Genomic DNA, 57,671 nt, shown 5'->3' with positions numbered 1-57,671 from the left:
CCTGAGTTCAACACCGAAAAGCCCGATGGTCCGGTCACTCCCGTCCGGTTTCGAGAAAGAAATGGATGTTGATGAAGCTGTCGAGATGTTTTGTATATCGATCATTTCCCGTCGCATCCGCTCCAGGGCAATCTGGGCCTTCTGGCTTAATTCAGCATTTTCCTGGGTCAGGAGATAGACCTTGACTCCTTGAACGATCCCCAGCCCCGCAATTGCCGCAAGGAGCGCCACGAGAACAATGGTCACGATTATCTCGATGAGGGTGAATCCGGCTTCTTTTTTCACGATGTTCCCCCTGCTTTCATAATTACTGAACAAATAAGGTTATTAATTCCTGATCACCCTTGACGATGGTCATCTTCCAGACTGAACTGTCGCTTCCTGATTCAGTATAATTTGTGTTGTCCATATCGAGTTGAAACGCCGTATTCCCAAGAGTAACACCATCAATGTTTGATCCATACAAAGCATTGATCTTGGCAGCACTGTCCCGGGCGGTGAAAAAGGAACTGTTCAACGTTCCCTGATTAAGGGCATCACGATAGTCGGCGGTTATTCGTTCCATGACCAGAGCAAGATTGTAATCCTTCTTGAGCATAACGGCGGGATCTCCGCTCTGGGTAAGCGCCTTTCCGCCGAACTGGGCAAGCATCATACCCAGGATGGCCGCTACCACGAGGGTGACAATCGTGTCAAGAAGGGTTATACCGCACTGGTTGCTGAACAGAGCGCTCTGTCGAGTGAAAAGATATTCTCCTCTATGCCTTCTCATCATTGTGCCTCCACAAAATACTGCGTCAATACGCCGGCTTCACCACCGGCTAACCCGGCAAGGTCTTCATCATAATGAATCAAAGCATTCTGACGTACTGTAATACTATCGGCAACGATGGACCCGTACATCTCAGCGTTGTTTCCCGTATATACATCGGCTGTCGGTGCATAGATCGCCCCGTAAGTCGATGAATTGTTCGTCAACTGGATGTTGTTACAGGTACTGAGACCGTAAATAATATAATCAGCCGGATTGTTCTGATAATTGTAGACGGTATTGTTGGAAAAATCCATATCGCCGCCGACATACATTGTCAATGATGAATCCGGATTCGCCGCATTTCCGATATTCAATGAACTATTTTGTGACCCATCATAATTTCCGACAACGTAGATGGTCACATCACCTTCGATGGTAAGCGATGAATTATTGGTAAAGTACATATCGGTCGTAATATAGTTACCGGCAGTTAGCGTCTCTACTTGCCCATTTGACGTAAAATGTAGAAACGTTAACAAATCCGTCCACGATTCCCAACCCGCCGGAAGCTCCTTCGGCGTCATATCCTTATCGACCTCGGCTTCGAGGTGTTGTTCTTTTGTCTCACCCGCATCGGGAAGGTAGAAGTCCGCTCCGGCAGCAATTACAAAGCCGCTATCCATGGAATTGTTTGTTCCGACGTAATACTCATTGTTGCGATTAGACGTCGTGTCATAGGGTCCATCGGAAGAGGAATAGCTGTCAATAACGGCATTGTTATCAATGGTAACGATCTCGCTTCCGAAAATGCAGTAATCGAAGAGTGACGAGATACGATATTGAATGGTCACTCTCGATTCCATCCATCCACTTCCTTCATTCACGACACCCGTTGAGGTAAAGCGACTGCCATTTTCTTTGTTGATAATGAAGAAGGTTCTTCCGTCATTGAACTTAAAAACATGCGGTCCCTTTTCGAAGTCTGAATCAGGCATCAGGGGAATGACATATCGGGCACCCCCTTCCGCCATGTACTGGGCCTTCATGGAATGGCTTGCCGACACCTGGCTCGTCGTTGACGAAGAGAGAAGGGTTACCATGGCTGCCCCGATAACGGCGAAAATGACCATCGTAATGAGAAGTCCCACAAGGAGACTTCCCCGCTGCCATCTCTTTGTGAGCAGTTTTCTATTCCAACTGGCACAGGTATTCGGTAATACTAACATCCTATGTTTGTCTTGGTTCATATGCATCACCCGCGTTACGCCTTTTAGTTTCTTATATCAGTAAATATACCCTGTATTTCTCAGAATCGTAATATCGCTCCCATTGGCCACTGAGAGCGTGATACTGGTGCTTCCGGGACTTCCCCACCGATCAAAGGTAACGGTGGTCTGTGTCGCAATATCCAGGGGCCAGACACCTACCGAGTTGTCATCGAAGACCACCACATATTTACCGTCATTGGCAACGGTGAACCGTACCGGCGTGTTCACATCTGTTCCCTTGTAAAGCCAGTAATTGCTGTAGGACCTTCCGTTGTATGTTCGTGAACCAGCAAATCTCATTCCCCAGTCCGATGCCGTGTGTAAGGCCCGTGACTGGGCATACCGGATATGAGATTTTACGATCTCGTCCTGTGACTGCAGAATATAGGGATCTGCCGAAGACCCCCTGCTGATGACGATTGCGCCGATAATTCCCAGCAGTATCAGGATGACTAACACTTCCAGAATGGAAAAACCCCTGCTGGCCTTTAAAGTATTCTTTTCGATGCTATTCATTGTTATGTACCTTCTGATGCCGTTCAAGGCTGACAAGAATGAAAAAGCTCATCATGAACATCGTACCGGTAAAGGCAACAACAAAAAAGTTGGCCGAAGGAAGAAATAAACCCGGAGAGAGGAGAACCGCGTTCATGACGAGGGCGGACATAAAGATAAAAACCGCATATTTTACTGCCACGAGGAATCTTCGTTCACCCTTCACTATGATAAAGGACAAAACCAGAAAAAATGCCGCAGTAAAAAGCATTGCATAGGGTTGGTAGTGAAACCATCCCGAAACAAGTGAATAAAGACCATTCACTTTAAAACCGATGGTAAGAACCAAGCCCATGACCAGAAAAAAGAAGCCGGCTGTGAATAAACAGAATCCACACTCCGACGCGCGAGAAGAATTTCTCGGCATAAAAATGGGCTTTCTGAAAATATTCCCAAGACGATCGAGTAGGGTATCCCTTTTTTGAATTTCCTGCATGATTGAGGATACCAGGTATTCAGGAGGATGCACCGGGTGTATCTTCTGCAATATTTCGATTATTTCCTGATATTCTTTTTCCACCTGTCGGACACCATTACTTTTCTTACGCTTATTTATATATACAAAACCCGATTGAAAAAGTCACAGTATGCATTATTTTTTTGCCGTTTGTATCATCACCCGCAACTGTTCGAGGCCACGGTAGACCCGCATTTTCACGGCACTCAGGGAACTTCCCGAGATTTCAGCGATCTCATCAAAGGAGAAGGCCTGGAAATACCGCAGTACCAATGCTTCCCGTAATTCCCGGGGTAACGTATGCAAATTTTCTGTGATCAGTTCGGCATCTTCTTTTTTGATCAGGAGTTGCTCGGAATTGTCTTCCGATACTACATCGGCAATGTTTTCGATCGATATTCCATTATCTACTATTTCGCTGAGGCGCCGTCCCTTCGCTTGATGGTTTCGTATATGATTCAAGGCAATCGTATAGAGCCAGGTAAAAAAACGCTTGCGCTGGTCGAATTTTTTCAGGTTTCTGAAAGCCCGGATAAATATCTCCTGGCTAAGATCAGCGGCATCGTCATAGCTTCCCGTCATTCTATAGGCAAGATTGAATACAGGCCCCTTGTACCTCTCGATGATCTGTTCATAGGCCTGGCGGTTGCCGGCAAGAATCCGCTTCACTATCGTCAGATCAGCATGATCAATGGAAGTTGTATCCATAGGAAACCCGCGGAAGAAAAAATGTGACACGTATAGTCTGCGGGAAAATGATGCCCCTACTCTCATCCCGTTTTATTTCACAGTATGACGACAATTTTTCACGTATTCCTGAACATGTCAACAGAATGATTTGGAAAATGATCACTCGTCGGAGGGAGAATTAGCATATTGTGCATTGATAATGGCTCTATATTCCCGAAGCTCTTTGATTTTGTTAAAGGCTGAATCATTCTCAATATTTTCTCTGTATTGATAGCCACGCTCAAGGGCTTTCTTCAGCCATGCCAGGCTCTCTTCCTCTTTTCCCTTAAGGGCCAGGAGCCGGGCGATCCGCCGGGCCCTGTCTGCATTTCCGGGATCGATCTCCTCAAGGTACATCAAAAATTCCAGCGCCTTTTCATACCTTCCTGCCACTGTATACAGAATGGAGAGGTTATGCAATGCCTCGATCGAATCAGGGTTCAGGACAAGTGCCCGATGAAAGGAAGCGGCAGCCTGCGCGGCCATGCCTTTTTTTGTGTACAGTATGCCTCTTTTTACATAAAGTTCGGCATTCTCAGGGTCTTTTCCGATGCGATCTTCAATCATGCAAATCACTTCATCAATTCTTTCCGCTTTGATCAGGGCAGTTTCGAGGTTGTTCCGAAATGACGCATTATCAGGAACCAGAGTAACGGCTTGCCTGAAATGCTTCAGTGCTTCATCAATCCTGCCCTGCTCTGCAAGAGCAATTCCGAGATTATCGTGGGTATCAGCCTGTTCCGGCCTTATTTCAAGGGATTTTCGGTAAAGGACAATGGCCTCTGGAATATCACCCTCGCTAACCGCGATTGTTCCAAGACCATTGAGGGCCTCAGCCATGTTTGGATCACGCTCAAGTGCCTCCATGAAATATTTTTTTGCCTCTTCTGTTTTCCCCCTGCTTTGCATGACAATACCCAGGCAAAAATATGGATTGCCGTAGTCGGGATTGAGCCTGATCGCTTCCATGAAATGCTTTTCTGCTTCATCTATACGGCTCTTCGTTGCCAGGGCCACGCCAAGATTATGTTCCGAGAGATAGTCGCCGGGAGCTACTTCAAGTGAATGTTGAAAAAGGGTTACGCTGTTTTGCCAGTATCGCACCTGCCGATTGGTCACGCCTGCTAACAATATAATAATGATAACAGCCACCGTGACACAAAACGTTTTCCCGTACCGGCGGCACAGGAATATTTCAGACACTCCCCATGTGAACATTATCCATAGACCTATCAATGGGATATAGGTGTAACGGTCAGCCATGGCCTGACCTCCGACCTGGACAAGACCGATGACCGGCACCAGCGTGCCGAGATACCAGAACCATCCAACGGGAAGGTAGGGGTTTCTCTTTGCCATGTAGATCACGAAAATTGTAATGACAGCGATAATGCAGGCGCTGCCTGCCACCTGCCATCCCGGTATATAACCCTGGTATGGATAGTGAACGGCAAGGCGAAGCGGCCAGAACATTTTTCCCAAATAGATGACATAGGACACCAGGGTATTCTGTATCCTCAGCGCAAACGGTACCAATTCAGTATCAATGACTGCCCCGGTCCTGTCTTGTACCATGTAGGTAATAACCGATGACAGTGTTGCCAGGAAAAACAATGGAACTTTCTCAAGGACAAGAAACACGAATGATCCGGCAGAAAGCAATGGAACTCTTATTCTCAATCGCTTCAATGGCCAGTAATCAAGCAACAGGAGTGCGAAGGGTACGGTTACCAGCATAGGTTTAGCCATGAGTCCCAAGGCGAAAAAAATCATCACCGGAAGGTACCGTCGAAGGTCCGGGCGCGCAGTGTAAAGATTATAGCTGAGAAGGGTCAGCATCAAAAAAAAGGTGCTCAGAACATCCTTTCGCTCTGATATCCATGCCACCGATTCAACATGGAGCGGATGGAGAGCGAACAGGACCACCACGAAAAAGCTCTGCCACAACGCGCCCGTCATTCTTTTCAGCAGAAGAAAGAGAAGGATGGAATTCATGACATGAAACAGGACGTTGACAAGGTGATGCATCCCCGCCCTCAGACCGAAGAATTCTACATCGATCATGTGCGAGATCCACGTGAGAGGGTGCCAGTTATGAGCGTGTGTTGCCGTCAATGCCCAGGAGATGTTTTCACACGTCAGACCGGATGATACATGTCTGTTTTTCGCCACATAGGTGTCGTCATCGTAATTTACGAATTCAAAATTTATAACCTGCAGGAAAACAAAGATCACGGCAAGGGCAAGCAAACAAACGAGAAGCAATGTGAGAAGCGGTGGTGTATCTTTTTTCATGGCCGGCCTCTATCGCAAGTAGTGCTCACTTTCTTGAAGGAAACAACCGTGAAGTTACCAGGCCCATTCTGGCAAGACGGAAAGTAATGGCAGTGGAGAGACATCCAAATCCATAGGTGAGGCTTCTCCCAAAATTAATCGATGATGCTTCAGGAAAATATTTCGTGGGGCAGCTGATCTCCGCTATTGTGTATCCGTACCAGATGATCTGGACCAGCATTTGGTTGTCAAAGACAAAATCATCGGAATTTACCTCCAGGGAAATTCGTTCGAGCAACTCTCTCGAAAAGGCACGGTATCCCGTGTGATATTCCGATAGCTTCGCTCCCGTCATGAGGTTCTCAATGGCGGTCAGGAGTCTGTTCGCACCGTATTTCCATGCCGGCATGCCCCCCTTGAGTGCATATCCACCGAGGATTCGTGATCCGAGCACGCAGTGGTAGAGACCGCTTGCGATCAGAGACGCCATGGCCGGAATGAGCAGTGGCGTATACTGGTAATCGGGATGAACCATTATGATGATATCGCCACCCGCATCAAGGGCAAGCCGGTAGCAGGTCTTTTGATTGGCACCGTACCCCCGGTTTCTGGAATGGCGACAGACTTGGACATTGGGCAGACCTTCGGCCACCGCCACCGTTAAATCCTGACTTGCATCATCGACAACGATGATATGATCAACAACACCCTGCGCGACAACCTCATCGTAGGTCTGTCGAAGGGTCTGCTCGGCATTATATGCCGGCATGACCACTACCACTCGCTTGCTATTGAACATTGCGATCCCCTTCCTGCTTTTCCGGTGTCAATGGGCGGACATTTCACCTGGTTTTCACCATACCGGGAATCGTGCCCGCGTATTTCTCTCGCCGCATCTCCCCTTCTATATGGACGGCGGCAACACTCTGTGTTACATAGTGGTCACCATGCCGGAAGGATTCATAGGGCATATTCAGACAGCAGGGACGGTTCATGAACGAAACTTCACAGAAAAACGCATCACGGTTGACCACCGGAACTTTTTTTCTGACCGCCCTTTTCCTGCTGGTCCTTCTTCTTGCCGCCTATTCGAACAGTTTTCAAGGCGACTGGCATTTTGACGATTATTACAGCATTGTTGATAATGTCAACGTTCATCTCAAGAAATTGTCCTGGCCGGACATCAAAAAGACCTTTTACCGCGTCGAGGGCCATCTTTCGAAACGGCCCATTCCATTTTTCACCTTCGCGCTGAACTATTATTTCGGGCGATATTCCACTTTCGGGTATCACCTGGTCAATTTTGCCATCCACTATGTTTCGTCACTCTTTCTTTTTCTCTTTCTTATGGATACGCTCCGGCTCCCTCTGTTGAAAGACCGCTACGGGTCAACGGCCTTTCCGCTGGCCCTGCTGGCAACCGTTCTCTGGGCCATCAGTCCCGTCCATGTCCCCGCCGTCAGTATCATCGTTCAGCGGATCACCTGCATGGCGGCACTTTTCTATATTATGGCCATGTATTTCTATCTGAAGGGACGTACCGCTCCGTCAAGAGGAACAGCAATATTATTTTATTCTTTGTGCTTGATATCGGCCATCCTTGCATTTCTCTCGAAACAGAACGCAGCCATGCTTCCTGTCAGCATATTCCTTTTTGATCTCTTTCTCATCCAGGGGGTCTCAGGACCGGTGCTCAAAAAAAATTTCAAGATTCTCATACTGGTCCTAATTCCTGTTGTTATCCTCGGATCCTTATACACAGACTATGCATCACTCCTTAACGGCTATAAAATTAGACCTTTCTCGCTTGACGAGCGGCTCCTGACAGAAGCCCGGATCATTGTTTTCTATATGTCCCTTCTTCTCTACCCGGCAGGATCACGCCTGACCTTTCTTCACGATGTGAAGTTGTCCACATCATTGTTTCACCCCTGGACGACCCTGCCGGCGATACTGTTCATCATTGCCATCTTGACCGCAGCCTTTATTTTTGCACGCAAAAGACCTCTTTTATCTTATTGTGTGATCTTCTTTTTCCTCAATCATATAATAGAAAGCTCCTTCATCCCCCTGGAGCTGATCTACGAGCACCGAAATTACCTGCCGTCAATGCTCTTCTTCGTACCGCTTGCAGCAGGGATCATATATGCATACCGTTATTTTGCTTCACGAAGAAAAGCGCTTGCTATGGCCATCGCCTTCGTGACGGCGATAATCATTATCCTTCAGGGAAATACGGTGTTCCTGCGGAACAGCATATTCGCCACGGAGACGTCCTTCTGGCTGGACAACCTGGAAAAGGCGCCGAAACTCAGCAGGCCCAATGGGGAAATCGGGAGACTGCTGCTTTCAACCGGCAACCCACAGGCGGTAGAGTACCTGAACAGGGCCCTGGAACTTCAAAAATACGCGATAAACACGGAACCCTATATCTATCTTATCAACCTTGCCTATTATTACTTGATGAACGCCGACGACGTTGACAGGGCGCTGCACTATTATGACAGAGCGCTGCAGTATGGTGCCCGCGGTGAGGTCTATGACGGCATCGCCCTCGCTCTTCTGAAAAAGGGTGATCTGGAAGGCGCCTTTGAGAACAGCTGGAAGGCCCGGTATGTGGCGCCGACTGATGCTTCCATCCGCTTCAACTACGCCCTCGTTCTTCTCAAGTCGGGAAGATTGCGCGAGGCAGCTGAAGAATCCATTACAGCCCTGGAATTGAACGAACATGATCCCAAACCGCTGAAGATCATTGGTGAGGTCATGCACCGCATGGGAGAATATGAAAAGGCCATTCGCGCGTGGGAGGATTATGGTGACTTGAAACCCGACGATGTGATAGCCCTCCTGGTCCTTGCCGATCTTTACAGGCAGACGGGTAATCATGGAAAACTGTCTGCCGTCACAGGAGAAATCATGCGGTATATGCGCAATAATTCAGTAACTTTCGAAGAATTATTTCATGAGATAGACCGGTCTGCTGCAACCAATGTTTATGTACCCTGTGAAAAAGAAAGGGAAACGCTCAGAAATCTTCTTGATGATAAGCAATAATACGTTGCTCATATACTGAGTATCGTCAATTTTTCTCTATTTAATACTCAGTACTTAGAAAATCATATTAATGATGGGGAGAAAACTTATCTCCCCATCATTAATAAAAGACTATTTACTACAGGCTGTTTATTATTCAGCAATAGACAGAGTAATCGAAGGCGGGGTCTCTGAATCACCTGGAGATAGCGTGAATGTCGCTGAATTGAAGTTATTTCCATCGTAACTGATTACTGTATTGCTTACATACGACCAGGTTCCAGCAAAATCGTCATAGGCATCGGTAACATCAGTTGTTGATTCAAAACCGAGAACGGAGAAAGCGGAAATATTCTGCGCAACTCCGTCATTCTCCAGCATGGATTTCGAGAATGCCGTCACGGCTCGGCTTTTCATATCATTGAGTGCCACATCCAACGACTTGATTTCCGCTGATTTCTGCATATCGAAATACTTCGGGATGGCTACGGCCGCCAGAATTCCAAGGATGACCAGGACGGCGATGATTTCAATAAGGGTAAAACCTTTCTGATTTCTGATCTTTTTCATCTGTTTCTCTCCTTTTACGTTATTTTTTGTTTTCTATTTGCTATTTATTCTATCTGCCCCAAATTTCCCTTGATTCACCTCCTTTACATTTCTTGTCCCTATTTATGTAGTTCTTGTTTTTTATCAATTGTTTATGAAATATTCATTGTGATCATCGGCTGCTCCGTTTCAGTTCCTGGAATCAAGCGAAACGTCGCTGTTTTCGGTCCATGTTTGAAGGAATAGCTTATTTCCGTCTCGCTTATGTAGCTCCACGTTCCCTGAAATCCATCCAATATTTCAAGTACTTCACTATCTGACCCCATGTTCAGATCATCAAATGAATCCGTATCGGTAATATCAGCACGTCCGTCATGTAAAATCAATGATTGTGAAAATTCACTGCATGCCCGGCTCTGCATTTCAGTCAGCGCGTGTTGCAATGCCTTTTTCTCTGCTCCTTGCATCATGTCAAAATACTTCGGAACAGCAATCGCAGCAGCTATACCGAGCAGGACCAGAACAGCCACTATTTCAATCAGGGTGAACCCTCCCTGCTTCCCCTCAATAATGTTCCCCATAGATAACAGTCCAGCATCTTGTATTCTCTCGCCCCAAGTCTGCTTAGATTTTACTGCAAAGATCATACCCGGGTGTATATCACAGACCGGAATGATATATGAAAGAACGGCATTTACTTGGTATTTCCTATATATGTTGCTGATTCAACTATTTATGATTGAACACCGGAATATATAATCAATTTGCTTCGACTAACTTTCCCCATAGTAATGATGACTGCGATGAATTCCCAACATAATTTGAAGAAAATATTATTTAATATCTACATTATTTGATGTTTTTCCCCCTATCCCGACAGATTCCTTCAAGGGAGAAATATCGATTTCGTATTTTTTTATACGATGCCAGAGGCTTCGCTCTTTTATGCCCAAGAGCCGGGCTGCTTTTGACTGAACTCCGGCGGTAGCAGTCAGTGCATCGATGATCATGTTTCGCTCAATCCGTGAGAGATATTGATCAATTGATTCCCCTGGCTCATCCTCACTTTCCACCGCTGAAAATTTCAGACCACCTTCCTGCAGAACCTGCGATACCATGTTTGGAGGGATATGACCCGGTTCAATGACGCCTGTCTCTGTCATCACCGCCATCCGTTCTATGGTATTTTCCAGTTCCCTTACATTTCCGGGCCAGTGGTATGTGAGGAGATACTGGAGCGCCAGGGATGAAATCGAAACATTCGGCCGATTGGACCTTTGAAGAAAATAGTCTGCGAGTAAAGGAATGTCCTCCTTTCGATCCCTCAAGGGAGGAATATGAAGATGAAACACGTTCAGCCGGTAAAAGAGATCCTCCCTGAATTTTCCTTCAGAAACCATTTTCTGCAGGTCCTTGTTCGACGCGGCGATGAATCTGACATCAACAGTTATGGTGTTGCTGCTGCCGACGCGTTCGAATTTCTTTTCCTGAAGAACTCGTAACAACTTGGCCTGTGTTTCAAGAGGCATATCACCGATTTCATCAAGCATGAGGCAACCTTCGTTCGCCAGCTCGAATTTTCCGCGTTTCATTGCCGTTGCCCCCGTAAAGGCACCCTTTTCGTGTCCGAACAATTCACTTTCAAGCAATCCTTCCGGTATGGCAACACAGTTAAGCTTGATAAAGGGCTTTCCCTTACGGAGACTGTGATCGTAAATACTGTTGGCTATAAGTTCCTTGCCGGTCCCGCTTTCACCGGTGATAAGAACAGTTGAATCGGTCGGCGCAACCCGCAATATCTCATTGAAGAGGGAGCGCATGGCCTTGCTCTGCCCTATTATCTCGGGGAAATATTCCCGCGATTCCACCTTACCCAGGATCTTTGTAACTTCCTTGAAGACAGTGTTGAATCTTTCCAGTTCATCCTTCGTACTTGCAATTCCTTTTTTTGTGGAGAGTTCCGTAGAAAACCCCGGGAGTTCAGCAGCCTTTTCCACAAAGGTTTTCATGGGTCGTATAATCAGCGATATTATCAAGAAACCGCTTATAAAAGTCGCCGCGGCAATGATGATACTCCAGAATACGAACCAGAACAATCCCGTATCCTTTGCAGCGGTTAGATAACGGTTTACATTGACGGCGACGATGAATGAAAGGAGTGAAATGCCGGCAAATATGGCGGGCACGAGCACATAAAGACTGATACTGAGCTGATTTTTTTCCCGGAAAAGTTTATTCTGTTGAGGATGTGTCATATGCTGTATTTATATCCCCATCATTAAACAATAAAATACCTTTCTGTATATCTTTCAATATTCAGTGACAGTATCCGCTTGTTCTGAAGTGCACTACCCCGTGATTGTCAGGTCATTGCATGTAATCAACGACAGGTTCTGTTAATCTTATCGAACCAGCTTGGTCAAATCCCACATGGGAAGAAAGATGGCCAGTGCAAAGAATCCAACGACCGCCGCAAGGGCAACAATTAATATGGGACCGATATTGTCGGAGAGTCTTTTTACGGCGTACTCAACCTCATCGTCATAGTGGTTGGAAACATCGTTCAGCATTTCATCGAGTTGTCCCGTTTCCTCACCTACGGCTATCATGTCTATGACCATGGGAGGAAAATACTTTGCAGACTTCAGTGGTCCCGATATACCTCGTCCTTCCTCTACAAGTTCCTTGATCCGGTCAAATTCAAAGGCGATCGCCTGATTACCAATCGTTCCGGACAGGATCTGGAGGGAACTGAGAATTTTAACACCGCTGGCCTGAAGAATAGAAAATATGCTGGCAAAACGGGACATGGCGGCTTTGATGAAGAGCGGACCGATAATGGGAACCTTCAATTTCAGGGTATCAACCACATACCTTCCGTTGGAGGTTTTTACATAAAGGCGGTATGCCGCAATGGACAGAATTATCGCCGCCAGTAAGAGGTACCAGTATTCCTTGAGAAAGAGGTTCATGGCAATACATATCCTTGTCGGAAGGGGAAGAGCGATACCGGCTCCTCTGAATATGGATTCAAACTTGGGAATAACAAAGGTCAGAAGAATGAAAAAAGCTCCACCGAGGGCGATAACAACCAGCTTCGGATATTGGAGGGCGGATTTTATGTCTGACTTTACCTTGTGCTCATGTTCAAGGATATATGTCAGTCGCTTCAGCACATCAGGCAGGGTACCGCTTGCTTCACCTGCTGTGAGCATGCTGATATAAAGGCTACTGAATATATGTTCGTATTTTTCAAAAGCTCCGGCGATCGATTCACCTCCCTTGATATCGATACCGATTCCCTTGAGAGCTTCCTTGAGCTTCGGATTCTGCGTCTGACGCTCGAGAATCTCAAGTATCTGAACAATCTGTATGCCGGCAACGAGCATCGTACGGAACTGCTTGGTAAAAATGATCAGATCTTCCGGCGTCACCGGTGTAATCATCGCTTTCAACTTCTCAAATTGCAGCAATGCAACCGCCGAACGTTCCGCAATCTTTGAAGGAATGTACCCCTGATTGCTCAGTATGGTTGTTGCCATATCAACGTTTTCCGCCGTAATAACCCCGGAAACGGAATCGCCGTTCTGATTTATGGCCTTGTACGAATAATCCGGCATGTGTCACCTACCTTACAGCATAACTGTTGAAGCCGCTTCTTCCAGCGTGGTAATCCCTTTCAATACCTTCTGTTTCGCATCATCACGAAGTGTTGTCAGGCGGCCTGCCTGGATCATGGCTCGGTTTATCTCCGACCCTGTTTTCCCAGCAAGTATCATTTCCTGGACATCCGGGTCGTTGAAGAGCACTTCAAAGACACCTGTTCGTCCACGGTAACCCGTGTTCATGCAACGATTGCAACCCTTTCCACGCTGAAAATTCGCCTGTTTCAGCTCTTCATCTGTAAATCCCCAAGCTTTCAAAGCAATATCCGGAGGATTATATGCCTCCTTACAGTATGGGCAGATGGTTCTTACAAGACGCTGCGCAAAGGTAACCAGGAGCACTGAAGCTACCAGAAACGGTTCTACGCCCATATCGATAAAACGCGTAACTGCGCCTACGGCGTCATTCGTATGTACCGTACTCAGAACCCGATGGCCGGTCAAGGCCGCCTGGGTCGCGATTCCCGCAGTTTCCGCGTCACGGATTTCTCCCACCATGATCACGTCAGGGTCCTGTCTCAATATGGAACGAAGACCGCTGGCAAAGGTCATCCCCGCCTTTCGATTCAATTGAATCTGCCGGATATTTTCTACACGATATTCCACGGGATCTTCGAGGGTGATGATATTGATATCCGGCTTGTTGATCTCACTCAATATCGCATAGAGGCTTGTGCTTTTTCCGCTTCCAGTAGGTCCTGTGCTGAGTATCATACCGTAAGGTCTTATAATAGCAGAGGATATTTTATCCCTGTCAGCCAGGGACATGCCGAGTCGATCCAGGGTGTAGAGTGCGGCACTCATATCGAGAAGTCTGAGAACGATGTTTTCTCCGTATATGGTGGGAATCGCTGATGCCCTTACGTTGATCTCTCTGTTATCCATTTTCACCGTAAAGCGGCCGTCCTGTGGTATTCTCGACACGGCGATATCCATGTTTGAAAGTATTTTCATCCTGGAAGTGATGGGAAGCATTAACGCCTTGGGCGGCGGGGGAACCTCATGAAGTGTACCGTCAATACGGAAACGCAATTGAACCCGGTTCGATTCCGGGCTGAGATGTATATCGCTGGCCCCTTCTCGAACAGCCTGAGCGATGATCGAATTAACCAGCCTGATCACCGGCGCCTCTTTGGCCATGCCTTCAAGAGAGCTGACCCGGAGGTCCTCGGAACCCTCGGCACGCTCTTCCTCAACGGACATGTCAATACTGTCAAGGTCCATTTCCTCGAGCGTTTCCGTGATAGCTGACCGGATACCATAGGTGGCGGACAGCAACTGATTGAACTGCCCTTCAGAACAAACGACGGGTTCAACTTCCAGGTCCGTCCGCGATTCGACTTCGTCCAGAGCTCGAATATCCATGGGGTCTGCCATGGCAATCGTTATCAGGTAACTTCTTTTCCGCAGGGGAACGAGTTTATATTTTTGAGCAACATCTATCGGGATCACCTGGACGAGATCGGGGCTTGGGGGATATATGTCGGGATCGTATTTATCGATCCGCAATTGCCGGCTCAGAACATCGATGATCTGATCCTCACTGACAATGCCCCGCTGGATAAGAAACTGTCCCAATTTTATACCAGCCCGCTTTTGATCGACAAGAGCCTGTTTTAATCGATCTTCCGAAATAAGGCCCGCCTCGATCAGCATTTCACCCAGTCTCTTTTTTTCTCTCACTGCGTCTCCCTCTTTTCCGGTTCTCCCGATGCCTGGAGCGGCACTATATCCCGGGATATTTCGTCAACATTCACCAATCGAGCAAAGAAAACCGTGCCCTCTTTCCAATGCTTAATAATCCTTGCATTGCCGGCGAACAATTCCGGCAACGCATGCAAGGCCTCACGTGCCGAATTTTCACCGATAAAACGTTTCCGTAAAATGACCGAAAATCTCAGCCCCTCAGTATTATTCCAGTACGGGCAAAGTTGCAGGATATTTCCTGCAATACTCCGTGTTTCCTTCAGCTTTCGGTATGCTCTTTCCAGGCTTTTTTCATTGTCGATTTCAACCCAGTACCCGTCGTTTCCAAAGAAGGATGGCTGAAACTCGGCTGGAATCGATGGAAACATGATTATATCGCCCGCAAAAACGATGTCAAGGTTCTTTATGTGAGGATTGGACTCGGCGATACGATCCAGGTGTCTCCGGTCACAGACACCGTATACATCCTCGATCATTCGCCACACAACACCCTTTTGTTCGACCCTTGCAAGACCGAGAATCGCTGGGTGGCCAACACCTGTATTGATGCCACTTGGTGTGAGTGTCTGCTCTTCATCAATAACCTTCACCGGCTCTGCGGTGGTAATAAGATCTGTTCGTTCCTGTGTCAGTTCCGGAATCGTTTCAGCCGTTGTAGCAAGCTTAACCTTTTCCACATCGGGACCTTTGTCCCGAAAAGGAAGAGAATGTGGTTTTTCCTCAACTGGTATTGCCGGACCTGACGTCGGGTTCAGCACAATTGCCGGGACTGACAAAAAAGCGGTGCTCCCTCCTGGTGTTACTATCCCGACACGCTCCGGAAATACGACCAGGACGAATAGAATGACGACCAGTCCTGCCAGAACGGCGGCCCTGTCAAAGGAGCGCCGCTCATCTAACTCGGGCAGGTTTCTCATCACACAGGAACGGACAAGAAACCAATCGGCCCTGAACTTGTTCTGTATGATCAGAGCCAGAATGATCTGATGGCACAGGCTCACAATGCGCCGGGGGTAACCGCCGGTTGTCCTGAAAATTTTCCGGTAAGCCCAGTAACTGAGCTGTGGTGATAGTTTTCCCTGTTCGGCGGCATTCTGTAAGCGAAATTCTATCATGGACCGTGTATCGCGGAAATTGAGCGGCCCCAGATAGTAAGAAAAACTCACCCGGTCTGCGACACCGGGATTTTTCTCCAGGATCTGATCGAATTCCCTCTGCGCGAATATAACGATTTGCAAGAGCTTTGCTTCGTTTGTTTCATAATTAAGAAATTCCCGAAGCATTTCCAGACAGAATTCAGGAATCTTCTGACCCTCATCGATAATGAGCACTACCAGCTTCTGTTCCTGCACACCGTGTTCAAAGAGGTGATGCTTTATTGCTTCACGTAACTGCCACTCTGTCCGTTCCGGTTCATCCTTCAATTGAGTGGATCCGAGCATTTCCGAAATCGTCCGCAGAAACTCGATAGGCTTGCTGAAATAGGGATCGAGAAGAAGGTGTTTTTCTATTGTTTCGTCGTCGTCAAGTCTTCGTAAGAGCTGACGGCAAAGGGTCGTCTTTCCTGTCCCCACATCACCGATTACTACATTCAGGCCTCGACGGAGACGAATTGCGAGTTCCAGTTTCTGCAGACACTCGACATGCTGCGGAGACTGATAAAACAACTCTGGTTCAGGAGAATTAGAAAAAGGCTCCTTATAAAAATTTAATATTTTATAATATTCCATATTACCCGGCTGGGGTAGTATCTGTCTTATTCACCGGTTCCGAGGTGCTTGAGGGTTCCGTCTTTTCCTCACCGGTATCAACTGTTTCTTTCAGGATATGGGGAGTTATAAAGATCAGGACCTCCTCCATCAGCTTATCCTTGTCGGATCTCTTGAACAGGTAACCGAAAAGAGGCAGTTCTCTCAGCCAGGGAACACCGCTGTCGGAATTCAGGTTCCGTGACTTGCTGAGTCCCGAAATTACTACAGTATTACCATCTTGAATTATCAGGGTCGTTTCCGTTTCCTTTTTGATAATGAAAGGGTTGCCATCCACCGTCCGCGACAGGTCAACCTCGTCCTTCTTGATATTAATATCCATTTTCATGTTTTTCCCATCGATGACATGGGGAGTAATCTCCAGGCGTAAAAGCGCCTCCTCGAATTCAACTTCCCGGTCACCGTCTTCATCAACGGTCGCGTAAGGTACTTTCTCTCCGCTTTCTGTGAAGGCAGTCTGGTTGTCAAGGGTCGTGATCGACGGACGTGACAGTATATTCACCTTTCCATCCTGCTCAAGCGCGGACAGTTGAACGTCGAGAACGTAAGAACCTATTTTCTGAGAAACATATCCAATGGTCAACCCACCGGTGTCTTCCAAACCAAGTGCTGGGAAATTCGCAGCAATCCCCGTCGTGGGATCAAGCCCTGCATTAATCGATTCCCCGATGACGCCTGCCGTGTTGGAGCCAGCTGTCACCCAATAGTTTCGGTCATTTTGTGTCCCGTGATAGAGGCCTCCCCACTGCATGCCGAGACTTCTCGCGACTTCGCTCGTTGTTTCCACGATAGCCGCTTCTATCAATATCTGCGGCATTGGTTTATCAAGTTTCTCGATGATGGGAAGAATCTTTTTTAAATCGTCTTCCGTGGCCTGCACGAGTATCGAGTTGGAATGAGCGCTGATCCGAACCGAACCGTAAGGTTTTCCCTGTTCGTCCCTTGTCAGGAAGGACTCTATATTGTCGCGGAGCTCATTCAGCCCCTTCCCTCCTGAATCTTCCGTACTGACAGTTATGAAATCAATAGGGATAACCATTGTGTGGAGAGGCGCCAGCCTTCCCCGCAATATTTCCTGTTCTCTTCTTTTTTCCTGGATTTCCTCTATCTTGAGCTCATTCTGCAGGTCTTTAATATCGGCAATGCGGATAATCCTCCCGTCCCACACGTAAGTCAGGTTCTTTGAACGCATGATACTCATGAATGCCTCGTTCCAGGGGACATTACGGAAGTCCACGCTGATGTCACCTTTGACATCGGATTTTATGAGCAGGTTCTGATTGGCCGCACGGGCCAGAGCGCGCATTACGACATCAACACTGGCATTTCTCATCTTCAGCGTGACCCGGTTGGTCGGCATCGCCCGCTCGTGGGATACCGACTCATCCTCTGCAAGAGCGGCCAGTTCCGACGTATCCAGAGAACGCTCACGTGGTGCCGGAGAAGTCCCCTGTGATTTCGCGGCTTCCAGGCGCCACTTCTCAAAGAAAGGATCCTTTTTGACCTCCAGATCCTTATTGCAGCCCGCCACAAGCAGGAATACCGCCATAGAGGCGCACAGCAATACCACGACCAGCCATTTTGTATCCGTACATCTTTTCAAGATCGTCCCCTCCATAAAGACGTTAGGGATGCGCCTACAATCCTGTTCCGGCTACTCTTCGGCAAACGGAACGGTAATTGTTTCAAGCTTCCCCATATCTTCGATAAGTACCTCACCGGGGGTAATTTTTCTCACGAAATACCCCCCTGATACCAATTCATCACCAATCTCATATTCAACATTATTTATGATCGCCAGTGCCTTTCCTCTATATTCGATAAAGCCGCTGTAAGTCAGAGTGATGCCCGCCAATGGCGATTTACCCAGATAGAAGGGATCGGTTTCCCATTCTGTTTCTGCCCTGGCAACAATATACGCATCAATCATGGCGTCTTGATCCTCGGCTAAAACCTGGGTCACCTGTGATGTTATTTTTTCGATATTCGGCACCCCCCTGTCAGTCAAAGTAGTACCACCGCTCCCCGGTCGCGTGGCGAAATGACCAGAAAAAAACACATAGAGGCCGTACACTACAACTACCAGGAGTACAACGATGACTACCTTTTCCCTCATCCCCAGTTCTTTTATTTTTTCTATCATTTTCGACCCAATGTATTAGTTTTATATGTTTATTTAATGTGAACCATTCATTATGTATCAGTATTTCTCATGAAACCAGGAGCCAGACCTTCATATTTATTCTTTTCATGGTGTCTGCCCGTTCAATCTGAATTTCCTCGATGCTTTCAACATAAGGAACTGCACCCATGTCAACAAGCAACTCTCTGAAATCAAAAAAATTCCCTACAATACTCATATCCACGCGAAGCCTCCCCGGGGTCTGATCGAGTGCTTCTATAACAGGATTAAAGGATTCGATTTTCATGTCATGTTTTTTTGCAATCTCCGAAAAGGCTGGAAGAATGGACTCTATCCTGAGTTTCGGAAGTGATTCTTTCTTCGGAAGCGGAAGTCTCGCTGATTCATCTGATTTTGCTTTTTCGGCAAGTTTGGCATAGAGGGGACGTATCTTTTCTTGAATATCGACCCGCGCTTTTGCGACGGCAATCTCTTCATCAAGGACCGCCAGAGAGTCCTGAAGCGGTGCTATCCAGAGAAAAAAGAAAAGAACAATAACCAGGAGAGCGGCACAGATCAGAAAAAGTGTCGTTCCCTTGGTATACTCCCTGCCGAATGATCTCTTCATGATGTCCTACCCTGCGTCTTCTGTTAAATAACTTTTACAAACAAGGTGAAATGAAGCGCTTGGCTCCCTTCAAACACGTCTTCTTTTTTGCTGCTTATTCTTGGTTCGTCAAACATCGGCGAATCATCAAGGGTAAATATATAGTTAGCCAGGAGAGAGCCCAGGGTCGCGGGTTCTCCGAGAACAACACCGCTGATTTCCAGACCGGTTGCCCCTTTCTGCCCGGCTTCGTTCTGCTGTTCCGAAATTCCCGATCGCAGTTTCAAAATGCGTATGTTGGAAGGCGTCAAGGAAGATAACTCGCTGATCGTAGCCATACCGACATACCGCGACTTGAAAATCTTTATCGCTTCCCGTTCCCCCCGTATCTGATTCACCATTTCCATGATCGATGTCTCATCGATCCTGACATCTTCCGTTAATTGCTGATTGTATTGTGCGATAACTGCTTTTTTCTGGTCCGCGGCGGAATTGAGCCACATAAAATAACCGAAACTGACAAGCATAACGATGGCGAAGACACCCATGACGGCGAAATTGACATATCTTATGAACGCCTGGTTTTTCTTGTCTTTATACGTAAATATTTGATTCAAGGTCCAATCATCGTCGGAAAGCGCCAACCCCAATGCGGGGACAAAGACACTCCGTTCCGATACGGACATGTCGGCTGTCAGATTCTTTACATGGGAATTTTCCGGACTCATGGGATCAAGAACATCGCTTTCCACGCCGAGTTGCTCTCCAATGTATTCGATAATAGGCATATATACGCCCATTGCACTGGACACAAAGATTACATCGATTCGCTCGGTTCCGATGGTTGACATGTAATGTTCAAACGTTCTCTCAATCTGGCGTACAAGCCGCTCCAGGGCCGGCTTAACCAGGTCGAAGACATCGGTCTCCGTCAAACCCAGGCGGGCAATCAAGTCAGGCAGAAGCGGTGAATCTGAACCCAGGCCTAACAGTATCTCGCGAGCCTCATCTATTGACAGCGTTGCCGCCTGTTCTCTGTCTTCCTGTTCTTTTTCCACATTGAATTGTTCAAAGCTGATTTTCTTTTGCCGGTCGCTGAACTCATCCGCAACGGATTCGATCATGCTGTTGATCCCGGCTTTGATACCCCGGGTCATAACAAAATTGCCACCTGAAAAAATATCGATCCGGGACCAATCCCTGCCGATATAGAGACTCGCAACGGTTTTGCTGAGTGAAGGAATCCAGTTCGTTTTAAAAATATTTTGCGTTGCAAAGGGTGCAATCGTCAGCCCGTTGAGAGAAATACCCGCTCGTTTAAAAACATCCTCAGCCTTTTCGACATCTTCTTTCGGAACGGTATAAGCCAGTGTCGCAATCTTATCGAGCCCGCCTTCTTTTACTTCACCCTGAATCTCATAATCAAATATGGTGTTCCTTTCATCAAAGGGGGTGTTTTTCTTAGCCATGAAATAAACGGCGTTTTCAACCTTCTTCTTTGCCATCCGTGGAACGCGGATATGCTGCACCTCAACCGGTGCCGACGGCATAATTGCCCAAAGATGAACATTCTTTGCGTTATCTTGGAAGTTTTCGATGGACTTTCTGAGAAAAGGGGGAAACCGTGGGCTGTCCCGGTCCATATCCTCAGGATACGGGATTCTCCTGCAATCGAGAAGCCTCAATTCACCCCCCACAGCCGCAACCTTGACCATCCGCAACTCTGTGTACCCAAGATCGATGCCTATGGTAACAGCATCAGCGGCTGACGCTTTCGTCTTCCCGGAAGGACCGGGCGTTGAAACCCCTCGCCCCCCTTCCGGTTGAGCCGGCTCACCTGATCCCTTGCCGTTTTTTATAACGTCAAGCAATCTCTCCGTCGATGATATTTCTCTTTCAGACGTCACTCTTTTTCTATCCCCCTGGCATTCCTCAAAATCGATGATGATTAAGGTTGTTGACTTTAAGGTTATTCCATCCGCGCCGCGATTTCAATCATTAATATCATTGCCTGTATCTCTCTATTTGCCGGGCGGCATCTTTCAAATACTCTTTTGTGAAATGCCTGATCTTTCTGATACCATACGTTATGGTTGGTGGTTCTGGAATAATTCCCTTTTGTATGTAAGCTCGAATTGTCTTTGTCGAAACCCCCAGTTCACGCGCCGCATCGGCGGTTGTTAAATAAACGTCACCCTTGATTACAATCATGCTTTCCTTGGTGTCCTTACACTATATCAACTATTTTTACGTGTGAATGGGTACGAAGGTATCGTACCTTCCGAACCAAGTCAAGTATTTTTATTCATAATTGCTTTACAGAATATTGTAATAATCACTGCCCGCATTTTTGTGGAAGGAGGTGTCCCGTGTCGATATTCTCCCGCCTGGCAGGATGTCCTATCAAACCGCCAAGGCATAAAGCACCTGTCTCCATTCTGGATTACATCTTTTTTAAAACCGGCACATTTTTCTATTGACAAAAAATACCTGAAACCAATATAACCATCTGAATAAATTTTAATTATTGACAACTTCATAAAAAGCCCGCACGGTGCGTTGAGCTTTATCCTTCGTCATTGCGACGTACGTAAAGTATGTCTCATTCCTGAGGATTCGCGCAATCTGTTTTCAGGCGTTCTATGAAGATGTCGATGATTGCACTTCTCTAAAGAGCCGACAAGGAGGGTTTCACATGGATTTCGCGCTGACTGAAGAAATGAGAATGTTGAAGGACATGGCGTTCAGGTTCGCCCAGGCTGAGATAGCCCCTCATTCACAGGAATGTGATGAAGAAGAGAAATACACGCCCGAGCTTCGAAAAAAGGCCGCCGAAAACGGTCTCGTCGGGGCGTGGATCCCTGAAGAATACGGCGGCGCCGGAGTGGGGATTCTTGGAAATGCCATCGTGACGGAAGAGCTTTCGCGGATCGATATGGGTATCGGTCTGAACATAGTGGCAGCCGGATTCGGCTGTGAAGCCATTTACTATTTTGGGTCCGAGGAACAGAAAAAGACCTACCTCCCCCCCGTGTGCAGCGGTGACCAGGTCAGCGCCGGCGCCTATACCGAACCCAACGCCGGCACCGATGTGGCGGGGTATAAAACCAGGGCCGTCAAGGACGGTTCAGATTATGTCATTACGGGAAACAAGATGTTCATCACCAACGGTACCGTCTGCGATTTCATGGTCTGCCAGTGTATCACGAACCCCGATGCCGGAAAGATTCACAGGAGCTTCGGCCAGATCATCGTACCCGCCGACGCACCGGGCATAACGCGGACAAAGATACATGGGAAAATGGGTATCCGGGCAAGCGACACCGCTGAGATCGCCCTTGAAGAGGTTCGCGTTCCTCAGGAAAATCTTATCGGAGATGAGGGACAGGGTTTCTACCAGTTGATGCATTTCTTCGATATCACGAGGATCATGGTTGCCGGACAGGCTCTCGGTCTTTCCCAGGGCTGCCTGGACGAAGCCGTCCGCTATTCCGGAGAGCGTACCGCCTTCGGCAAACCGATCGGAGCCTACCAGATCACCATGCAGAAATTGACGGAAATGGCCATCAGGGTCGAGGCATTGAGAAATCTTGTCTATAAATCCGCCTGGCTGGTGGACCAGGGAACGCCGGATTTTCATATAGCGGCCATGGCCAAGTACTATGGTGGACAGACGGCCGTTTTCTGTGCGAACGCCGCTGTCGAGGTCCACGGAGGATACGGATACATCGATGAATATAAAGTTCAGAAATGGTATCGGGATGCCAAGATCCTTGAACTATATGAAGGTACGAAAGAAGCGGAGATCATGACGATCGGCAAGGTCTTGCAGTCACGATAAGTTCCCTTGAAAAGAACGGCTGTGGGCCGGGCTCCTGAAGGAGCGGCGGTCAAAGAGTTTATTATAAAAAATGAAAGGAAATCGAAATGACCCTTACAAAAGCCGAACTCGTTAAGAATCTTCACGCCAACACGAAGTTTTCCAAGGAACGATGCGCCGAGTTGGTTGAAAGCGTCTTCGATCTGATGAAAAAGGAGCTCGAGAACGGGCATGACGTTCTGATATCGGGCTTCGGAAAGTGGACCGTGAAGAGCAAGACCCCGAGAAAGGGAAGAAATCCCCAGACCGGACAGGAACTCATGCTGGATGCCCGCAGGGTTGTCACCTTCAAATGCTCACGCAAGTTGAAGGAAGTCGTCAATTCATAGCGGCCCGTCACCCGGACACGGATCTTTTTGAAACAATCCCTGCCGGTTCCGCCGGACAGACGCGGCGGAACCGGCCTTGAGGAACCCAAGGAAGGCTGAATTATCTCTCTTACCTTCATTCTTCACCAACCTGATCCTGTGGCAAATTTTACCTTGACTACATATAGTATTCGTATTATAGATGAACACAATATGTAGTGTAAGAGGAAATGTGCAGAGGGGGCATTTTCATCACGCCGCAGGGAAGGGTTTGAATGAGCGTCCACAAGAAAGTTAAGCCTTTTCCCGTTGCCGTCAAAAAAGTCGAGGGGACATCCGAACCGGCGGCTTCGTCCAGCATGGTGTTTCAACACCGTGAACTGATCGAGAATATCCCGAATTCAAAAACGATCGACAGCAAAAAACTGATCAATATCATAAATCATCTTCATTTCACGAGTGGTTTTGTTTCCGTTCATCTGAAAGATGCGAAATATGAGGAAGATTTTCTTGTTCGGGCCCGTCCGGAACCGTGCATGGACTCGGCGATCACCTGCAGGTGGGCGTCCGAAGGAACCTTCGACGCCGCCCGTCACCGTATGCAGAACCTTCTCATCCCCGACGGCCAATCGGTTATCTGCGTGCCCATCTCGGTCCGGGATGTCAACGAAGAATCCTTTACGATCGATATCCCGGAGCGGGTCTTTTCCGCCGGAAAACGCAGAATCAAAAGATATGGTTGTTCCGACATCTCGGTGGAACTCCTGCAGAGCGGGTTCAGCGCCCAGGGGGTCCTTGTTGATTTCAGTCCCCTGGCATTTCGTGTCCATCTGGTTCCCCAGGAACCGTCCTCATTTCACTGGTTTGATAACGACAACGAGGTCACCGTCCGTTTGTATCAGGACAATATCGTCATCTTCTCCGGAACCTGCCGGGTGACCCGCCAGACAGACGGCCACCTGGCCCGTGATATGGTCCTCGTCCCGGCGGCGCTTCAAATACAGAGACACAAAAAAAGAAAGGTGCGCAACCCGAGGATACGTCTCTCGCCCTCGCCGTATATTACCTTTGATCACCCATTTTTCGGGAAACAGATAAAGCGAGACATATACGATATATCGACCACGGGATTCTCCGTCCATGAGGCGACGGACGAAAGCGTGCTGATGCCCGGATTGATCATACCGGAGCTGACCATTTCCTTCCCGGGCTCTCTCCACCTTCAGTGCACGGCACAGGTCGTATACCGTCGTGAAATGAAGCGGTCCGGCGTACGATGCGGTTTCGTCATTCTTGATATGAACGTGGGGACATATAACCTTTTCAGCAACATCCTCGTGCACGCCATCGATCCCCATGTGCATATTTCCGACACGATCGACATGAACGCCCTCTGGGAATTCTTTTTTGACACGGGATTCATTTACCCCAAAAAATACCAGTCCCTCCAATCCTACCGTACCGAGTTCAAGAAAATATACGAGCGCCTTTACAACCGCGAATCGGAGGTGGCCACGCATTTCACCTATCAGAGGAGCGGCAAGATTTACGGCCACGTATCAATGGTTCGGGCCTATGAACGGGCATGGCTTGTTCATCACCTTGCCGCCCGCCCCATACTGCCCTTCACCAAGCACACGGGCGTGCACGTCATCAAGCAACTGATGAACTATCTGAGCGGTCTTCACCTGTTCCACTCGGTCAGGATGAATCACACCATGTTCTATTACCAGCCGAAAAACCGTTTTATGGATATGTTTTTCGGCGCCTTCGTGCGTGATACGGGAAATCCCCGGATATGCTCGCTCGATCTCTTTGCCTATAAAAACTTCAAACAACAGCCGGCCCGGAAAGAGCTGCCTCCCGAATGGACCCTCCGGGAGTTTGTCCCATCGGATATGAATGAAATCGAACGGTTTTACCGGCACCATTCCGGCGGTCTCCTGCTTTCCTGCCTGGATCTGGAAAACTACGGAGGCGGTAATGGTGATTCCATTGAAAAGTTATACAAACGGCACGGACTCATTCGTCGCTGGAAGGCCTTTTCGCTCCTGAAGGGGGACCGGCACGCGGCCCTGATGATCGTGAACCGATCGGACCTCGGCCTGAACCTCTCGGAACTTCTGAACGGAGTAAAGATCATCATTACCGAACCGGTCGATACCCCGTGGGATATCCTTTCAACGGCGGCACAATTACTGATCGAGAAGTGTCATGTCGAAAACCCGGCGTTGACCATATTCCCTCACACGTACCTCGAAAAAGGAGAGATACCCTATGAAAAACAATATTTGTTATGGATTATTAATTCTCAATACGGTAGAGACTTTATCGAGTACATGCGTGAACGGCTTAAGACGAACGCCAGGATTTTCATTAAGCTTATAATGGAAAAGTTTTTCAGATGATGGAGAATCCCCCCCTTTACAGCACACGGATCATCAAGTTCTTCGTTGAATACATCAACACACATTATCCGGACATTCACCTTGAACCGATCCTTGATTATGCCGGAATGAAGCGCTATCAGATCGATGATGAGGGGCACTGGTTCTCTCAGGGCCAGGTGGACCGGTTTTATGAACGGCTCGTCATCGAAACGGGCGACGCCGACATCGCCCGGGAAGCGGGCCGTTATTCGGCGCTGTCAAAGTCAGGGCTCGCGGCACAGCAGTATGCTTTGAGCTTCGTGACACCCGTTGCGGCGCTTTCGGTGATGGAAAAGCTTTATCCCATCTTCAGCAGGGCCTGTACCGTTTCAGCGAAGAAACTGGCAAGCAACAAGATGGAACTCACCGTGAAGCCGGGCCCGGATGTTGATGAAAAACCTTATCAGTGCGAAAACCGGATGGGAATTTTTGAATCCATCCCGAAGCTCTTCACCGGTGAGTACGCCAAGATCGAGCATCCCGAGTGCCTCCACAAAAACGCCGATGCCTGCCGCTATATCATCAGTTGGGAACAGCCGGCCTTCCTGCTCTGGAAACGGTTGAGAAATTACGCCACTGTTTTCAGCGTTCTTATCTGCGCCATCCTGCTTTTTTCGCATACGCCGATCAACACGCTCATCGTGGCGCTGCTCTGCACCATCCTGGTGACGTCTCTTCACGCGCACGCCGTATACCTCGAAAAGTCTGAAATCCAGACTTCCATAATCAATAAGGGCGATCTCGCGGGGGACCTTCTTGAACGGGTCAATACAAGCTACGACAATGCCCTCCTGATACAGGAAGTGGGTCAGGCCACGGCGAGCATCCTCGACATGGACAAGCTGCTCCCGTACATCATGGAACTCCTCGGAAAACGTCTCGATTTCGACCGCGGCATGATCATGCTGGCCAACGAAGAACGGACCAGGCTGGTCTATGTGGCCGGTTTCGGTTACAATGCGGAACAGGAAGAGTTTCTGAGAATGATCAGCTTCCACCTTGACAAACCCTCTTCCCGGGGCCAGTTCGTGCTTTCATTCAAGAACCAGATCCCCTTTCTCATCAACGACATTGAGGAAATAGAAACCATTATTTCCAAAAAGAGCCTCGACTTCGTCCGGGCCATGGGTGTCCAATCATTTATCTGCGTTCCTATTATTTTCGAGGGGCGATCTGAGGGGGTCCTGGGTGTTGATAACATCCGCTCCAAGAGGCAGTTGAGCCAGAGCGATCTGAACCTGCTCATGGGAATAGCCCCGCAGGTCGGCATCAGTATCAACAATGCCCGGTCGTACCGGAAGATCAAGAACAGTGAAGCCCGGTTCCGCGCCCTGGGAGAAAACTCGCCGGACATCATTTACACGCTCGATGCCGACAGTGTCATAACTTACATAAATCCCGTTTCCGAAAGAATACTGCTGTATTCAACGGAGGAATTGATCGGAAAGCGGCTGCTTGACATCATCTGCGAAGAGGATCGGCCCTATCTCACAAAAGTCCTTTCCCGGGCGAAGAACAGGGAAATTTTCAAGGACGTGACAGGACGGTTTATCGACAAGCAGGGCAAGGAACATGTATTTAATATCAGCGGCGCACCGAACTTCGACGACGACGGCAGGATGACCGGCCTCGTGGGAAGTCTGAAGGATGTATCAGAACTCAAGAAGAATTATGATATTCTGCAGATGACCCTTCAGAGCACCATAGACGCCATGTCGGAAATCGTCGAATCACGGGACCCCTATACGGCCGGCCATCAGAAACGCGTGGCGCTTATCGCCGGCGCCATAGGGGAAGAAATGAATCTCCCGCTGGATACCGTCAAGGGAATTCAGATGGCGTCTATGATTCACGACATCGGCAAAATGTATGTACCTGCCGAAATTCTCAGTAAACCCATAGAGCTGAACGATCTGGAATTCACCCTCATAAAGACACACCCGGAAGTGGGGTTCAATATTCTCAAAAATATCGAGTTCACCCATCCCGTTGCCAGGATCGTCCTGCAGCACCATGAGCGGCTCGATGGATCGGGATACCCCAATGGAATCAGCGGCGAAGATATTCTGATGGAAGCGAAGATCCTTTCCGTTGCGGACGTGGTGGAGGCCATGAGCAGCCACCGCCCCTATCGCCCGGCATTGGGAATAGAAATGGCTATTAAGGAGATAACGGAAAACCGCGGTATCCTTTATGACTCGGATGTCGTCGATGCCTGTATCCGTCTCTTTACCGAAAATAAATTTGATGATCTCGTAAAAAGTCGAAATACCCGAGCAGATGGGGCGGCTTTGTAAAAAGTTCCAGAGGCAAGGCGTGCGAATCCTGAGAAGTGAGACGTACTTTTTCGTACGTCGCAGTGACGAAGGGTGAAGCGCAACGAAGCATATGGACTTTTTACGAAGTCGTCAAATCTGACTTTACAAATGTCACCGCCAGGGGGCTGCAGAAAAAAAGAAGTTCAGACAGCCTGAATTCTTCCATCGATACATGCACAAAGCCGAGACGCACTGCAGACGGAACGAGCAACCCGCGTAAGTGCCTGCTGAGGCAGCTCTCTACTATTTCGGCATGCGGCCCTTGCACAGAATAAGGCAAGAATAGGTGAACCGGCGGGGATCGTAGAAGAATTCCTCGAAATCGCCTGTAAACCCCTCGAACCCCCCGGGGTACGTGTCAAAGAGAGCACCCGCCGCGCGGGCGACCATCTCGATCTTTTTTACCCAGTTAAAGGCATCTTCTTCACGAACTTCACCGTATATCAGGTGATGCGCCATGATATGGGCTTCGATCTCTTCAAAGCCTTCGTCATACAGATAGGAGTATAATTTCCGTCCGGCATAGGGATCAAAATTGTATTTACGTTCCAGGGTACCGATTATTTTCCCAAGTATGTCCTCAAGCCTCGGGCTGAGCTCATAATGATTCAGGCAGTTGTGGTCGAGATCGAGCAGACACAACACCCCCCCCGGTTTCAAGCATTGTTTCAGGTTCCGCACTATCCCGGCGCTTTCATGTCGAAAATACTCGAGCACAAAGCGCATCCATATTACGTCGAATTCGCCGAGATCTTCGAGGAGCCCCGTCAGGTCGCAGGAATGAAACTCAATTCCTTCATGAGCCCCGTACTGTTTTTCAGCGTAGGCTATCCGTTCCCGTGAACCGTCGACTCCCACAACGGACCCGCCCGGTTGCACGAGTTCATGAATGATAGAGGTCGTTTTCCCGGTCCCGCAACCGAGATCAAGAACCCGTTGCCCCGGACCGATACCGCACCATTGAGCCTGTGTTTTCACCCGTTCCCGGTCGGTTTTCATTTCAAGGCGAAGGGTCTCTTCGTCGCTTTCCATCAGGTAATGAATCTCGCGTTCCACTCCGTCGCTCTCCGTTTCCGATCAATATGTTCTCGAGAATGTTCCCTCACGGGCACACGTCGCATCGCCCCCTGGCCGCTGAGCGTCGCCCCCCCTGATCATCACCAGGACAACTCAATCCGGCCCACGACGCCGGTGAAGACAAGGATCCCTTCGCAGGTATCGGTGGGTTGCGGTCGTTGAAACAGCAGGCTGTAAAATTTTCCGTATCGCTTTTGAACATAGGGGAAGAATGCTTCCACCTGTGGTGTTATGTCTTTGATTTCCCGGATTTCAACGGGATCCAACCTCTCTCCGTCGGTGGTCTGCAGAAAAACGACCCACGAGGACGGCGTCGAGGCGAAGTCGTTCACTTCCTCCTTCGGTGACGAGGCATAAAAGACGATCTCAAGAACTCCCGTATCGTCCCTTATAAAACCTTCCATGCGCTCAACCGCGGCCCGGTCCGTTTCATTATACAGCCTGGTGTTCTCTGCGATATATGCCTCCATGAATTCCCCCGTCACACAGGTCGCAACCAGGCGGATCTTCGTTTCGAACTGTGAATAGAGCGTTTTTCCCCGTGTCCATTTTGCCAGGACTGCATGGTACTCCTCCGAAAGGGAGATGTTCCGCGCCATGTCGGCATACCCCCCGATGACCACACAGCCCGAAAAGGAAAAACAAAGAATCGCCGCGATCCACAACAGGTTCTTTTTCATGACCCCTTCCCGAAGACCTTTTCAAAGGTATAGTCGATATGGCCCAGAAAATTTTCCGTTCTGAAGATATGGTCAATATCCTCGGCGGACAGACGGGACCGCACTTCTTCATCTTCAAGCAGCAGGTCCCTGAATTGACGTCCTTCGTTCCAGGACTTCATGGCATTGCGTTGTACCATGGCATAGGCATCTTCCCGGGACACTCCGCTTTCAACGAGTTTCAGGAGAACCATCTGTGAAAAAACGACGCCACGGGTCAGGTTCAGGTTTTCCAGCATCCTTTCGGGATACACCACCAGATTTTTTATTACACCGGCAAAACGGTACAGCATGAAGTCGAGAAGTATCGTCGCGTCCGGTCCGATCACCCGTTCCACGGAAGAGTGGCTTATGTCCCGTTCGTGCCACAGCGGCGCGTTCTCCATAGCCGCCAGGGCGTAGGACCGCATGAGCCTCGCCAGCCCCGTCAGGTTTTCCGACAGAACGGGATTGCGTTTATGAGGCATCGCGGAGGACCCTTTCTGCCCGGGTGAAAAATACTCCTCGGCTTCCCGCACCTCGGTCCTCTGGAGGTGCCGTATTTCCGTCGCAAACTTTTCAATGGAAGAGGCGGTGATGGCACAGGCTGAAAAGAATTCGGCATGCCGGTCCCGCTGGACGACCTGCGTGGAGATCGGCGCCGGGGTGATCCCGAGTTTCCGGCACACGTATTCTTCAATGGAAGGGTCGATGAACGAATAGGTTCCCACGGCACCCGCTATTTTCCCGCAGGCGATCGATCCACGCGCCGCGGCGAGACGAATCCTGTTTCGTTCCATCTCCTGAAACCACAGGGCCATTTTCAGGCCGAAGGTTATCGGTTCGGCATGAATGCCGTGAGACCTGCCCATCATCAGCGTGTTCTTGAATTCCTGAGCCCGGTCCTTCAGTATCTCCAGAACGTCGTCCACGTCGCGGAGCAATATATCGGATGCCTCCTTCAGCAGAACCGCGAAGGAAGTATCGAGAATATCCGATGATGTCAGCCCCATGTGGATAAAGCGGGCGTCGGGCCCTACCCGCTCCGAAACGGCCGTGAGAAAAGCGATGACATCGTGTTTGACCGTTTTTTCTATTTCATCAATCCGTGAAACGTCAAAACCTGCGTGTTCCCGAATGTTTTTCATCGCATCCGGTGGTATAAGCCCTTTTTCCGCCAGTGCCTCGCAGACGAGGATCTCCACGTCAAGCCATTTCCTGAATCGATTTTCAGGACTCCAGATGGCGGTCATTTCATCTCTCGAATATCTCGGAATCACGGAAGGAGCCCCTCCTGGTGTCTGTGTTCGGTATTCCATAGTACGATGTGCGGCGCATAGTCAAGCATTTTAAGAGATATCCGGTCACCAGGAAAATTTTTTCTTGACTACATATAGTATTAGTATTAGCATGTCTGCACTATATATTGTGGTCGGGCGTACAGTTGAGGGCTCATCTGGAGGGAAGCCATGCATACCAAAATCAGGAAGCGCGATGGCCGTCTGGTCAAGTTTGATGCTTCGAAGATCACGAATGCCATAGCAAAGGCGGGAGAAGCAACCGGTGAGTTCAGTGAAAAGGACGCCCAGCGCTTGACCATAAGGGTCCTGACTCTCGCTGAAAAACTCTTTGACGACAAGATCATGACCGTCGAAGAAATTCAGGACATCGTGGAAGACGCTCTTCTCAACTCATCATACCGAAAAACCGCCAAGGCCTATATCATCTATCGAGACCAGCATGCCCGGCTCCGTGAAATAGCGAACAAGATGGAGGTGGACCTGGTTGACCAGTACCTTCAGAAGATGGACTGGAAGATCAATGAGAACAGCAACATGGATTATTCCCTGCAGGGCCTCAATAATTATGTCTCGTCCGAAGTCAGCAAGGTGTACTGGTTGAATAAAATATATCCTGACGAGATACGACAGGCCCAGCACAACGGTGATTTTCATATCCATGACCTGAGCCTTCTGTCCGTTTACTGCGTGGGATGGGACCTCTACGACCTGCTTCTTGAAGGGTTCAAGGGGGCATCCGGAAAGGTTGAAAGCAAGCCTGCGAAACATCTTCGCAGCGCACTGGGACAGGTGGTCAACTTTTTTTACACCCTGCAGGGTGAGGCGGCGGGGGCACAGGCATTCTCGAATTTCGACACCCTCCTCGCACCGTTCATACGATACGATGACCTTACCTATAACGAGGTCAAACAGGCCCTTCAGGAGTTCATATTCAACATCAACGTCCCGACCCGCGTCGGCTTTCAGACACCCTTCACGAACGTGACCCTCGACATCGAGGTTCCTCCCTACTACACCGACAAGAACGTCATTATCGGCGGTGTTCCACTCACGGAAACCTACGGGGATTTCCAGGAAGAGATGAACATACTGAACAAGGCCTTCCTGGAGGTGATGGCTGAGGGTGACGCGAAGGGACGCGTTTTTACATTTCCCATACCGACCTACAACATCACCCGACACTTCGAATGGGATAACCCCCACCTCGACAACCTGTGGGAAATGACCGCAAAATACGGTGTCCCCTACTTCTCGAATTTCATCAATTCGGACATGAGCCCGGAAGACGCTCGCAGCATGTGCTGCCGGCTCAGAATAGACAACCGCGAACTGGTAAAGCGGGGGGGCGGTCTGTTCGGTTCCAATCCCCTGACCGGTTCCATCGGCGTCATCACCATGAACATGCCACGGATCGGTTACCTGTCCGGGACAAAGGAAGAGTTCCGGGAACGTCTCACGAAACTTATGGTCATGGCCAAGGAAAGCCTGGAAACGAAGCGCAAGGTACTCGAAAAGTTCACCGATGGAAACCTCTATCCCTATACGAAGTATTATCTCCGTCACATGAAGGAGCGTTTCGGAGAATACTGGAAAAACCATTTTTCCACGATCGGCCTCGTGGGAATGAATGAGGCCTGCCTCAATTTCCTCGGAAAATCGATCGCCGACCCGGAAGGACTCGAATTCACCAGAGAGACTCTTGATTTCATGCGTGACAAGCTCCTCGAGTTTCAGGAAGAAACGGGAAACAACTACAACCTTGAAGCGACCCCGGCAGAGGGAACGTCACACAGCCTTGCCCGCAAGGACAAGGAACGGTATCCCGATATCATCCTGTCGACCGCCAACGGTGACGGCGGTGCATCATCGGTATTCTATACCAATTCAACGCAATTGCCGGTGAATTACACGGATGACATATTTGAGGCCCTCGACCTGCAGGATGACATTCAGACCCGCTATACCGGGGGAACGGTGTTTCACATCTACGCCGGTGAGCGGATAGACGATGCATCGGCCATCAAGGTACTGGTCCGGCGGATATGCGAACAGTATCACCTGCCGTATTTTACCTTTTCTCCCACCTTCAGCGTCTGCCAGAATCACGGGTATCTGAAGGGTGAACAGGAGACGTGCCCCACCTGCGGTGAATCCTGCGAAGTATTCACCCGCGTCGTCGGTTACCTCCGGCCCGTGAAACAATGGAACAAGGGTAAGCAGGCGGAATTCGCTTCTCGTACCGTTTTCAAAGTATGACAATGGAAATCGCCGCGCTGCAAAAATTCTCCCTCATCGATTTCCCCGGGAAGATCTGTGCCGTTCTATTTACGCGCCGCTGTAATTTCCGGTGTCCCTATTGCCATAATCCCGAGCTCGTGCTTCCCGAGCTCTTCGGTGATCTAGTTCCCGTTCCCGACGTACTCTCCTTCCTCGACAGACGGCGGAACAAACTGGACGCCCTTTCAGTGACGGGAGGAGAACCGACACTGCAGGGCGACATTGTCGATTTCATAAAGGAGATCAAGTCGATGGGCTACATCATAAAGATCGACACGAACGGTTCCCGTCCCGCTGTAATCGCGGAACTGATCGATAAGGGCCTCATCGACTTTCTGTCAATGGACGTGAAGGCCCCCCTGGCCAAATATGAATCGGTCGCGCGGGTAAAAGTAACCAAGGCGGACATTCGGAAAAGCATAGAGACCGTCATGGCCTCAGGAATTGATTATGAATTCCGCACGACCGTAGTACGCTCACTCCTCACCCGCCGGGACCTGCTCAGCATCGGAAGGCTTGTTTCGGGAGCCCGCCGCCTGGTGCTCCAGAAATTCATACCTTCAAAAACCGTTGATCCCTCTTTCATGCATGAAGAATCCCTTTCCAGCGACGAGCTTCAGGTAATAGGAAAAAAACTTGAACACTGGGTGGAGCAGGTCCACATCAGGTGAGAACGAAGGTGTAGCGCTTCCGGGGGACATCGCTCCGGCCGCACCGCATGCCGGTGCCGGCGCATGACTATTACCCATCTTACTGTTGATTCAACACCATGCACGTGATATGTACGAGTCTACATTCCCGGGAGTATGTGATCAACCCATGACGGATGACACCGTAATATTACAGAATGCCCGTGACGTCCTGAAAATAGAGGCGGAAAGCATTCTCAACCTCATAGAAAAACTTGATGACCACTTTTCAAAGGCCGTGGACCTCATTTTCCGTTCAAAGGGCCGGGTGATCGTGACGGGTATTGGAAAATCAGGCCTGATCGGGAAAAAGATCGTGGCCACCCTGACGAGCACCGGTACACCTGCCCTCTTCCTCCACCCTGTGGAAGGCATGCATGGAGACCTGGGAATCGTTCACCGCGACGATGTCCTCCTGGCGATCTCAAACAGCGGTGAAACGATGGAAATAAATATCCTTATTTCACGGATCAGGGATATCGGGATTCCGGTTATTGCCTTTACCGGCAAGAGATCGTCGTCATTGGCCACCATGAGTGACGTGGCCATCGACGTGGGAGTGGCCAGGGAAGCCTGCCCCTTCGGTCTGGCCCCGACATCAAGCTCCACGGCCACGCTTGCCATGGGGGATGCCCTCGCGGTCGCGCTCGTCAAGAAAAAGAATTTCAGTGAACGGGACTTTTACAGATTTCATCCCGGCGGGTATCTCGGGCAGCGCCTGATGGCGTCGGTAAAGGACTGCATGATCAGCGACGATCGAATGCCTCTGGTTCTCTCGGGAACACCGTCCCTGGCGGCGATAGAAAAAATCGACGAAAAGAACCTCGGTTTTGTCCTCGTGGTCGATGAGGGAAAGAGGCTCCTGGGAATATTGACGGATGGGGACGTGCGGCGTTTCGTCAAGAAGGGCACCGACTTTTCAAAAGCAATTGTTGACCAGCTCATGACGAGAGCTCCAAAAACCATTGATCAGAACACGTCACTGGCGGAAACCATCGAAGTACTGCAGCGTGATGAGATCACCACCCTTGCCGTCCTGGATGCTGACGGCCGCCTGGCGGGATATATACATCTTCATGATATTCTCGGAAGGGGTGGCACAATAAAAATTTCTATCTGATCGCAATAACCAACGCCGGAAACCGATACAAGTGGTCTTCGTTGCCTTTCAGGACGGGACACCATGAAGCAGAATGAATTCATTATCAGATGCCTGAGATGCGGTCAGAAGAACCGGATCGTTCCCGAGCACCTGAGCAACACCCCCCGGTGCGGCCGCTGCGGTGCTGCTCTTGATGAACTGATCATCCGGTGCATGGAATGCGGGACCAGGAACCTGGTACCGGAAGAACGGGTCAGTGACCGCCCCATCTGCGGGAAATGCGGTGCGCCCCTGTACCTGGGATCGGTCGTGGAAGTGTCGGATCGATCATTTTCCGATGAGGTCCTGGCATTTCCGGGACCGGTGCTTGTCTGTTTCTGGTCGGACACGTGCGAATCCTGCCGGGTCTCTCTCCCCGCCCTCGAATACATGACCCACACCTATGCCGGGTCCATTAAGGTGGTCCGGCTGAAGGTCGATGACGCCCCTGAAACCGTGTCACGGTTCGGCATCACCGAAACGCCTTCGTTCCTGCTTTTCAAGAACGGGGTTGAACGAAAGAAACTCACCGGACCCATGAAGCCGGCCGATCTGAAAGAACATCTTCAACCGCTTCTCACGGACGAGAAAACCGGGCCTTAAAGCAACGGGCCGCGAGACCTTCAGCGAGACCGGCAATATACTCCCGGTTCTCAAGCAGTCCGGTCCATGACGACGGCAATTTCTCGAAACCGTGAAAGGCCCCTGAGATCGCGCAGGCCATTGCTCCCAAGGTATCCCGGTCACCACCGTTTGTCACGGCGCACAGAAGGCATTCCTCAAACGATCCATGATGCTTCAGAAAGCAATAGACGGCAAAGGGCATCGATTCATGGACCGCGACGGTTTTCCCGATCACTCCGGCGGCTTCAGCGTGATCGGCACCGTCATGAAAAAGACTGCCTGTGAGGATCATTTTTTCGCGAAAGGTGGAGGTGCGGGCCGACCCGGTTGACAGTAACGGGTAATATATGATTTATACCAAGCCATGGAGGAACAATTCAATCCAAAAGGCTGGACGCGGAATCCGCATCTCCAGAGCATCCTTGCAAGCATGAAGATCAGGACCATCGGTCCCAACCCGATGATGGCGGTTTCAAAAGCGGTCGTGATCGACGGCGGGGATGGGGTCCGCCTGCAGGGATACCATTCAGAGCATCCCGACCGCAACGATCGTCCGCTCATCCTGCTTCTTCACGGCTGGGAAGGTCATTCAGGGTCCGCCTACATGCTCCATACGGGGAGATACTTCTATAAGAAAGGCTATGACATATTTCGGCTCAACTTTCGTGATCACGGGGATACGCATTCCCTGAACCCGGGGCTTTTTCACGGCGCACTGATCGATGAAGTAATGACGGCGGTGCACCGCATCAGCACTTTTTCCCGGGGAAATCCCTTTTATATCATCGGATTCTCACTGGGAGGAAATTACGCGCTCCGCATCGCACTGCGACAGGGAGATACTCCCATAGAAGGCCTGGAACAGATCGTTGCCGTGAGTCCCCCCATTGATCCCTTCAATTCGACACTGGCCGTTGATAAGGGCCTGTTCATCTATCGTTCCTACTTTCTGATGAAATGGAAGAGGTCGCTGAGAAAAAAACAGGTCGCCTTTCCCGACCGGTATGATTTTCGAAAAGAACTCCGCATGAGTTCAATTCTGGAGATCACCGAATCGATAATCAGGTGCTATTCCGACTTCGGGGGACACCGTGATTATTTCGACCGCTACACGCTCACCAAAGCCCCTTTCGCATCCGTGACGGTCCCCGTTACCGTTATCATCGCCGAGGACGACCCCGTAATTCCCGTTGAGGATTTCCGCCGTCTTGGAAACAGTTCCCGCCTGAAGGTGTCAATCCAGCCTCACGGCGGCCATTGCGGTTTCATTGATCCCTTCCCCTGCGGCTGCTGGTACGAACGGAGGATCGAGGCGCTGTACCGCAGAGGCCGTCCATGAACAGGGAATATTTGTTTTTATACGCGCAACCGTGATATGCAGCGTATACTCGTTTTTTCGTCAGGGAACAGCACATGAACGCGAACAACCTCTCAGATCGGGACGAGACCCATGAACTGATCCTGAAGCGACTGGGAACAGCACCGGTGGATTTCTCCGAGCAATTTTCCCGGGTCCGGACCATGAGAACAAGCGACAGGAGATGGCTTGCGGCCGGCGTACTGCTTCCTCTCTTTTTCAGGGAGAACGAAACCGCCGGGGAGGGAGAGTTTGTTTTTCAACTGATAAAACGTTCCCGGAACGTGCCGCAGAGCGGGGACCTGAGCGCGCCCGGCGGCATGCTGAACCCCCTGGCGGATAAGATCTTCATGAACCTCATCATCAGCGGCATTTTCCCCATGCTGCGGGGCGGGTCACGAAAATACCTGCGGCAACGGAGTGAGGAAAAAAGGGATGTCGTTCTGTTCCTTGCGAACGCCCTTCGTGAGTCATGGGAAGAGGTCCGGCTGAATCCTTTCAATGTCCGGTTTTTGGGAGCCCTGCCCTCTTACACTCTCAGCCTTTTCCCGCGTGTCATATTTCCCGTGGTCGGTCTCGTCAGAACCCCCTGGCGGTTCCGCCCCAACTGGGAAGTGGAAAAAGTCGTAGAAATTCCTCTTGCCGCCTTCTTCAGGGATGAAAACTACGCTTTCTTCTCTCTGAGTCATCACGGAGATGGAAATGGAACATCACCGGTCTCATGGCAATTCCCCTGTCTCATCCACCGGGAACCGGGCGGAAATGATGAGATCCTCTGGGGCGCCACGTTCAATATCATTCTTTCCTTTCTCAAGGCAGTCTTCGATCATGAGCTTCCTGAAATCGACAGGGACAATCAGGTACACCGTACCATCGACGCCTCCTATATGACGGGAAGCGCTCATGGGCATGGCAACCGTCGGCACCGGGAATGATGCTTGACAAGATGTTCCGGAGCCGTTAAGGGTTTCTTTTGCTTTTTCAGGTTCCATCATCTATCGCATCAGGCGATCACCGATCAGGAGCAGATCATGATTTCACATCGAGCATCACAGATACCGCCCTTCATCGTCATGGACGTGCTTGAAAAGGCCCAGGCAATGGAGCGCCGGGGCGAGCATGTCATTCATCTGGAGGTCGGGGAACCCGATTTCGACACACCGGAGTGCATCAAGGAAGCCTGCTGGCGGGCGATCAGGGATGGGCACACGCATTATACGCACAGTCTCGGCCTGCTCGAGCTTCGCGAGGCGATCTGCGAGCATTACCATAACACGTACGGCGTTACGATCACCCCGGACCGTGTGGTGATCACATCGGGAACATCGCCGGCAATGTTCCTTCTCTTCTCGGCCCTCCTTGAAAAGGGCGACGAGGTGATCATTTCCGATCCCCGTTATGCCTGCTATCCCAATTTCATACGCTTTTTCGAGGGACTGCCGGTATCGGTCAAGGTGTTCGAGGAAGAAGGGTTTCAATACAGCGCCGGGGAGATCAGGAAAAAGATATCCGTCAGGACGAAGGCGATCATGATCAATTCACCCTCAAACCCCACTGGCAATATCCTGACCTCCGAGCGGATGAAAGAGATCGCATCTCTGGACATCCCCGTCATTTCTGATGAGATCTACCACGGTCTGGTTTACGAGGACCGGGAGCATACCATTCTCGAATTTTCCGACAGGGCTTTCGTTTTCAACGGATTTTCAAAAGCATACGCCATGACGGGCTGGCGTCTCGGATACCTGATAGCGCCTCCGGAATTCGTGCGCCCCATACAGAAAATTCAACAGAATCTTTTTATATCGGCCAACTCCTTCGTCCAGCATGCCGGGGTCGCCGCCCTTCGGGAGGCAGGTCCGGACGTGGAGCGGATGAGGAACATATTCAATGAGCGGCGGCATTACATAACGGACCGGCTCGGCCGGCTGGGTCTGGGAATCGCCGTCAAACCCACCGGAGCATTTTATATTCTGGCGAATATCAAGCACTTTTCCAATGATTCCTACAGCACCGCTTTCGATATTCTTAAAAACGCGAAGGTGGGCGTCACGCCCGGCATCGATTTCGGAGAGAACTGTGAGGGATACCTGCGCCTGTCATACGCGAACTCTCTGGAAAACATAACCGAGGGGCTCGACCGGATAGAAACCTATCTGCGGGAACGGGGCCTGGTATGATAGAGAAGCATCTCGATACCATTCTCTTCGACTTCGACGGCACGCTTGCCGTGTTGAACGTCGACTTCAACGCGATGCGCTCGCACATCAGGAGTCTCATGACGGCTTATGGTATTTCGCCCGACGGCCTGGAAAACCATTTCGTCATTGAAATGATCGAAGCGGCGAAGCAAGGGCTCATGACGACCGACCGGCGGCGCGGCGAGTCCTTCGAAACCGAGGCATACCGGATCGTCCGCCGGATGGAAATGGAGGGGGCACAACAGGGAACACTCTTTGAGGGCACCTGTGAAATGCTCGATCTTCTCAAAAAAAGAGGGATCAAAACGGCCGTGGTAACCAGGAACTGCCTCGAGGCCGTACTGCATCTTTTCCCCGAAATTCGTTCATATACGGGCGTTGTTGTCACGAGAGAATCAGCGGGGAAGGTAAAACCTCATCCGGACCACCTGAAACAGGCGCTCGACCTGCTCGACGCAAAAGCCAGAGACGCTGCCATGGTTGGTGACCACCCCATGGATATCGTGGCGGGAAAAGAGGCGGGGACATATACGATCGGGGTGCTCACGGGATTTGCCGGATACGAATTACTGCGTGAAGCGGGGGCCGATATCATCCTTGAAAGCGCTTCGATACTCATGGATCACCTGCATGTATAAACAATGGAGGGCACGACCGTTTCTCTTTCCGTCACCCCCCGTTGACAGGATTCAACCGATGGGATAAGGAAACGCCATGTATGAGGTAACGATAAAAAAATCCTTCTCAGCAGCCCACACCCTCACGATAGGGGGAGTCCGCGAAGAGCTGCACGGTCATAATTTCACCGTAGAGGTCAGCGTGGAATCAGACCATATCAATGAAGAAGGCATCGTCGTTGACTTCAGGATCTTGAAACAGTGGCTCCGGGAAATCATCGACCGCCTGGATCACCGGTATTTGAACGACCTTCCGGAATTCAGCGGTACCGTCCCCACCGCCGAGGGAATAGCCCGGTTGATTTTCAATGGAATGGTGACAAAGGCGACGGGAAACACCTGTCGCATCTCGAGCGTCACCGTATGGGAGTCAGAGTCGGCACGGGCCACATACAGGGAAAACAGTCATGGTTGACATACAGAGCCTTCGGGATACCCGCAACATAGATATTAACAAAGTGGGCGTCAAGGGTATCAAATACCCGCTCATCGTGCTGGACAAAAAGGAGAAGGTCCAGCATGTCAATGCCACGGTCAACATGTACGTGAATCTTCCGCGCCAGTTCAAGGGTACCCATATGAGCAGGTTCATCGAGATACTCAACGAGTTCCGGGGACAGGTAAATATCCGGACCCTCCGCGGGATCCTCGAGAAGATGAAGGAAAAACTGAAAGCCGAGTCGGCTCATATCGAAATAGAGTTCCCCTATTTCATCGAGAAACGGGCACCCGTATCCGGCGCCCTGAGCCTTATGGAATATACCTGCAGTTTCCTCGGAGAAAGCAGCGGCTCCCGCCATGATTTTCTTGTGGGAGTCACCGTTCCCGTAACGACGGTGTGCCCCTGTTCAAAGGAGATCAGTACTGAGGGGGCCCACAATCAGCGAAGCATCGTCCGTCTGAAGCTCAGATTCAAACGGTTCTTCTGGATAGAAGACGTGATACAACTGGTCGAGAGTTCGGCAAGCAGTGAGGTCTACTCGCTTCTCAAAAGGGTCGATGAAAAGTTCGTCACCGAAAAGGCCTTTGACAACCCGATGTTCGTCGAAGACGTGGTTCGCTCAGTGGCTGACAGGCTGAACGGGAACGATAATTTCACCTGGTACAGCGTCGAAGCGGAAAATCTCGAAAGCATCCACAACCACAGTGCCTATGCGTACCTGGAAAAGGATCGCTCCTCACCCTGAGGCGTTTCTTCCCCGCTCTTCCCTGCGCAATCTGTTCCCGGTCTTGTTAAAAGGGATATTCGGTGTGGATCACGCCCATTGAACGCTCGAGTTTCTTCAGAGCGACATTGTAATCACTGAGGGCATTGAAGTAATCGGATTTCGTCTTCGTCAGAAGTGTCTGCGCGTCTATGACATCCGTCGACGTGGCAACCTGCTCGCGGTATCGCTCCTCGTTTATCCTGAAATTCTCCTCTGCCTGCTCTATGGCCTTCTCGGAAACAAGGATGCGCTTTTCCGCCTCCCTGAGAAGCAGGTATGAACTCTTAATTTCCAGGGCGACCTGGTCGCGAACAAAGGACAGGGAATTGCGGGCCTGCCGCTCCCTGCTGCTGCTTGCATCAACGCTGTGTTTCGTTCTTCCCCATTCCCACAGGTCCCACTCAGCCACGGCGATAAGATACCAGGACTCCCGATCCTGATACCCGTTCCCGTCCACGCCGGGTGTATCTCCGAAGCGTGAATAGGTGCCACCGACACTGAGGGACGGGTAATAATCACCCTTTGCAAAGGATACCGCCCGTTGTGCCTGCTCAAGCCGGACCTCCCGCGCTTTGATCTCCGGCCGGCTATCAAGTCCCAGGGCAAGGCAGGCACCAAACTCTTTGTCGAAAGACCGGTAATGCAGGATGTCCTCAACCTCTACCGGCAGATCGATGTCCCTTCTCAGCAATGTGTTGAACCGTGCCTTGGCCAGCTGTACGCCATTTTCCGCCAGGACGAGATTCTGCTGCCCTCCGGCCACCTCCACCTCGGCATAGAGCAGATCGTTGCGGGGGATCATGCCGACCTCATAAAAACTCCGGGCCGTTTCAAGATGGGCCTCGAGCCGGTCAAGCGACTGCCGGGCGACATCCAGCATGCGTTCCGCCTTGAGAATGGAAAAGTAGGTTTCCGTTACGGTTTCAACGAGGTCCTGAACGGTCGTCATGGCGTCAAGACGCGACGCGTCCACACCGAGCCGGCTGATACGGTAGGTCTCCAGGAGTTTTCCGCCCGTAAAGAGAGGTTGCATCAACGTAAGGTCCCAGGTGTAGTTGTCGCGGGTTCCCGCCGGTGCCGGTTTCATGACCGGTGGTGTCTTTGTCAGGTCCACCGTTACGGTTTCCGGTGCCTCGTTGAGGCGCGTATAGCTGTATGAAGTACTCAGTGTTGGCAGAAAGGAAGTGAAGGCTTCCTTCCGTCCCGACTCAAGCGCATTGATTTCCTCTACAACGGAATCGACCAGCATGCTTTGTTTCAAGGCAAGATCGATGCTTTCCTTCAGGGTAAGCTTCAGCACATCGTCCTGTGCGAGTGCGGCGGAACGTATGAATGGAACCACCACAAACATCAGGGTTCCAAAAAGAACCCAACAAAATATTTTTATGATCGATCCTCTGTTCATCAGGGAATACCGCCCGCTCAATTATTCTGTTCAATCCGGCCCAGCAATTCGTAAATCTTCTGTCCCCCTAATTCCTCACCGATCATGCCCGTTTCCACTTCCCTGGTGTCAAGGCGGGAACGTGCGGCGTGCAGCGTCCGTTCGCTGATCAGAATGCCGTTGGGTATTTCCCTGGCGAGATACTGGATCCTGAAGACCGTGTTCACCTGATCGCCGATAACGGTGTAATCCATCTTCTTTTCAAATCCGATGTTCCCCACGATAACCTCACCCGTATTAATGCTGATACCCATGCCCAGACCGACGCCGAAATTGTTCCGGCAATAGCTGTTCACCTCGGGAATGATCTCCTTCATTTCCAGGGCCGCCTGAATGGCGTTGTCGACATCGTGACCGCTTGAAACAGGGGCACCGAAGATGGCAAGAAACCCGTCTCCCAGATATTTGTCCACGATACCCTGGTGCTTGAACACGATCTCCCCCATGATGGAAAAGAAGTAGTTGAGGACCGCCACGGTCTTCCGGGGACCGATATTCCTGGCCATTTCGGAAAATCCACGGATATCAATATTCAGGAGCGTGAGCATACGGTATTCTTCTATTACTTTCCGCCCCTCTGCCTCCTTACCGTGAATGATTTCGTTAACTATTTTCTCGGGAACGAACTTCTGAAACACCTGCCTGATGTTACGTTCCTGCTCGGCCATTTCAAGTGTTTCACTATACAGTCGAGCATTTTCCAGTGCTATTGTCACTGAGGATGTCACCGACTGCAGGAGATGTAGATCGTCGACAGTGAACGCACCGCTCTCTTTATTGAGAACCTCTATTACACCGATCACTTTCCCCTGGGAAATGATCGGAACGCACAATGCTGATCTCGTCTGGAAGCCGATAGCTTTGTCAACCCCTCCATAATAATGGGGAGAGTCGCCTATATCATTGACGATCATTGGTTCTCCCCTGGCAGCGACGTATCCCGCTATACCCTGACCGAGCTTCAACATATGCTGGCGAAGAACACCAATATTCATGTTAAAAGAAACAGTGAATTCCAGCATATTGTTTTTCAGGAGCAGGAGAGAGCCAGCCTCGACATCCATGACGACCTTGATCATGTCCATGGTGTATTTCAGGACCATACTGATATCAAAGGTCGAACAGGTCAGAAAGCTTCCGATCTGCCGAAGTGTTTCCACCTCCTGGTTCTTTTTTTCCACTGCCGTGGTGATTCTGTTTTTTTCAATGGCCATGGCAATTGCCGCCGTCATGCTCTCGATGAACATCTTCTCTTCGTAACAATCATGGGGATCCTCAACACAGAGAACCAGCATGCCGATCGTCCCCTCATGGGTCCGAAGGGGCGCCATGAGACAGGCTTTGTGTTCCATTATCAGATCGTATTTGATCTGTTCCGACAGGTCCTTCGTGTCATCGATTATCACTATCTGCTCCTGCCGCAACACCTTGTCGAAAATCGGTCCTGTTCCATACAGGGTGTTGCTGTCCGGCATGACCCGCGAATGATAGGATAAATAATCGAAGAGGAACAGGTTGTCTTGTTTCCGTTCATCCCTGACGAAGACAAGGGCCACTATATAGGGCACGATGGCATATATCTCATTCAACAGGGCGTGCAACAACTCACGGCGGGAGTACCCCGAATTGATCACCTTCAGCGACTTGTCCAGAGCGGCGAGGCGGGATGCTTCTTCTTCCCGTTCCCTCAGAAGCCTCAGGTTTTCATAGGTAAAGGCGGCGTTGCTGAGAAGGGGCGAAAGGGCCTCGATGTCCGCCTGCGTCATCGGCCGGTTGTTGTCCTTGCGCGATATGGTCAGCACACCGATGATATCCTTGATGGTTTTGATGGGCAGGCAGGCAAAGGATTTTGTGCCGTAATGGGAGCGGTTTTCCCTGCCGAAACGGGTATCCTTTTCAATATTCTCGACCACAAGGGCCGACTTGTTGATGACGGCGTATTTGGCGATACTGGTTGAGAAATTGACCTTGTCGCCGATCTTGATGATATCACCGAGCCCGATTGAGGCACGCACAACAAAAGCTGTCCTTTCCGGTCTCTCCAGGATCAGGATGGAGCCCACATCAGCGTTCGCCAGTTTAAGCGCCCGCTCCAGCGTGACATAAAGAAGCTCTTCCTGGTCAAATGTGACATAGCAGAGATCCGACAGTTCTTTCAGGACGGAAACCTCGGATATTTTCCGTTCCAGTTCACTGAAGGTTGACTTGAATTGATTACCGATTGCCATAAACGAACTGGCGATATCACGCAACTCGTCTTCGCCGGCTTCCTCGACGTCATCCAGAAATTTTGTATCAACGGCATCCTTCATATCATTCGATATGTGGGAAATATCATCGAAAATCTTCCGCAGGAGAATAAAGCCCACAAAGGAAAAAAACAGAAATATCGCGAAGAACATAGGTATGAAATGGTCATCCAGAATCCGGTACTTGATGCCAAGATAAAAGAAGCCCGCGACGGGAAGAAGAAAGAAGAGCCCGAAAATGATGTTGAGACGGTACTTGAGGCTTTTATTCAAAACGGAAAAACTGCGAATCCATCTTCCATTTTTCATGGTTACCCTTCTCCATTGCCGCCCCCCTCACCGGTTCGTGCACACCGGTGGTGCGGGTTTTTCGATGTGTCGGAATTTTTATTCACATTCTATTCAAAATGAATGAATTTTTCTTTTGAAACACCACAAACAGGGCACACATCGGGCACAGCATCTTCGGCGACATAGCCGCAGACGGAACACACGAAATACTCCTGCATCCGGTCCTGCATCATATCATCAAGGGCACTCTTATACAGTTTGGCATGCACTTCTTCGACATCGCGGCTCTGGCTGAAATGCAGGGCCGAGGAGGAATCTCCCCTGTCGTTCGCAAGTTTGACCATCTCGCTGTAAGCGACTTCTGCGACATTCTGTTCCGATTCAAAGCTGAGCCGCAGATTCTCCTCGGTGTTTCCCACATCCTTGAGAAGTCGCAGGGCACGCTTTCCATGAATTTCTTCGGAAAAAGAAATTACCCTGAACAGTTTTGCGACCTGAGCATAGCCCTCTTTGTCGGCCTTTTCGGCGTACAGTTTCAGTCGCAGAGCCGCTTTTGCTTCTCCGGTATAGGCCGTATGGAGAGCCTCTCGTATCCTTTCATCCATGCTGTTTTCTCCAATACTGATCTCCTACTCGGGCTCGAACTCATCCTTGGACGCACCGCATACGGGGCAGGTCCAGTCATCGGGAAGCTTTTCAAAGGGGGTCCCCGGCGGAATGTTCGCCTCGGGATCACCCTCCGCCGGATCGTACACATAACCGCAAACGCTGCATACGTATTTCTGCATCTTCAAACTCCTCTCGCATCAGGATATGGAAACAACCTCGACCTCCTGGATGACGGCATCATGAGCCGCTCCGAACTTTTCCCTTCAAACGTTTTCCTATCTCGGCCCCCAGATCGAAACATCTGGAAAGCATTTCCTCGTCAGGCCGGTGTTTCGCGTTCAGCGATTCACCGACAATTTCCACCTTCATATCACGAAGTATTGTTTCGATCTGCTTTACCGATTCCCCGCTCCACCCGGAAGAACCAAACGAGGCACCTATCAGGTTCAATGGTCTCAATCCCTTCAGATAATTCAGAACATCGGCGACTGCGGGAAACATATTGTTGTTCAATGTCGGCGACCCTACGATGAGGGCTCCCGCGTCAAGAACCTCATAGGCCGCGTCACTTCGATGATTAGCATCTGTCGACAGGTGCCGCACCGATATGTGTTCAGATGCCAACCCTTCCGTAATAGCCCGTGCCATCAGTTCCGTGCTGTGCCACATTGTAGCATACAGGACAAGCGCTTTTCCCGTCGGTTTCTGTACAGCCCATCGTTCATAAAAGTCAAAGATTTTCTGTATGTCCTTTCTCCAGACAGGTCCATGGTCGGGAGCAACGATATTGAATTGATATCCCAACTTGCCGACCCTTTCAAGCAATTTCAAAACAAGAGATGAATAGGGAAGCAGAATGTTTGCGTAATACGTGGCGGCTTCGTACTCGAGCACCGCCGGGTCAATCTCGTCGTCGAACCGCTCCGAGGTCGCCAGGTGCATGCCGAAGGCATCCTGTGAAAAGAGGACTCCGTCGGATTCAAGGTATGAGAACATGCTGTCCGGCCAATGCAGCATGCGGGTTTCCACGATGCGGAGCGCCATATTGCCCAAGTCTATTGTATCCCCATCCTTCAGAGCCAGAATATTGTGTCTTTCACCGAAAAGTTCTTTCAGTGTCTTTTCCCCCATAACCGATGCATATACCCGTTCCGGTCCCGTGGCATCGATCACATCATGAAGACATCCCGAATGGTCCATCTCGGAATGATTGGAAACAATGTACTGCACATCACGGGGGTCAATGACGGAAGCGATCCGCGCCAGCAGTTCCTCCTTGAAGGGGGCCTTTACCGTATCTATAAGGGTCACCTTGTCCGCGATGACAAGGTAGGCATTGTAAGTACTGCCACGCCGGGTCGTATATCCATGGAAATCACGGATGTTCCAGTCTATGGCACCGACCCAGTATACATTCTCGCTGATTCGAACGGCACGGTAAGTACTGTTCATGATCCATCCTCCCTCCCCCGTATCCTACTTTTTTATTGTGCACTGTGCCGTAGATTGTCAATTGTGTCAAGTTGATAGAAAAAAGTTGATAGAAAAAATAAAAAAAATGAATGGACATTTCCACACCGCCTCTCAGGAACAGGTATTTCTTGAAATAACAAAACCGGCTCAGTATAGTTGATGCCCGATACGCCGGCATTCAAAATCCGACGGTTTGAAAGAGGAATTCGTGAACACACGACGATCACTGGCTGTCATTATTTCCGTTCTGACCCTTTGTACCTGGGGCGTCATGATGTTCTTTCTCGCGGCGCGTGAGGGATTGATAGAACGGACCGGCAAGGAACGGATGTTTCGGGAGATACTGCCCGGCGATATACGGCTTGATAATTGGAAAGGCATATACGTCAACGGGAAGTTCATCGGTTATTCCTCCACGCGGATATCTCCCGCATCGAGGGGTCATCTTATTGAATCGAGCTACCTTCTGAAGTTCAGATTGTTCGACCGTTTTCAGGAGCTTGCCGTCACGACCGTTCAGGAACTTGATGACACGCACCGCTTTGAGTCCTTTGAAACGAAGGTCACCGGGCTGACCGACATATCGCTGAAAGGACACCGCTCGTCGGGGCAGATGGTCATGGATATTTCTTTCGCGGGGAATACCTATCGAAAATCCTTCCCTCTGTCGGATGACCTCATCCTCGATCAGAGCATCCTGCAGACCTACCGGGGAACGGATCTGAATGTGGGCGACCGGTATTCGATGCGCATATTCAATCCGCTGACACTGAGCATGGAAGAGGCGGTCACGGAGGTTACGGACAAAGAAGATGATCTGTTCATAATGGAAACCCATTTCGGCGACCTGATCAGCAGGTCCTGGGTCGACAGGAACGGCCTCGTCCTTCGAGAACAACTGTCAAACGGCTGGGAAATGAAACTTGAAGACCGGGAAGCGATAGAGAAAAAACTGGCGCGAATCGAGACGGATACAGTCGATCTCATCTCCGACCTGGCCGTTCGAGCCGTCTTTCCGGAGAGAGACCCGCGGAGAGCCCGAACCATGCGTATTCGTGTCTCCGGCATAAACCTCGACAACTTCACCCTTGAGAACGAGCGACAGCATATCGCGGACAAAAAGGCAGGCATTATCGAGATCAGGACGGTAACACCCGAACCTGACGGCATCCCTTCATTGCCCATAACCATTGAGGACATGAAGCCCTTTCTTCTTCCCTCGCCGTGGATCGCATCAGATGACCCGTCCATTGCGGCACTCGCCGAAGAGATTGTCGGAAATGAAAGGAACAGCTGGCAAGCGGCACAAAAAATCGCCTCCTGGGTCTACCGGGAGATCGAAAAAGCGGTGACACCTGAATTCCCATCGGCCCCGATGGTTCTGAAGAACAGGCGCGGCGATTGCAATGAGCACACGGTTCTTTTCACGGCACTGGCCCGGGCGGCGGGAGTGCCTGCCCAGATGTGCGCGGGCCTTGTGTATACCGAGGGCGGCTTCTATTACCATGCCTGGCCGAAAGTATATGTGGGAACATGGATCCACATGGATCCGACGCTGGGACAGCATGTGGCCGACGCCACCCACATTGAGCTTATATCCGGTGACTTTCCGGATCAGAGCGCAATAGTCCTTGCTATCGGGCGCATTTCAATCGATATACTCGACGCATCCCGTGAATACTCGCTCCTCGATGGCAACTGGCGGGAGGGACCGGTTCAGTGCCTATTACGAAAGGAAAGGAACCTCAATTGATCGAACTGAAAGATGTTACCAAGATGTTCGGCAGGACCTGCGCTGTCGACGCCCTCGATCTTTTTATCCCCGAGGGTGAGTTCTTTTCCCTTCTGGGCCCGAACGGAGCGGGGAAGACAACGACGCTGAAACTGGTCACGGGCCTTCTCAAGCCCACAAAGGGCAAGGTTTTCGTCGGCTCTTACGACATGGCGGAAAAGAATATTGAGGCCAAGCGCCTCATCAGTTACATTCCCGATATTCCATACGTGTACGAAAAGTTGACGGCCCGGGAATTTCTCCGTTTCATCGGTGACCTGTACCACCTTGATCGCCGTGCCTGCCGGGAGAAAACAGAAAACCTCCTGGATCTCTTTTTCATGAGAGATTATGGAGACCAGCTCATGGAAAGCTACTCACACGGCATGAAACAGAAGATCGTTATCTGCTCGGCGCTCATCCCCGACCCCCGGGTCATCATCATAGACGAACCCATGGTAGGTCTGGACCCGAAGACGATTCGACTCGTCAAGGATATCCTGCGGGGCCGGGCGGACGAGGGCGCGACGGTGCTCATGTCCACTCATACCCTCAGCCTAGCTGAGGAGATTTCGGACCGCATCGGGATCATTCATAAGGGGAAACTCATTGGCCTTGGCAGCATAGAAGAAATAAAGAAAACCTCGATGCGGACGGAGCGGTTTGAAGACATCTTTCTCAGAATGACCGCCGAGGAATGAATCATGGAAGAATGGCGCGGCATTGGAAACCTTCAAATAACGCTTTTGAAAAACACCCTGGCGCAGGTTCGCCACGAACCGCTGCTGAAGGTCGTGTTCATTTCAGTTTCCGTTGCGCTCTTCTGGTTCGGTTCGCTGGCACTCTTTTACCGGGGACTGTCCTTCTTTCATGACTTTCCCATCGTCGGACCCGCACTTCTTGACGAAGCGATATACATTTTTTCCGCTATTCTGTTCATCATGCTCGCCCTGAGCAGTATCATCATCTGTTTCGTCACTTACTACCGGTCCGAAGAAGTGGCCTTTCTCTTCTCAAAACCGGTTGATGAAAGGGTCATATTCTCCTACCGCTTTCTTCAATCAGTCTTTTTCAGCTCCTGGGCGTTTCTCTTCCTGGGTCTTCCCTTCATCCTGGCCTATGGTTTCATCAAGACCGTACCGCCGTGGTTCTACCTTTTCATTGTCCCCTATTTCGTCGTATTCATCTTGCTGCCGGCGGCGTTCTCATCCATCATTGTTCTTTTGGCAATTGAAATCATTGACCATCGAAAGGCACAGTATGCCTTCTTTGGCGCTCTGGCCGGTGTTTCACTCGTGCTTTTCTGGTACTATCGTGTACATATCGGTTTCTTTTCGGCCTCGACGCAGGACGTCGGGTATTTTCTCGACAACCTCCTGCATCACCTGAGATTGCTCAAACACCCTTTCTTTCCCGGGTACTGGATGGCGAAATCCCTGATCGGCGCCGCCGGCGGCCGGGGAGAGATCTGTCTTTTCTACTTCTCGTCCTTCGCGGCAACTACCCTCCTGTTCCTTGAGATCAACTTTTTCCTCGCGGGGCGATTCTTCAGGTCCAGCTGGCTCATGGCTCAGGGCGGCATGCGGAACCGCCGGTACCCTCTCGATAGAGGTCTCCTCAATCGATGCGCGAGATGCTTTTCGATATTTCCCCGGACAACGGCGGCCCTTGCCGAGAAGGACCTCAAGGTATTCTTTCGCGATTTTGGTCAATGGTCACAGTTTCTCATCTATTTCGGCATACTCGGCATTTATATATTCAATCTCAGGAACCTTCCCGTGGCAACGGAAAGCATCTATTGGAAAATGATCATCACCTTTCTCAACCTGTCGGCGACGGCCCTCACCCTCGCGGGATTCACCGTCAGGTTCCTTTTCCCCCTGATAAGCCTCGAAGGTACCAAAATATGGATACTGGGCCTGGCACCGCTGACATTCAGAGGACTCATCGTTCAGAAATTTTTCTTCAATTTCATCGGTGTGCTCTGCATCAGCGAACTGCTCATGATCTCCACGAACCTCATTCTGAAAACCGACCCCGTGCTGCTCTACATATCCTGCGGGCTTGCGGCGCTCGTCAGCATCGGCCTGGTCGGTCTCGCCCTGGGACTGGGGTCCCTGTACCCCGATTTCAAGGAAGACAACCCCGCCAAGATCGTTTCTGGCTTTGGGGGAACCCTGAATTTTGTCATCGCTCTTTTGTATATTTCTGTTATCATTGTCATTTTTGCGGCACCCTTTTTCAGTTACCGGATCTACAACATTCTGGCGGCTGACAGGTTTCACTGTTTCATGGTCCTGTCATGGTGTGCCGCCCTGGGTATCACCGCGCTGGTCGGCATCCTTCCTCTTGTCATGGCATACCGGCGCCTTGACGAAAGAGAGTTCACCTGAGCATTCCGGAATACGGTCCCGTGACAGGCGAATCTGTTTCGTCCGTCAGCCCGTTGAGGCGAAAAAGTTTTTATTGATAATCACATTTCGATGTTCTATATTCTTTATCTATGTATGATTCACAATAATCTTGGTCGGCGGTGAAACTGTCATGGCTATTTTTAATGCCAAATCGAAGCGAAAAGGCGACATGGATATCACCCAGATAACGGAACTCCAGGAAAAGCTCAATTTCAGCAAAAGCCTTCAGAACATCACGAACAGAATCAATGCCGCGAAAAATCTGAAGCAGATTCTTGTCGATCTGCGCGATGACATACTCGGACTTTTTGATGCCAATCCCCTTACGATCTATGTGGCTGATGAGGAAAAAAATGAGATTTACTCGATGTTCCTCGCCGGTTCTGAGTTGAACGAAATCAGGCTTCCAATAAACAATAAAAGCATCGCCGGATATTCGGCAAACAACATGAGAGTGGTCAACATCGCCGACGCTTATGATGATGAAGAACTGAAGAACATCGACGGAGAACTGGGATTCAACGCCAGCTGGGACGAAAAATCCGGTATCCGTACCAAACAGGTTCTTGCCGTTCCCATTGCCTACGAAGACAGACTCATGGGAGTCATCCAGATCCTCAATAAAAAAAATGATGAGAAATTTACCGATGAAGATGTAAACGCCCTTGAAGAAATCGCACACGTGCTGAGTATTGCCTTTCACAATCACGAGCGGATCAAACAGAAAAAGAAATCCCGTTTTGACTACCTTATCCGCTTCGGTCTGATATCCGTCGAAGACCTTGAAAAATCTTGGGAAGATTCCCGGAACAACCGTGAAACCATTGAAGATCACCTGATGAAGCGGCACAAGATATCGAGGGAAAACATCGGAAAATCCCTGAAGGAATTTTATGGATGTGAGTTTGTTACTTTCAATGACAAGATACCCCCTCCCTTCGACCTGCTGAAAAACCTCAAGGAGGAATATCTTCGGAGGGAACTGTGGGTCCCCCTCGAGCGACTCGACGGCAGGACACGGATCCTGATCGACGATCCGAACAATGTTCTCAAGCGTGACATGATCGAAAGTCTTCTAAAAACACGGAGCGTGACATACGATGTAGCCCTCTACGATGACATCATCAGGTATATCAATCACTTCTATCAGACTGGAGAAGGAAGCACATCGATAACTGATATCATCGGGAAAATGGACGATGAGCAAGAACTGGAGGAAGATTCGAACGGTATCACGGAATCGGACAGCATCATCATGCAGCTTGTCAACCGGGTCATCAACGACGCATACAACCGGAACGCCTCGGATATCCATGTGGAACCGAACCTCACGAAAAAGAACGTTGAGGTGCGCTACCGCGTCGACGGAGACCTGATGCAATATCAGACGGTGCCTTTCAGCTACCGGCAGGCGATCGTGTCGCGGATCAAGATCATGTCCAACCTGGACATCACGGAACGGAGAATACCCCAGGACGGAAAGATCAAGTTCAGGCGGCCCCGTGGAGAGGAGATAGAGCTTCGCGTGGCCACCATTCCCACCCAGGGCGGCGTTGAGGATGTGGTCATGAGAATCCTCGCCAAGGGTGAGACCATGCCTCTCGAGGACATGGGACTTTCGAAGAGAAATTACGACGAATTGGTCGCTCTCCTGCAAAAACCCTACGGAATGGTTCTCGTCGTTGGGCCGACGGGATCAGGAAAAACGACCACTCTCCATGCGGGCCTGCATTACATAAACAGGCCGGAAACAAAGATATGGACGGCGGAAGATCCCGTTGAAATCACGCAGTACGGATTACGGCAAGTCCAGGTCTCACCAAAGATCGGGTTCGATTTCGCGGCGGCCATGCGGGCATTTTTGAGGGCCGACCCCGACGTTATCATGGTCGGGGAAATGAGGGACTACGAAACAGCCAAGACCGGTGTCGAGGCCTCCCTCACCGGCCACCTTGTTTTCAGCACGCTTCATACGAACAGCGCTCCCGAGACGGTCGTCCGTCTCCTCGACATGGGTATTGATCCCCTCAACTTCGCCGATTCCCTCCTGGGTATCCTGGCACAGCGGTTGGTCAGAACACTTTGCAAGGCCTGCAAGGAACAGTATCATCCTTCCCGTGAGGAATTTGATAAAATAGTGGAGAGTTACGGTGGAGAGATGTTCGCCGAACTGGGGATTTCTTACGATGACAATTTCATGCTTTACCAGGCCAAGGGGTGCGACAAGTGTGAGGGGACCGGGTATAAGGGCCGCATGGGAATTCATGAACTGCTCGTTTCAACGGAAGAGATAAAGCGACTGATCCAGAAGAGCGGGACTGCGGAAGAAATGCGTGAGAAATCCATTGAGCAGGGTATGCGTACCCTCCTCCAGGACGGCATCCAGAAAGCTATCAAAGGATATACGACGTTCAATCAGGTCAGACGGGTCTGCATGAAATAGGGTTCAGGTCAACGGAAGGGGTTCACCGCCTGAGACCCGTCAACAGACGGAGCTTGTAACGGAACATTACCGGGTCATTCGTCTTTTTTCAGCCGTGACTGCCATTCATTGAGCATCTGCAGTGCCTCCAGCGGCGTCAGGTTTCCGATGTCCAGTTTTCTGATATCCTGAAGTATCCGTTCTTCCCGGTCCATGAAAAGCGGCAGGACGATCTGGCCTGTTCGCTCCTTCTGTTTCCCGCCTCGAGCGATCCTCGGCATGCCCGATTCATCCAGTTCCCCCCGTTCCAGATTTTTCAGAATTTCTCCGGCCCGCGCGATGACGTCGCCGGGAACTCCCGCGAGTCGCGCCACCTGAATGCCGTAACTCCGGTTCGTTCCACCGCTGATGATTTTTCGCAGAAAGACGATATCCTCACCCCATTCCTTGACGGCGATACTGTAATTCTTGACCCCTTTCCTGGTCCGCGCGATATCGATGAGCTCATGGTAGTGGGTCGCAAAAAGGGTCCGGGCGCCGAGTTGCGGAGAATCATGAATATATTCCGTTACGGCCCAGGCGATGCTCAACCCGTCGAAGGTGCTCGTTCCCCTCCCCACTTCATCAAGGAGAACAAGGCTTCTGGGCGTGGCGTTTTTCAATATACCGGCGACCTCGGTCATTTCCACCATGAAGGTGCTCAACCCGCGGGCCAGGCTGTCCGCCGCACCGACGCGAGTAAATATCCGATCGACGATCCCTATGTCCGCAGACCTCGCGGGCACGAAGCTTCCCATCTGGGCCATCAGAACGATGAGAGCTATCTGCCTGATATAGGTCGACTTGCCTGCCATGTTGGGACCGGTAATGACCAGGAATCGGTTTTCATCGCCGTCGAGCAGGGCATCGTTTGGAACGAACCCACCATTGATGTTCAGTTTCTCAACCACCGGGTGCCGGCCGTCGGCTATCTCGATCCGGTCCCCTTCATGAACATGGGGGCGGTGGTAATTATTGCGCTCCGCCACGTGGGCCAGTGAGGCCAGGGCATCAAGGTCGGCAATAGCGGAAGCCGTTCTCTGGATCCGCCGTATCTCTCTTCCGATCGATTCCCGCACTTTGACGAACAGTTCGTACTCCAACTGTTTTCTCCGCTCTTCGGCATTAAGAACAGTGGCTTCATACTCCTTTAATTCTTCATTGATATAACGTTCCGCGTTCACCAGGGTCTGTTTCCTCACGTATTCGGGAGGGACCATGGCGGCATTGGCCCTGGTGATCTCGATATAATAGCCGAAAACAGAGTTGAACCCGACTTTCAGGGCATTGATGCCCGTTCTTTTCCGCTCCTTCTCCTCCAGCGCCGCGATCCATTGTTTGCCGCTCCTGCTGAGAGAAACCAGTTCATCAAGCTCGTCGCTGTATCCTTTCCTGATGAGGTATCCGTCGGTGATCGTGTGAGGGGGATCATCGGCGATGGAACGGCGGATCAGGTCGGCAACATCCTCCATCGGGTCGATCTCCTCTCGGATCGCCACAGACAGGGGAGATGTCATTTTCGATATCGCTTCCCTGACGGCAGGTAACAGCTCCAGGGATTTACCCAATGCCGAGAGGTCCCGGCCGTTTGCCACACCCATGGAAATCCGTCCGCCCAGCCGCTCGATATCGGAAACGCGGGAGAGCAGGTCCCGGAGATGTTCTCTCTGCAGATGGGCCTCCTTGATCTCCGCCACTGCCGAAAGCCGTTCCCCTATCCTGTCTACATTGACAAGGGGATAATTCAACCACCGGCGGAGTCTCCGGCCGCCCATGGCCGTTACCGTTCCATCGATGACTTGGAACAGCGATCCTTCCTTCTTCCCCTCCTGTATCGTTGTGAACAGCTCCAGGTTTCTCCGCGCCGTTTCATCGAGGGCAAGAAAATTGCTCAGCCGGTACCATCGGACGGTGACAATGTGACCGGCACCCCCCGGTTGTGTTTCCCTCACATAGCGCAACACGGCGTTCCCCGCTGCCAGGGCGGCGGGATGTTTATCGGGTTCTATCGTGGCAAGTTGTTCTTCTGAAAACCATTCATTGAACAGGGTCTGCGCTTCGACAGCGCTGAAATATTCCGGGGAAAGATGATTGACGAGGCACCGGCCCGACCTTCTCGAAACGAGCTCCATCAGGGAATCTTCCCGCAATTCCTCGCAGACAAGGACCTCTTTGAGTTCGAGCCCGACACACTCACTGCCCAGGATCTCGACATCCTCTTCTTCCGTGATCCGGAACTCACCCGTCGATATGTCGACAATGGCAAGACCGAACATGTTGCGAACGTGAGAAATGGCCGCACAATAATTATTTTCCTTTGCCTCCAGGTTCTCAGCGTCCACCACAAGTCCCGGGGTAATGACGCGTACCACTTCCCTTCGAACGATCCCCTTCGCCGTCCGGGGGTCTTCCACCTGTTCGCAGACGGCCACTTTGTATCCTTCTTCTATCAGTCTCGCGATGTAGGAAGAAGCGGCATGATAGGGTACCCCGCAGAGGGGGATGCTGTTCTCCTTGTTCTTGTTTCGCGAGGTAAGGGTGATATCGAGAATACGGGATGCCGTTACCGCGTCATCAAAGAACATCTCGTAAAAATCACCCATCCTGAAGAAGATGATGCAATCCTTGTACTGTTCCTTGATCTCGAGATACTGCCGCATCGCCGGCGTCAGATTCTTCATTTCCACCTGTCGTCGTTTTCCTTTTCGAGATCGATGTATCCCCCGTGGTCATGGCGGTGCACTTCCATACGGAACATACGGTCCTTTTGCAGGTAGCTTCCGAGTATCCAGTTCACCAGGCTGATGATGAGAGCCCCGAAAACGGCCGTCCAGAAGCCGACCACATCAAAGCCCGATACCACGCCGGCGACCAGTTTCAGAAGAAATGCATTTATCAGGAAGGTAAACAGGCCGAGGCTCAGGATGTTAATGGGGAGGGTAAGAAGAATGAGGATTGGCCGGAAAAACATGTTGAAGAAACCCAGCATCGCCGCCGCGACAACGGCGGAGAAGAAATCCCTGACATGGATCCCGTCAAGCAGATAGGAAGCGATGATAATCGCGGCGCTCAGGATAAGCCACCGTAAAATGACAAAAGACATGGTCAAACCTCTTTTCCTTCAGCCTTTTAACAAAGGCCGTTCCATGGTTTTCTATACACTATACCAATAAAATTCAAGGCTCAATTATTGATGGCCTCGCAAAAAGTCGATTCTGCTCTGGCTTGTCATTCCGTGCTTGACACGGAATCCAGTATTTTTAAGCAGTTATGGGCTCCCGCTTT

General features: G+C 50.4%; 49 protein-coding genes (1 of these 49 running past the window's edge). 19 read left to right on the top strand and 30 right to left on the bottom strand.

The features are described from left to right. From JXO48_06215 to JXO48_06180, 8 genes are all read right to left on the bottom strand, one after another. A protein-coding gene (locus JXO48_06215) for a type II secretion system protein (protein ID MBN2283467.1) crosses the window boundary here: on the bottom strand, window positions 1-285 show its 5' portion. The gene continues 753 nt to the left of window position 1, outside the view; 285 of the gene's 1,038 nt are visible here — the first part of the coding sequence; it begins with the start codon at window positions 283-285; its stop codon lies off the left edge, out of view. A gap of 22 nt (window positions 286-307) precedes the next feature. Then, window positions 308-775, bottom strand: a complete 468-nt coding sequence (locus JXO48_06210; GenBank protein MBN2283466.1) for a hypothetical protein — start codon at window positions 773-775, stop codon at window positions 308-310. After that, the gene (locus tag JXO48_06205; protein ID MBN2283465.1) at window positions 772-1,902 is read right to left on the bottom strand and encodes a hypothetical protein; all 1,131 of its coding nucleotides are present in this window, start codon (window positions 1,900-1,902) and stop codon (window positions 772-774) included. Before JXO48_06205 ends, JXO48_06210 begins: the two co-directional genes overlap by 4 nt. A 135-nt stretch (window positions 1,903-2,037) precedes the next feature. Further along, the gene (locus JXO48_06200) at window positions 2,038-2,538 is read right to left on the bottom strand and encodes a hypothetical protein (protein MBN2283464.1); all 501 of its coding nucleotides are present in this window, start codon (window positions 2,536-2,538) and stop codon (window positions 2,038-2,040) included. Beyond that, complete coding sequence (locus JXO48_06195) at window positions 2,531-3,097, bottom strand: hypothetical protein (protein ID MBN2283463.1); 567 nt, start codon at window positions 3,095-3,097, stop codon at window positions 2,531-2,533. Before JXO48_06195 ends, JXO48_06200 begins: the two co-directional genes overlap by 8 nt. 72 nt (window positions 3,098-3,169) lie before the next feature. Further along, window positions 3,170-3,742 carry an RNA polymerase sigma factor gene (locus JXO48_06190; GenBank protein MBN2283462.1) on the bottom strand — a complete coding sequence of 191 codons (573 nt, stop codon included), beginning with the start codon at window positions 3,740-3,742 and terminating at the stop codon, window positions 3,170-3,172. A 141-nt stretch (window positions 3,743-3,883) separates the two neighbouring features. Further along, the gene (locus tag JXO48_06185; GenBank protein MBN2283461.1) at window positions 3,884-5,827 is read right to left on the bottom strand and encodes a tetratricopeptide repeat protein; all 1,944 of its coding nucleotides are present in this window, start codon (window positions 5,825-5,827) and stop codon (window positions 3,884-3,886) included. A gap of 256 nt (window positions 5,828-6,083) precedes the next feature. Continuing rightward, complete coding sequence (locus JXO48_06180; GenBank protein ID MBN2283460.1) at window positions 6,084-6,836, bottom strand: glycosyltransferase family 2 protein; 753 nt, start codon at window positions 6,834-6,836, stop codon at window positions 6,084-6,086. A gap of 194 nt (window positions 6,837-7,030) precedes the next feature. On the opposite strand from JXO48_06180, the gene JXO48_06175 reads away from it, so the two are divergent. Next, window positions 7,031-9,091 carry a hypothetical protein gene (locus JXO48_06175; GenBank protein MBN2283459.1) on the top strand — a complete coding sequence of 687 codons (2,061 nt, stop codon included), beginning with the start codon at window positions 7,031-7,033 and terminating at the stop codon, window positions 9,089-9,091. A gap of 132 nt (window positions 9,092-9,223) precedes the next feature. On the opposite strand, the gene JXO48_06170 is transcribed toward JXO48_06175, so the two are convergent. The 11 genes from JXO48_06170 to JXO48_06120 all read right to left on the bottom strand — a co-directional run bounded on the left by JXO48_06170 (window position 9,224) and on the right by JXO48_06120 (window position 21,700). After that, window positions 9,224-9,631 carry a type II secretion system protein gene (locus JXO48_06170; protein ID MBN2283458.1) on the bottom strand — a complete coding sequence of 136 codons (408 nt, stop codon included), beginning with the start codon at window positions 9,629-9,631 and terminating at the stop codon, window positions 9,224-9,226. Between the two features lie 140 nt (window positions 9,632-9,771). Then, window positions 9,772-10,200 carry a type II secretion system protein gene (locus tag JXO48_06165; protein ID MBN2283457.1) on the bottom strand — a complete coding sequence of 143 codons (429 nt, stop codon included), beginning with the start codon at window positions 10,198-10,200 and terminating at the stop codon, window positions 9,772-9,774. A gap of 252 nt (window positions 10,201-10,452) precedes the next feature. Then, window positions 10,453-11,874 (bottom strand): sigma-54-dependent Fis family transcriptional regulator, encoded by a 1,422-nt coding sequence (locus tag JXO48_06160; GenBank protein ID MBN2283456.1) that lies wholly within the window; start codon window positions 11,872-11,874, stop codon window positions 10,453-10,455. A 147-nt stretch (window positions 11,875-12,021) separates the two neighbouring features. Then, complete coding sequence (locus JXO48_06155; protein ID MBN2283455.1) at window positions 12,022-13,239, bottom strand: type II secretion system F family protein; 1,218 nt, start codon at window positions 13,237-13,239, stop codon at window positions 12,022-12,024. Window positions 13,240-13,251: 12 nt separating this feature from the next. Further along, window positions 13,252-14,967, bottom strand: coding sequence for a Flp pilus assembly complex ATPase component TadA (gene tadA / locus JXO48_06150; protein MBN2283454.1), 1,716 nt, complete (start codon window positions 14,965-14,967; stop codon window positions 13,252-13,254). Continuing rightward, entirely contained in the window at window positions 14,964-16,565 is a 1,602-nt protein-coding gene (locus tag JXO48_06145) for an AAA family ATPase (GenBank protein MBN2283453.1), read from the bottom strand. The genes tadA and JXO48_06145 overlap by 4 nt, the downstream gene beginning before the upstream one ends. A gap of 157 nt (window positions 16,566-16,722) precedes the next feature. After that, complete coding sequence (gene pilQ, locus JXO48_06140; GenBank protein ID MBN2283452.1) at window positions 16,723-18,363, bottom strand: type IV pilus secretin PilQ; 1,641 nt, start codon at window positions 18,361-18,363, stop codon at window positions 16,723-16,725. 51 nt (window positions 18,364-18,414) lie between these two features. Continuing rightward, window positions 18,415-18,903 carry a hypothetical protein gene (locus tag JXO48_06135; GenBank protein MBN2283451.1) on the bottom strand — a complete coding sequence of 163 codons (489 nt, stop codon included), beginning with the start codon at window positions 18,901-18,903 and terminating at the stop codon, window positions 18,415-18,417. 67 nt (window positions 18,904-18,970) lie between these two features. After that, the gene (gene pilO, locus JXO48_06130; protein MBN2283450.1) at window positions 18,971-19,510 is read right to left on the bottom strand and encodes a type 4a pilus biogenesis protein PilO; all 540 of its coding nucleotides are present in this window, start codon (window positions 19,508-19,510) and stop codon (window positions 18,971-18,973) included. 23 nt (window positions 19,511-19,533) lie between these two features. Then, window positions 19,534-21,360 (bottom strand): pilus assembly protein PilM, encoded by a 1,827-nt coding sequence (gene pilM / locus JXO48_06125; GenBank protein MBN2283449.1) that lies wholly within the window; start codon window positions 21,358-21,360, stop codon window positions 19,534-19,536. A 133-nt stretch (window positions 21,361-21,493) separates the two neighbouring features. Next, window positions 21,494-21,700, bottom strand: coding sequence for a helix-turn-helix domain-containing protein (locus JXO48_06120; protein MBN2283448.1), 207 nt, complete (start codon window positions 21,698-21,700; stop codon window positions 21,494-21,496). 484 nt (window positions 21,701-22,184) lie between these two features. Here JXO48_06120 and JXO48_06115 point away from each other — a divergent pair, with 484 nt between their 5' ends. The 4 genes from JXO48_06115 to JXO48_06100 all read left to right on the top strand — a co-directional run bounded on the left by JXO48_06115 (window position 22,185) and on the right by JXO48_06100 (window position 28,403). Continuing rightward, entirely contained in the window at window positions 22,185-23,330 is a 1,146-nt protein-coding gene (locus tag JXO48_06115) for an acyl-CoA dehydrogenase family protein (GenBank protein MBN2283447.1), read from the top strand. Between the two features lie 86 nt (window positions 23,331-23,416). After that, window positions 23,417-23,698: an integration host factor subunit alpha gene (locus JXO48_06110; protein MBN2283446.1), complete on the top strand. Its 282-nt coding sequence runs from the start codon at window positions 23,417-23,419 to the stop codon at window positions 23,696-23,698. Window positions 23,699-23,952: 254 nt separating this feature from the next. After that, window positions 23,953-26,085 (top strand): hypothetical protein, encoded by a 2,133-nt coding sequence (locus tag JXO48_06105; GenBank protein ID MBN2283445.1) that lies wholly within the window; start codon window positions 23,953-23,955, stop codon window positions 26,083-26,085. Then, window positions 26,082-28,403, top strand: a complete 2,322-nt coding sequence (locus tag JXO48_06100) for a PAS domain S-box protein (GenBank protein MBN2283444.1) — start codon at window positions 26,082-26,084, stop codon at window positions 28,401-28,403. Before JXO48_06105 ends, JXO48_06100 begins: the two co-directional genes overlap by 4 nt. Window positions 28,404-28,667: 264 nt before the next feature. Here the strand turns inward: JXO48_06100 and JXO48_06095 are convergent, their stop codons facing one another. The 3 genes from JXO48_06095 to JXO48_06085 all read right to left on the bottom strand — a co-directional run bounded on the left by JXO48_06095 (window position 28,668) and on the right by JXO48_06085 (window position 31,479). Next, complete coding sequence (locus tag JXO48_06095) at window positions 28,668-29,456, bottom strand: methyltransferase domain-containing protein (protein ID MBN2283443.1); 789 nt, start codon at window positions 29,454-29,456, stop codon at window positions 28,668-28,670. A 125-nt stretch (window positions 29,457-29,581) separates the two neighbouring features. Continuing rightward, window positions 29,582-30,181, bottom strand: a complete 600-nt coding sequence (locus tag JXO48_06090; protein ID MBN2283442.1) for a hypothetical protein — start codon at window positions 30,179-30,181, stop codon at window positions 29,582-29,584. Further along, window positions 30,178-31,479 carry an adenylosuccinate lyase gene (locus tag JXO48_06085; GenBank protein ID MBN2283441.1) on the bottom strand — a complete coding sequence of 434 codons (1,302 nt, stop codon included), beginning with the start codon at window positions 31,477-31,479 and terminating at the stop codon, window positions 30,178-30,180. Before JXO48_06085 ends, JXO48_06090 begins: the two co-directional genes overlap by 4 nt. Before the next feature lie 189 nt (window positions 31,480-31,668). On the opposite strand from JXO48_06085, the gene JXO48_06080 reads away from it, so the two are divergent. From JXO48_06080 to JXO48_06065, 4 genes are all read left to right on the top strand, one after another. Continuing rightward, on the top strand, window positions 31,669-33,756 hold the full coding sequence (locus JXO48_06080; protein MBN2283440.1) for a ribonucleoside triphosphate reductase: 2,088 nt from the start codon (window positions 31,669-31,671) through the stop codon (window positions 33,754-33,756). 2 nt (window positions 33,757-33,758) lie between these two features. Further along, on the top strand, window positions 33,759-34,448 hold the full coding sequence (locus tag JXO48_06075; protein MBN2283439.1) for an anaerobic ribonucleoside-triphosphate reductase activating protein: 690 nt from the start codon (window positions 33,759-33,761) through the stop codon (window positions 34,446-34,448). 148 nt (window positions 34,449-34,596) lie between these two features. Then, the gene (locus JXO48_06070; protein ID MBN2283438.1) at window positions 34,597-35,586 is read left to right on the top strand and encodes a KpsF/GutQ family sugar-phosphate isomerase; all 990 of its coding nucleotides are present in this window, start codon (window positions 34,597-34,599) and stop codon (window positions 35,584-35,586) included. A 63-nt stretch (window positions 35,587-35,649) separates the two neighbouring features. Further along, window positions 35,650-36,210 (top strand): thiol reductase thioredoxin, encoded by a 561-nt coding sequence (locus tag JXO48_06065; GenBank protein ID MBN2283437.1) that lies wholly within the window; start codon window positions 35,650-35,652, stop codon window positions 36,208-36,210. Here JXO48_06065 and JXO48_06060 read toward each other — a convergent pair. Next, complete coding sequence (locus JXO48_06060) at window positions 36,185-36,523, bottom strand: ADP-ribosylglycohydrolase family protein (GenBank protein MBN2283436.1); 339 nt, start codon at window positions 36,521-36,523, stop codon at window positions 36,185-36,187. The genes JXO48_06065 and JXO48_06060 overlap by 26 nt on opposite strands. A 72-nt stretch (window positions 36,524-36,595) precedes the next feature. On the opposite strand from JXO48_06060, the gene JXO48_06055 reads away from it, so the two are divergent. The 6 genes from JXO48_06055 (at window position 36,596) to JXO48_06030 (ending at window position 41,653) form a co-directional block, all read left to right on the top strand. Further along, complete coding sequence (locus tag JXO48_06055; protein MBN2283435.1) at window positions 36,596-37,570, top strand: alpha/beta fold hydrolase; 975 nt, start codon at window positions 36,596-36,598, stop codon at window positions 37,568-37,570. Between the two features lie 74 nt (window positions 37,571-37,644). Then, complete coding sequence (locus tag JXO48_06050; protein ID MBN2283434.1) at window positions 37,645-38,523, top strand: CoA pyrophosphatase; 879 nt, start codon at window positions 37,645-37,647, stop codon at window positions 38,521-38,523. 96 nt (window positions 38,524-38,619) lie between these two features. Then, window positions 38,620-39,768: a pyridoxal phosphate-dependent aminotransferase gene (locus JXO48_06045; protein MBN2283433.1), complete on the top strand. Its 1,149-nt coding sequence runs from the start codon at window positions 38,620-38,622 to the stop codon at window positions 39,766-39,768. Further along, window positions 39,765-40,427 (top strand): HAD-IA family hydrolase, encoded by a 663-nt coding sequence (locus JXO48_06040; GenBank protein ID MBN2283432.1) that lies wholly within the window; start codon window positions 39,765-39,767, stop codon window positions 40,425-40,427. The genes JXO48_06045 and JXO48_06040 overlap by 4 nt, the downstream gene beginning before the upstream one ends. A gap of 76 nt (window positions 40,428-40,503) precedes the next feature. Next, window positions 40,504-40,881, top strand: coding sequence for a 6-carboxytetrahydropterin synthase (locus tag JXO48_06035; GenBank protein ID MBN2283431.1), 378 nt, complete (start codon window positions 40,504-40,506; stop codon window positions 40,879-40,881). Further along, window positions 40,874-41,653: a GTP cyclohydrolase I FolE2 gene (locus tag JXO48_06030; GenBank protein MBN2283430.1), complete on the top strand. Its 780-nt coding sequence runs from the start codon at window positions 40,874-40,876 to the stop codon at window positions 41,651-41,653. The genes JXO48_06035 and JXO48_06030 overlap by 8 nt, the downstream gene beginning before the upstream one ends. A gap of 46 nt (window positions 41,654-41,699) precedes the next feature. On the opposite strand, the gene JXO48_06025 is transcribed toward JXO48_06030, so the two are convergent. The 5 genes from JXO48_06025 to JXO48_06005 form a co-directional block, all read right to left on the bottom strand. Continuing rightward, on the bottom strand, window positions 41,700-43,016 hold the full coding sequence (locus JXO48_06025; protein ID MBN2283429.1) for a TolC family protein: 1,317 nt from the start codon (window positions 43,014-43,016) through the stop codon (window positions 41,700-41,702). Between the two features lie 80 nt (window positions 43,017-43,096). Further along, a complete protein-coding gene (locus JXO48_06020) occupies window positions 43,097-45,676 on the bottom strand; it encodes a GAF domain-containing protein (GenBank protein MBN2283428.1) in 2,580 nt (859 codons plus the stop codon). 89 nt (window positions 45,677-45,765) lie between these two features. Further along, on the bottom strand, window positions 45,766-46,263 hold the full coding sequence (locus JXO48_06015; GenBank protein MBN2283427.1) for a rubrerythrin family protein: 498 nt from the start codon (window positions 46,261-46,263) through the stop codon (window positions 45,766-45,768). Between the two features lie 24 nt (window positions 46,264-46,287). After that, window positions 46,288-46,446 (bottom strand): rubredoxin, encoded by a 159-nt coding sequence (locus JXO48_06010; protein MBN2283426.1) that lies wholly within the window; start codon window positions 46,444-46,446, stop codon window positions 46,288-46,290. A gap of 58 nt (window positions 46,447-46,504) precedes the next feature. Continuing rightward, window positions 46,505-47,719: an FprA family A-type flavoprotein gene (locus JXO48_06005; GenBank protein MBN2283425.1), complete on the bottom strand. Its 1,215-nt coding sequence runs from the start codon at window positions 47,717-47,719 to the stop codon at window positions 46,505-46,507. Between the two features lie 229 nt (window positions 47,720-47,948). Here JXO48_06005 and JXO48_06000 point away from each other — a divergent pair, with 229 nt between their 5' ends. The 4 genes from JXO48_06000 to JXO48_05985 all read left to right on the top strand — a co-directional run bounded on the left by JXO48_06000 (window position 47,949) and on the right by JXO48_05985 (window position 54,368). After that, window positions 47,949-49,493 (top strand): lasso peptide biosynthesis protein, encoded by a 1,545-nt coding sequence (locus JXO48_06000; GenBank protein MBN2283424.1) that lies wholly within the window; start codon window positions 47,949-47,951, stop codon window positions 49,491-49,493. Beyond that, window positions 49,490-50,212 carry an ABC transporter ATP-binding protein gene (locus JXO48_05995; protein MBN2283423.1) on the top strand — a complete coding sequence of 241 codons (723 nt, stop codon included), beginning with the start codon at window positions 49,490-49,492 and terminating at the stop codon, window positions 50,210-50,212. The genes JXO48_06000 and JXO48_05995 overlap by 4 nt, the downstream gene beginning before the upstream one ends. A 3-nt stretch (window positions 50,213-50,215) precedes the next feature. Beyond that, the gene (locus tag JXO48_05990) at window positions 50,216-51,904 is read left to right on the top strand and encodes a hypothetical protein (GenBank protein MBN2283422.1); all 1,689 of its coding nucleotides are present in this window, start codon (window positions 50,216-50,218) and stop codon (window positions 51,902-51,904) included. 190 nt (window positions 51,905-52,094) lie between these two features. Beyond that, complete coding sequence (locus tag JXO48_05985) at window positions 52,095-54,368, top strand: GspE/PulE family protein (GenBank protein MBN2283421.1); 2,274 nt, start codon at window positions 52,095-52,097, stop codon at window positions 54,366-54,368. Between the two features lie 74 nt (window positions 54,369-54,442). Here the strand turns inward: JXO48_05985 and mutS are convergent, their stop codons facing one another. Together mutS and JXO48_05975 are read right to left on the bottom strand one after the other, a co-directional pair. After that, entirely contained in the window at window positions 54,443-57,067 is a 2,625-nt protein-coding gene (gene mutS, locus JXO48_05980; GenBank protein MBN2283420.1) for a DNA mismatch repair protein MutS, read from the bottom strand. Continuing rightward, a complete protein-coding gene (locus JXO48_05975; protein MBN2283419.1) occupies window positions 57,064-57,489 on the bottom strand; it encodes a phage holin family protein in 426 nt (141 codons plus the stop codon). The genes mutS and JXO48_05975 overlap by 4 nt, the downstream gene beginning before the upstream one ends. Window positions 57,490-57,671 lie beyond the last annotated feature (182 nt).

The organism is Deltaproteobacteria bacterium (genome assembly GCA_016933965.1).
GTDB lineage: Bacteria > Desulfobacterota > Syntrophia > Syntrophales > UBA2210 > JAFGTS01.
The sequence above is the reverse complement of the archived record's forward strand: the minus strand, read 5'-3'. Positions and strand labels throughout refer to the sequence as shown.

Bases quoted from the DNA above. Each gene is read 5' to 3' on its own strand.
- JXO48_06210 (MBN2283466.1), bottom strand. From the start codon at position 775: ATGATGAGAAGGCATAGAGGAGAATATCTTTTCACTCGACAGAGCGCT.
- JXO48_06200 (MBN2283464.1), bottom strand. From the start codon at position 2,538: ATGAATAGCATCGAAAAGAATACTTTAAAGGCCAGCAGGGGTTTTTCC.
- JXO48_06190 (MBN2283462.1), bottom strand. From the start codon at position 3,742: ATGGATACAACTTCCATTGATCATGCTGATCTGACGATAGTGAAGCGG.
- JXO48_06185 (MBN2283461.1), bottom strand. From the start codon at position 5,827: ATGATCGATGTAGAATTCTTCGGTCTGAGGGCGGGGATGCATCACCTT.
- JXO48_06180 (MBN2283460.1), bottom strand. From the start codon at position 6,836: ATGTTCAATAGCAAGCGAGTGGTAGTGGTCATGCCGGCATATAATGCC.
- JXO48_06175 (MBN2283459.1), top strand. From the start codon at position 7,031: ATGAACGAAACTTCACAGAAAAACGCATCACGGTTGACCACCGGAACT.
- JXO48_06165 (MBN2283457.1), bottom strand. From the start codon at position 10,200: ATGGGGAACATTATTGAGGGGAAGCAGGGAGGGTTCACCCTGATTGAA.
- JXO48_06160 (MBN2283456.1), bottom strand. From the start codon at position 11,874: ATGACACATCCTCAACAGAATAAACTTTTCCGGGAAAAAAATCAGCTC.
- JXO48_06155 (MBN2283455.1), bottom strand. From the start codon at position 13,239: ATGCCGGATTATTCGTACAAGGCCATAAATCAGAACGGCGATTCCGTT.
- JXO48_06135 (MBN2283451.1), bottom strand. From the start codon at position 18,903: ATGATAGAAAAAATAAAAGAACTGGGGATGAGGGAAAAGGTAGTCATC.
- pilO (MBN2283450.1), bottom strand. From the start codon at position 19,510: ATGAAGAGATCATTCGGCAGGGAGTATACCAAGGGAACGACACTTTTT.
- JXO48_06120 (MBN2283448.1), bottom strand. From the start codon at position 21,700: ATGATTGTAATCAAGGGTGACGTTTATTTAACAACCGCCGATGCGGCG.
- JXO48_06115 (MBN2283447.1), top strand. From the start codon at position 22,185: ATGGATTTCGCGCTGACTGAAGAAATGAGAATGTTGAAGGACATGGCG.
- JXO48_06110 (MBN2283446.1), top strand. From the start codon at position 23,417: ATGACCCTTACAAAAGCCGAACTCGTTAAGAATCTTCACGCCAACACG.
- JXO48_06105 (MBN2283445.1), top strand. From the start codon at position 23,953: ATGAGCGTCCACAAGAAAGTTAAGCCTTTTCCCGTTGCCGTCAAAAAA.
- JXO48_06100 (MBN2283444.1), top strand. From the start codon at position 26,082: ATGATGGAGAATCCCCCCCTTTACAGCACACGGATCATCAAGTTCTTC.
- JXO48_06095 (MBN2283443.1), bottom strand. From the start codon at position 29,456: ATGGAAAGCGACGAAGAGACCCTTCGCCTTGAAATGAAAACCGACCGG.
- JXO48_06090 (MBN2283442.1), bottom strand. From the start codon at position 30,181: ATGAAAAAGAACCTGTTGTGGATCGCGGCGATTCTTTGTTTTTCCTTT.
- JXO48_06080 (MBN2283440.1), top strand. From the start codon at position 31,669: ATGCATACCAAAATCAGGAAGCGCGATGGCCGTCTGGTCAAGTTTGAT.
- JXO48_06075 (MBN2283439.1), top strand. From the start codon at position 33,759: ATGGAAATCGCCGCGCTGCAAAAATTCTCCCTCATCGATTTCCCCGGG.
- JXO48_06070 (MBN2283438.1), top strand. From the start codon at position 34,597: ATGACGGATGACACCGTAATATTACAGAATGCCCGTGACGTCCTGAAA.
- JXO48_06065 (MBN2283437.1), top strand. From the start codon at position 35,650: ATGAAGCAGAATGAATTCATTATCAGATGCCTGAGATGCGGTCAGAAG.
- JXO48_06060 (MBN2283436.1), bottom strand. From the start codon at position 36,523: ATGATCCTCACAGGCAGTCTTTTTCATGACGGTGCCGATCACGCTGAA.
- JXO48_06055 (MBN2283435.1), top strand. From the start codon at position 36,596: ATGGAGGAACAATTCAATCCAAAAGGCTGGACGCGGAATCCGCATCTC.
- JXO48_06050 (MBN2283434.1), top strand. From the start codon at position 37,645: ATGAACGCGAACAACCTCTCAGATCGGGACGAGACCCATGAACTGATC.
- JXO48_06045 (MBN2283433.1), top strand. From the start codon at position 38,620: ATGATTTCACATCGAGCATCACAGATACCGCCCTTCATCGTCATGGAC.
- JXO48_06040 (MBN2283432.1), top strand. From the start codon at position 39,765: ATGATAGAGAAGCATCTCGATACCATTCTCTTCGACTTCGACGGCACG.
- JXO48_06035 (MBN2283431.1), top strand. From the start codon at position 40,504: ATGTATGAGGTAACGATAAAAAAATCCTTCTCAGCAGCCCACACCCTC.
- JXO48_06030 (MBN2283430.1), top strand. From the start codon at position 40,874: ATGGTTGACATACAGAGCCTTCGGGATACCCGCAACATAGATATTAAC.
- JXO48_06020 (MBN2283428.1), bottom strand. From the start codon at position 45,676: ATGAAAAATGGAAGATGGATTCGCAGTTTTTCCGTTTTGAATAAAAGC.
- JXO48_06015 (MBN2283427.1), bottom strand. From the start codon at position 46,263: ATGGATGAAAGGATACGAGAGGCTCTCCATACGGCCTATACCGGAGAA.
- JXO48_06010 (MBN2283426.1), bottom strand. From the start codon at position 46,446: ATGCAGAAATACGTATGCAGCGTTTGCGGTTATGTGTACGATCCGGCG.
- JXO48_06005 (MBN2283425.1), bottom strand. From the start codon at position 47,719: ATGAACAGTACTTACCGTGCCGTTCGAATCAGCGAGAATGTATACTGG.
- JXO48_05990 (MBN2283422.1), top strand. From the start codon at position 50,216: ATGGAAGAATGGCGCGGCATTGGAAACCTTCAAATAACGCTTTTGAAA.
- JXO48_05985 (MBN2283421.1), top strand. From the start codon at position 52,095: ATGGATATCACCCAGATAACGGAACTCCAGGAAAAGCTCAATTTCAGC.
- mutS (MBN2283420.1), bottom strand. From the start codon at position 57,067: ATGAAGAATCTGACGCCGGCGATGCGGCAGTATCTCGAGATCAAGGAA.
- JXO48_05975 (MBN2283419.1), bottom strand. From the start codon at position 57,489: ATGTCTTTTGTCATTTTACGGTGGCTTATCCTGAGCGCCGCGATTATC.